Source organism: Mucilaginibacter sp. UR6-11 (assembly GCF_020880695.1).
Lineage (GTDB): Bacteria > Bacteroidota > Bacteroidia > Sphingobacteriales > Sphingobacteriaceae > Mucilaginibacter.
The window spans coordinates 115,343-173,013 of record NZ_JAJIWO010000003.1 but is presented as its reverse complement, the minus strand read 5'-3'; the positions used below and the strand labels follow the sequence as shown (position 1 = coordinate 173,013).

57 protein-coding genes (2 of these 57 running past the window's edge) are annotated in these 57,671 nt (G+C 42.7%); 34 read left to right on the top strand and 23 right to left on the bottom strand.

The window, feature by feature from the left end; genetic code table 11:
• Positions 1–1,380: the 5' portion of a hypothetical protein gene (locus LJ658_RS09690; protein WP_230546298.1), read on the bottom strand. 456 nt of this gene lie to the left of the window's left edge; only the first 1,380 of its 1,836 coding nucleotides appear in the window; its start codon is at positions 1,378–1,380; the stop codon falls past the left edge of the window.
• Positions 1,381–3,234, bottom strand: coding sequence for a hypothetical protein (locus tag LJ658_RS09685; protein ID WP_230546297.1), 1,854 nt, complete (start codon positions 3,232–3,234; stop codon positions 1,381–1,383). It abuts the gene before it with no gap.
• 170 nt (positions 3,235–3,404) lie between these two features.
• On the opposite strand from LJ658_RS09685, the gene miaB reads away from it, so the two are divergent.
• From miaB to LJ658_RS09645, 8 genes are all read left to right on the top strand, one after another.
• Positions 3,405–4,826: a tRNA (N6-isopentenyl adenosine(37)-C2)-methylthiotransferase MiaB gene (gene miaB, locus LJ658_RS09680; protein ID WP_230546296.1), complete on the top strand. Its 1,422-nt coding sequence runs from the start codon at positions 3,405–3,407 to the stop codon at positions 4,824–4,826.
• A gap of 42 nt (positions 4,827–4,868) precedes the next feature.
• Positions 4,869–6,098: a sigma-54-dependent Fis family transcriptional regulator gene (locus LJ658_RS09675; protein ID WP_230546295.1), complete on the top strand. Its 1,230-nt coding sequence runs from the start codon at positions 4,869–4,871 to the stop codon at positions 6,096–6,098.
• 5 nt (positions 6,099–6,103) lie between these two features.
• On the top strand, positions 6,104–6,616 hold the full coding sequence (locus LJ658_RS09670; RefSeq protein WP_230546294.1) for an LptE family protein: 513 nt from the start codon (positions 6,104–6,106) through the stop codon (positions 6,614–6,616).
• A 21-nt stretch (positions 6,617–6,637) separates the two neighbouring features.
• Positions 6,638–8,212, top strand: coding sequence for a hypothetical protein (locus LJ658_RS09665; protein WP_230546293.1), 1,575 nt, complete (start codon positions 6,638–6,640; stop codon positions 8,210–8,212).
• A gap of 9 nt (positions 8,213–8,221) precedes the next feature.
• Positions 8,222–8,560 (top strand): preprotein translocase subunit SecG, encoded by a 339-nt coding sequence (gene secG, locus LJ658_RS09660; RefSeq protein ID WP_230546292.1) that lies wholly within the window; start codon positions 8,222–8,224, stop codon positions 8,558–8,560.
• Between the two features lie 230 nt (positions 8,561–8,790).
• Positions 8,791–9,084, top strand: coding sequence for a co-chaperone GroES (groES, locus tag LJ658_RS09655; RefSeq protein WP_230546291.1), 294 nt, complete (start codon positions 8,791–8,793; stop codon positions 9,082–9,084).
• A 16-nt stretch (positions 9,085–9,100) separates the two neighbouring features.
• Positions 9,101–10,738 carry a chaperonin GroEL gene (gene groL, locus LJ658_RS09650; RefSeq protein ID WP_230546290.1) on the top strand — a complete coding sequence of 546 codons (1,638 nt, stop codon included), beginning with the start codon at positions 9,101–9,103 and terminating at the stop codon, positions 10,736–10,738.
• 458 nt (positions 10,739–11,196) lie between these two features.
• Positions 11,197–11,997 carry a mechanosensitive ion channel family protein gene (locus LJ658_RS09645; protein ID WP_230546289.1) on the top strand — a complete coding sequence of 267 codons (801 nt, stop codon included), beginning with the start codon at positions 11,197–11,199 and terminating at the stop codon, positions 11,995–11,997.
• Between the two features lie 3 nt (positions 11,998–12,000).
• On the opposite strand, the gene LJ658_RS09640 is transcribed toward LJ658_RS09645, so the two are convergent.
• Genes LJ658_RS09640 through LJ658_RS09615 form a run of 6 tightly spaced genes read right to left on the bottom strand, consistent with a single transcriptional unit; the run spans position 12,001 to position 18,091 of the window.
• On the bottom strand, positions 12,001–13,347 hold the full coding sequence (locus tag LJ658_RS09640) for a DUF58 domain-containing protein (protein WP_230546288.1): 1,347 nt from the start codon (positions 13,345–13,347) through the stop codon (positions 12,001–12,003).
• A gap of 7 nt (positions 13,348–13,354) precedes the next feature.
• Positions 13,355–14,332 carry a MoxR family ATPase gene (locus LJ658_RS09635; RefSeq protein ID WP_230546287.1) on the bottom strand — a complete coding sequence of 326 codons (978 nt, stop codon included), beginning with the start codon at positions 14,330–14,332 and terminating at the stop codon, positions 13,355–13,357.
• Between the two features lie 7 nt (positions 14,333–14,339).
• Entirely contained in the window at positions 14,340–15,506 is a 1,167-nt protein-coding gene (locus tag LJ658_RS09630; RefSeq protein WP_230546286.1) for a DUF4350 domain-containing protein, read from the bottom strand.
• Positions 15,503–16,240 (bottom strand): DUF4129 domain-containing protein, encoded by a 738-nt coding sequence (locus LJ658_RS09625; RefSeq protein WP_230546285.1) that lies wholly within the window; start codon positions 16,238–16,240, stop codon positions 15,503–15,505. Before LJ658_RS09625 ends, LJ658_RS09630 begins: the two co-directional genes overlap by 4 nt.
• On the bottom strand, positions 16,241–17,140 hold the full coding sequence (locus LJ658_RS09620; RefSeq protein WP_230546284.1) for a hypothetical protein: 900 nt from the start codon (positions 17,138–17,140) through the stop codon (positions 16,241–16,243). It lies immediately after the preceding gene.
• 3 nt (positions 17,141–17,143) lie between these two features.
• Positions 17,144–18,091 carry a stage II sporulation protein M gene (locus tag LJ658_RS09615; protein WP_230546283.1) on the bottom strand — a complete coding sequence of 316 codons (948 nt, stop codon included), beginning with the start codon at positions 18,089–18,091 and terminating at the stop codon, positions 17,144–17,146.
• Between the two features lie 86 nt (positions 18,092–18,177).
• Here LJ658_RS09615 and LJ658_RS09610 point away from each other — a divergent pair, with 86 nt between their 5' ends.
• A complete protein-coding gene (locus LJ658_RS09610; RefSeq protein ID WP_230546282.1) occupies positions 18,178–18,909 on the top strand; it encodes an RDD family protein in 732 nt (243 codons plus the stop codon).
• Here the strand turns inward: LJ658_RS09610 and LJ658_RS09605 are convergent.
• A complete protein-coding gene (locus LJ658_RS09605; protein ID WP_230546281.1) occupies positions 18,879–19,214 on the bottom strand; it encodes a DUF2752 domain-containing protein in 336 nt (111 codons plus the stop codon). The two genes, LJ658_RS09610 and LJ658_RS09605, sit on opposite strands and share 31 nt — an antisense overlap.
• Before the next feature lie 108 nt (positions 19,215–19,322).
• Between LJ658_RS09605 and LJ658_RS09600 the strand changes: the two genes are divergently transcribed.
• On the top strand, positions 19,323–20,750 hold the full coding sequence (locus LJ658_RS09600; protein ID WP_230546280.1) for an L-serine ammonia-lyase: 1,428 nt from the start codon (positions 19,323–19,325) through the stop codon (positions 20,748–20,750).
• Between the two features lie 37 nt (positions 20,751–20,787).
• Here the strand turns inward: LJ658_RS09600 and LJ658_RS09595 are convergent, their stop codons facing one another.
• From LJ658_RS09595 to LJ658_RS09580, 4 genes are all read right to left on the bottom strand, one after another.
• Positions 20,788–21,246 (bottom strand): RES family NAD+ phosphorylase, encoded by a 459-nt coding sequence (locus LJ658_RS09595; RefSeq protein ID WP_230546279.1) that lies wholly within the window; start codon positions 21,244–21,246, stop codon positions 20,788–20,790.
• Positions 21,243–21,650 carry an antitoxin Xre-like helix-turn-helix domain-containing protein gene (locus LJ658_RS09590; protein ID WP_230546278.1) on the bottom strand — a complete coding sequence of 136 codons (408 nt, stop codon included), beginning with the start codon at positions 21,648–21,650 and terminating at the stop codon, positions 21,243–21,245. Before LJ658_RS09590 ends, LJ658_RS09595 begins: the two co-directional genes overlap by 4 nt.
• Positions 21,651–21,717: 67 nt before the next feature.
• A complete protein-coding gene (lipB, locus tag LJ658_RS09585; protein WP_230546277.1) occupies positions 21,718–22,455 on the bottom strand; it encodes a lipoyl(octanoyl) transferase LipB in 738 nt (245 codons plus the stop codon).
• Between the two features lie 2 nt (positions 22,456–22,457).
• The gene (locus LJ658_RS09580) at positions 22,458–23,096 is read right to left on the bottom strand and encodes a 4'-phosphopantetheinyl transferase superfamily protein (protein ID WP_230546276.1); all 639 of its coding nucleotides are present in this window, start codon (positions 23,094–23,096) and stop codon (positions 22,458–22,460) included.
• A gap of 77 nt (positions 23,097–23,173) precedes the next feature.
• On the opposite strand from LJ658_RS09580, the gene dcd reads away from it, so the two are divergent.
• Positions 23,174–23,710 carry a dCTP deaminase gene (dcd, locus tag LJ658_RS09575; protein ID WP_230546275.1) on the top strand — a complete coding sequence of 179 codons (537 nt, stop codon included), beginning with the start codon at positions 23,174–23,176 and terminating at the stop codon, positions 23,708–23,710.
• A 3-nt stretch (positions 23,711–23,713) separates the two neighbouring features.
• Here dcd and LJ658_RS09570 read toward each other — a convergent pair whose 3' ends face one another.
• Positions 23,714–24,541: a hypothetical protein gene (locus LJ658_RS09570; RefSeq protein ID WP_230546274.1), complete on the bottom strand. Its 828-nt coding sequence runs from the start codon at positions 24,539–24,541 to the stop codon at positions 23,714–23,716.
• 81 nt (positions 24,542–24,622) lie between these two features.
• On the opposite strand from LJ658_RS09570, the gene LJ658_RS09565 reads away from it, so the two are divergent.
• Positions 24,623–24,907 carry an ATP-dependent Clp protease adaptor ClpS gene (locus tag LJ658_RS09565; protein ID WP_230546273.1) on the top strand — a complete coding sequence of 95 codons (285 nt, stop codon included), beginning with the start codon at positions 24,623–24,625 and terminating at the stop codon, positions 24,905–24,907.
• Between the two features lie 135 nt (positions 24,908–25,042).
• Here LJ658_RS09565 and LJ658_RS09560 read toward each other — a convergent pair whose 3' ends face one another.
• From LJ658_RS09560 to LJ658_RS09550, 3 genes are all read right to left on the bottom strand, one after another.
• Positions 25,043–26,107, bottom strand: coding sequence for a branched-chain amino acid aminotransferase (locus tag LJ658_RS09560; protein ID WP_230546272.1), 1,065 nt, complete (start codon positions 26,105–26,107; stop codon positions 25,043–25,045).
• Between the two features lie 308 nt (positions 26,108–26,415).
• The gene (locus LJ658_RS09555) at positions 26,416–27,444 is read right to left on the bottom strand and encodes a hypothetical protein (RefSeq protein ID WP_230546271.1); all 1,029 of its coding nucleotides are present in this window, start codon (positions 27,442–27,444) and stop codon (positions 26,416–26,418) included.
• Positions 27,445–27,680: 236 nt separating this feature from the next.
• Positions 27,681–28,538: a transglutaminase-like domain-containing protein gene (locus LJ658_RS09550; protein WP_230546270.1), complete on the bottom strand. Its 858-nt coding sequence runs from the start codon at positions 28,536–28,538 to the stop codon at positions 27,681–27,683.
• 42 nt (positions 28,539–28,580) lie between these two features.
• Between LJ658_RS09550 and LJ658_RS09545 the strand changes: the two genes are divergently transcribed.
• The gene (locus LJ658_RS09545) at positions 28,581–29,366 is read left to right on the top strand and encodes an O-methyltransferase (RefSeq protein ID WP_230546269.1); all 786 of its coding nucleotides are present in this window, start codon (positions 28,581–28,583) and stop codon (positions 29,364–29,366) included.
• A 15-nt stretch (positions 29,367–29,381) separates the two neighbouring features.
• Here LJ658_RS09545 and LJ658_RS09540 read toward each other — a convergent pair whose 3' ends face one another.
• Together LJ658_RS09540 and LJ658_RS09535 are read right to left on the bottom strand one after the other, a co-directional pair.
• Positions 29,382–30,524 carry a BamA/TamA family outer membrane protein gene (locus LJ658_RS09540; protein ID WP_230546268.1) on the bottom strand — a complete coding sequence of 381 codons (1,143 nt, stop codon included), beginning with the start codon at positions 30,522–30,524 and terminating at the stop codon, positions 29,382–29,384.
• Positions 30,525–30,580: 56 nt separating this feature from the next.
• Positions 30,581–30,787, bottom strand: coding sequence for a hypothetical protein (locus LJ658_RS09535; protein ID WP_230546267.1), 207 nt, complete (start codon positions 30,785–30,787; stop codon positions 30,581–30,583).
• A 493-nt stretch (positions 30,788–31,280) separates the two neighbouring features.
• Here LJ658_RS09535 and LJ658_RS09530 point away from each other — a divergent pair, with 493 nt between their 5' ends.
• On the top strand, positions 31,281–32,261 hold the full coding sequence (locus tag LJ658_RS09530; protein WP_230546266.1) for a deoxyhypusine synthase family protein: 981 nt from the start codon (positions 31,281–31,283) through the stop codon (positions 32,259–32,261).
• Between the two features lie 48 nt (positions 32,262–32,309).
• On the opposite strand, the gene LJ658_RS09525 is transcribed toward LJ658_RS09530, so the two are convergent.
• Entirely contained in the window at positions 32,310–34,790 is a 2,481-nt protein-coding gene (locus tag LJ658_RS09525) for a TonB-dependent receptor plug domain-containing protein (RefSeq protein WP_230546265.1), read from the bottom strand.
• A gap of 420 nt (positions 34,791–35,210) precedes the next feature.
• Between LJ658_RS09525 and LJ658_RS09520 the strand changes: the two genes are divergently transcribed.
• From LJ658_RS09520 to LJ658_RS09430, 19 genes are all read left to right on the top strand, one after another.
• Entirely contained in the window at positions 35,211–36,485 is a 1,275-nt protein-coding gene (locus LJ658_RS09520; protein ID WP_230546264.1) for a cytochrome c3 family protein, read from the top strand.
• A gap of 41 nt (positions 36,486–36,526) precedes the next feature.
• A complete protein-coding gene (locus LJ658_RS09515; protein ID WP_230546263.1) occupies positions 36,527–39,574 on the top strand; it encodes a TAT-variant-translocated molybdopterin oxidoreductase in 3,048 nt (1,015 codons plus the stop codon).
• A 19-nt stretch (positions 39,575–39,593) separates the two neighbouring features.
• Positions 39,594–41,066, top strand: coding sequence for an NrfD/PsrC family molybdoenzyme membrane anchor subunit (nrfD, locus tag LJ658_RS09510; protein WP_230546262.1), 1,473 nt, complete (start codon positions 39,594–39,596; stop codon positions 41,064–41,066).
• 2 nt (positions 41,067–41,068) lie between these two features.
• Positions 41,069–41,605 carry a DUF3341 domain-containing protein gene (locus LJ658_RS09505; RefSeq protein WP_230546261.1) on the top strand — a complete coding sequence of 179 codons (537 nt, stop codon included), beginning with the start codon at positions 41,069–41,071 and terminating at the stop codon, positions 41,603–41,605.
• Positions 41,589–42,173, top strand: coding sequence for a cytochrome c (locus tag LJ658_RS09500; protein WP_230546260.1), 585 nt, complete (start codon positions 41,589–41,591; stop codon positions 42,171–42,173). The genes LJ658_RS09505 and LJ658_RS09500 overlap by 17 nt, the downstream gene beginning before the upstream one ends.
• A gap of 12 nt (positions 42,174–42,185) precedes the next feature.
• Positions 42,186–43,457, top strand: coding sequence for a quinol:cytochrome C oxidoreductase (locus LJ658_RS09495; protein WP_230546259.1), 1,272 nt, complete (start codon positions 42,186–42,188; stop codon positions 43,455–43,457).
• 48 nt (positions 43,458–43,505) lie between these two features.
• Entirely contained in the window at positions 43,506–44,738 is a 1,233-nt protein-coding gene (locus LJ658_RS09490) for a cytochrome c oxidase subunit II (protein ID WP_230546258.1), read from the top strand.
• Positions 44,739–44,747: 9 nt separating this feature from the next.
• The gene (locus LJ658_RS09485) at positions 44,748–46,631 is read left to right on the top strand and encodes a cbb3-type cytochrome c oxidase subunit I (RefSeq protein WP_230546257.1); all 1,884 of its coding nucleotides are present in this window, start codon (positions 44,748–44,750) and stop codon (positions 46,629–46,631) included.
• Positions 46,632–46,787: 156 nt separating this feature from the next.
• Positions 46,788–47,849: a heme A synthase gene (locus LJ658_RS09480; RefSeq protein ID WP_230546256.1), complete on the top strand. Its 1,062-nt coding sequence runs from the start codon at positions 46,788–46,790 to the stop codon at positions 47,847–47,849.
• Entirely contained in the window at positions 47,846–48,736 is an 891-nt protein-coding gene (cyoE, locus tag LJ658_RS09475; protein ID WP_230546255.1) for a heme o synthase, read from the top strand. The genes LJ658_RS09480 and cyoE overlap by 4 nt, the downstream gene beginning before the upstream one ends.
• On the top strand, positions 48,736–49,317 hold the full coding sequence (locus LJ658_RS09470; RefSeq protein WP_230546254.1) for a cytochrome c oxidase subunit 3: 582 nt from the start codon (positions 48,736–48,738) through the stop codon (positions 49,315–49,317). The genes cyoE and LJ658_RS09470 overlap by 1 nt, the downstream gene beginning before the upstream one ends.
• Positions 49,318–49,343: 26 nt before the next feature.
• The gene (locus LJ658_RS09465; protein ID WP_230546253.1) at positions 49,344–50,069 is read left to right on the top strand and encodes a cytochrome c oxidase subunit 3; all 726 of its coding nucleotides are present in this window, start codon (positions 49,344–49,346) and stop codon (positions 50,067–50,069) included.
• Positions 50,070–50,091: 22 nt separating this feature from the next.
• Entirely contained in the window at positions 50,092–50,439 is a 348-nt protein-coding gene (locus LJ658_RS09460; protein WP_230546252.1) for a cytochrome C oxidase subunit IV family protein, read from the top strand.
• Positions 50,440–50,480: 41 nt separating this feature from the next.
• The gene (locus LJ658_RS09455) at positions 50,481–51,140 is read left to right on the top strand and encodes an SCO family protein (protein ID WP_230546251.1); all 660 of its coding nucleotides are present in this window, start codon (positions 50,481–50,483) and stop codon (positions 51,138–51,140) included.
• Positions 51,141–51,244: 104 nt separating this feature from the next.
• Entirely contained in the window at positions 51,245–51,820 is a 576-nt protein-coding gene (locus LJ658_RS09450) for a DUF420 domain-containing protein (RefSeq protein WP_230546250.1), read from the top strand.
• A gap of 65 nt (positions 51,821–51,885) precedes the next feature.
• Positions 51,886–52,164, top strand: a complete 279-nt coding sequence (locus LJ658_RS09445) for a hypothetical protein (RefSeq protein ID WP_230546249.1) — start codon at positions 51,886–51,888, stop codon at positions 52,162–52,164.
• 32 nt (positions 52,165–52,196) lie between these two features.
• Positions 52,197–52,604 carry a DUF983 domain-containing protein gene (locus tag LJ658_RS09440; protein WP_230546248.1) on the top strand — a complete coding sequence of 136 codons (408 nt, stop codon included), beginning with the start codon at positions 52,197–52,199 and terminating at the stop codon, positions 52,602–52,604.
• Entirely contained in the window at positions 52,582–53,244 is a 663-nt protein-coding gene (locus tag LJ658_RS09435) for a DUF2461 domain-containing protein (RefSeq protein ID WP_230546247.1), read from the top strand. Before LJ658_RS09440 ends, LJ658_RS09435 begins: the two co-directional genes overlap by 23 nt.
• A 23-nt stretch (positions 53,245–53,267) precedes the next feature.
• On the top strand, positions 53,268–54,116 hold the full coding sequence (locus LJ658_RS09430; protein WP_230546246.1) for an OmpA family protein: 849 nt from the start codon (positions 53,268–53,270) through the stop codon (positions 54,114–54,116).
• Positions 54,117–54,237: 121 nt separating this feature from the next.
• Here the strand turns inward: LJ658_RS09430 and rfbC are convergent, their stop codons facing one another.
• The 3 genes from rfbC to LJ658_RS09415 are packed head-to-tail and all read right to left on the bottom strand — an operon-like array spanning position 54,238 to position 56,937.
• Positions 54,238–54,786: a dTDP-4-dehydrorhamnose 3,5-epimerase gene (rfbC, locus tag LJ658_RS09425; RefSeq protein ID WP_230546245.1), complete on the bottom strand. Its 549-nt coding sequence runs from the start codon at positions 54,784–54,786 to the stop codon at positions 54,238–54,240.
• Position 54,787: 1 nt separating this feature from the next.
• Positions 54,788–55,090 carry a DUF4286 family protein gene (locus tag LJ658_RS09420; RefSeq protein WP_230546244.1) on the bottom strand — a complete coding sequence of 101 codons (303 nt, stop codon included), beginning with the start codon at positions 55,088–55,090 and terminating at the stop codon, positions 54,788–54,790.
• A 44-nt stretch (positions 55,091–55,134) separates the two neighbouring features.
• Complete coding sequence (locus LJ658_RS09415; RefSeq protein ID WP_230546243.1) at positions 55,135–56,937, bottom strand: tetratricopeptide repeat protein; 1,803 nt, start codon at positions 56,935–56,937, stop codon at positions 55,135–55,137.
• A gap of 144 nt (positions 56,938–57,081) precedes the next feature.
• Here LJ658_RS09415 and LJ658_RS09410 point away from each other — a divergent pair, with 144 nt between their 5' ends.
• A protein-coding gene (locus LJ658_RS09410; protein ID WP_230546242.1) for a prolyl oligopeptidase family serine peptidase crosses the window boundary here: on the top strand, positions 57,082–57,671 show its 5' portion. 1,315 nt of this gene lie beyond the right edge of the window; the window shows 590 of its 1,905 coding nt (coding positions 1–590); its start codon is at positions 57,082–57,084; its stop codon lies off the right edge, out of view.

Genomic DNA, 57,671 nt, shown 5'->3' with positions numbered 1-57,671 from the left:
GTCAAAATCAAATTGCTTTAATGTACCTGATGTTATTTTAACCAAAGCCAGGGGCATGGTAGCAGGGTTTATAACCCCCATGTCCATAGGGCCCAGCTGTCCTTTGTAAGAGTATGCGGCATCGCCGGCTGTAAGATTGAATGTAAAATAAGTATCAAGTTTGCCGCTGTCCATAAAATGACTGGTAATATGCGCTTTGGCAATATTGTTTTTTTGAAGCGCGGACTTGTTGGTAGTAATGTTTAATAGCTCGCCATGAGTATTGTTAAATGTGATAGTGCCGCTTTGCCCGGATTTTTTATTGTGCTCGCCATAGCTGATATCTATTTTACGCGCCAGGATGGTATCTATTTTGATATCGGTACCGATGAGGCCTAAAGCTACATGCGGAAAACTTTTTATACGGTCTTTATTGTTGGTATGCGGATTGGGATTGCCAAATATATCAAGGCTCCCATGGCTAAATATCAGGCTTGATGCCGAAACAGAATGGTATTTATTGTAGGTTAAAAAATCAAATTTATTGAGCTGGATAGAGTCCAGCTTTATAGTATAACGGCCCTGATCTGTTTTGCTAAAGAAACCGGGTGTAGGGATAAGCGAGAAACCAAATATATTGATTTGTGCGGTATGCGTTGAAAATTTAAGCCGGTTTACCGTATAGGTGTAAAGTCCGTTTGGTAACGTGCCTTTGTAATTATTCAGGTCGGCCACTATGTCTTTGCAGTAAAGCGTACGTGAAGTATCGGTTTGGGTTAAGGAGTCGATCAGCAGTTCATTTGCCTGTATATTCATTTCCCTGAGCTCTGATACCGCTAAAGTTTTGCCCGAGTAGTCATCATATTTTAGTTTAACATCATTTAAAAAAATATCACCAACGTGTATATATTTTAATGACCTGGATATCTTTTGCCATAACGTTCGATTGTCTTTATTAACCGTGTCCTTCAGATGATTAAGCTGGTGACTCATCTTAACGTCGGGCGAGGTAAGTGTTATCCGGTCGATATCCAGAATATGATCAAAATATAGCTTTAACGGATGAATATGCGACAATACTAACCGTTTAACATGCAGGGTTGTTAAATTATTAGGCGCGAGGTGTTGTGCTTTACGGCGGTTATAAACCGCACTGTCAACCTTTAGATCAATGTTGTAGATAATGATGCGGCCTTCCAGTATATGCAGTTCGGCAGCCGAAAAATCAACCGTATACAAACTATCTGTGCCGTTTAATACAGCGCTTTTAACTTTGGCCGACAAAATAGGCGACCAATACAAGTTAACAAAAAAAGCGACGATAAAGAGTAAAGCCAGAAAGATGCCTGTAGTAATAAGCGTTATTTTTTGCCATTTATGCTTCAGGAAATTTGACGCCATTTACTGCTTTTTAAGATTTGCTATTGAGTCCTTTTTTGCCTGTCGCCTTGCCTGGCGTTCCAGTTTGCGTTCTTTACGGTCGGATTTAAATTTATTAAATTTATCAACCAGGGTAGTTACTTTGGTTACCACCTTGTTAACGGTACCTTCGGTTTTTTTGGTAAAACCAACACTTGGTTTTAATCCATCTAATAATCCTTTATACAAAAAGCTAAAGAATGATACTGTAGGTTCGCGTTTTAAATTAATCGGCCCCGCCCTAAAATTACCCTTGCTGTCTGGATTATCATTATCAATAATTAACGAATTGGCTATTTTTGATATCAGGCCCTGTGTTTGTAATTTTGCCTGGCCATCTACCTTTTTAAGCAGCTCAACATTTAGATTTTTATAATAAAATTCTAAATGCCCTTTGCCGGCATAGTTGCTGGCGTTTACATTAAAGTTTAACCGTTCAATATCAGCACTTTTTACGTGTACCAGCGCTAAAGGTTTTACCAGTTTATCCAATATTCGGCCATCAAACCTGCCCAGGGAGCCTGAGTAATTAAAAGCGCCGTCCTTTGCATTCAGGTTAAATTTAAAATTTACCTGTAAGGGTGCAGCATTCATAAAGTGGGTGCTGATGCGCGCTATCATAAACGGGTCCTTTTTTTTAACGTCATCATCATTTGTTACGTTAAAAAAGTGGCCGGTGGTATTGTTAAAGGTAATTACGCCGGTTTGCTGCGTGATAGCATCCAGCTCAGAGTAGATAATGTCGCTATGGGTAAGATTTAATTTGCCCAGCTTCATATCCAGCGCCACCTTCTGTAGCGCCTGCTGCGGATCTTTACCAATTTTTATTGATTTTTTGCCCTTGTAATTACTATTGCTGTAGATCTGTACATTAGCATTGGCTACATCCATGATGCCGGCATAGAGCTTTTGATCGCGCAGAAAACGTTGCAGATCAATATCCGTAATGGCTATCTTTTTAAAGTTAAGCGTAAATATATCACCGGATGTCCCCAGTTTTTTATAAAAATCTGTTCGGTTATAACGGGGAGTAAAACTTACGTTATCCAGTATGATCTCACGTTTGGCGGTTGAGAAGTAAACCTGCCCAAGCCTGGCACTGTATAAGCTGTCGGGTGTTGCAATTTTATAGTCATGCAGCACAAAATCAATCCCTTTGGTATAATAAAAACGGTTGCTGTCCAGGGCCGATAGTGAGTCTATCAACACCCGGGAGATATTAATATCCAGGTGCTTTAATGCCGTTTGCTTGGTTACAGGATTGTTTTTATTGACATAATTTACGCTGATATCTTTTAATGCAATAGAATCAATACGCAACTGCTTAAATATGTTTTTTATCAGCTGGTAAGGCGTTTTGGGTTTACCAACTTTAACAGTATCATTAAAACTGTAGCGTTTGTTTACTATGGTAAGATCAGGCTTGTCGATTGTGATATTATCGATGATCAGGATCTTTTCATTTAAAGCTTTTTTAGCGCCCACATTTTTAATAGTTAGTTTTTTTACGCTTAGCGTAAACAGGTTATCGGGTGCTTTTCTTTCGGCTACCAGTTTTTGGTAAATGGCCGAATCAGGCACCAGCTTAAAGTCAGAAAGCGTGGCGTCGCCTGATGCCAGGTTCAAATCGAAATCAGAATATTCTATATGATACAGACTATCGGATGATTTAAGTATCATTTCTTTTAACCTGGCCTGTAGCAGCGGTTTCCATTTATTGCCCGCAAAATATCTGTTGTAAGCATACCAGCCGGCACCTCCTAACAAAAAAATAATTACCAGTATAACTATAGGCCATTTACGTATTGTATACCTGGTTGTATGGGTTTGTGCCATTAATTGATTGCTTTAAAATTAATTAACAATCATAAACCTGTTTTGTTACCGTGAAATGCGCCTGCAGTAAATACGGCCCTTAAGCGTGATTTTTAAAGTTTCATTATTCTGCCAATCTGTCACCTGTTATTTAAATTTTATGTATTTTTGCAGCTCAAATTTTTATAAAAATGATGGATTTGGTTATTCCGGATAAAGTACATGACGAGAGCAGGCAGGGGGAAGCTTTATTATTAGAACCTGTTGCCGGCAAAAACAATGGGCGCAAACTTTATATTGAAAGTTATGGCTGCGCCATGAATTTTTCTGATAGTGAGATAGTTGCTTCCATTTTGGCAGAAAAAGGATTTGAAACAACCAATGATTATACGAGTGCGGATGTGATTTTTATCAATACCTGTTCTATCCGTGAAAATGCCGAAACCCGGGTGCGCAACCGGCTGAAAGAATTTAAGGTTGCCAAATCTAAAAACCCCGGGATGGTAGTTGGTGTGCTGGGTTGCATGGCCGAGCGGTTAAAAGCCAAATTTTTAGAAGAAGAAAAATTGGTTGATGTAGTGGTTGGCCCTGATGCCTACCGCGACCTGCCAAACCTGATAGACCGGGTTGATAGCGGCCAGAAAGCGGTAAACGTTTTATTGTCACGCGAGGAAACTTATGCGGACATTAGCCCGGTGCGCTTAAACAGCAACGGCATTAATGCGTTTGTATCTATTATGCGCGGTTGCGATAATATGTGCTCTTTTTGCGTGGTGCCTTTTACCCGCGGCCGCGAACGCAGCCGTGATGCCATATCGATAGTAGCCGAATGTACCGACCTGTTCAACAGCGGCTACCGCGAGGTTACTTTGTTGGGACAGAATGTGGATTCATACAAATGGGAAAACGAAGACGGAACCAATAAGGTTAACTTTGCTAATTTGTTAGAGCTGGTTGCCTTAATTAATCCTGATCTGCGCGTGCGTTTTTCAACCTCGCATCCAAAAGATATTACCGACGAGGTTTTACATACCATAGCTAAATACGATAACATTTGTAACTATATCCATTTACCGGTACAGTCAGGCAACAGCCGTGTGCTGGAGTTAATGAACCGTACTTATGACCGCGAATGGTACATCAACCGGATCGATGCTATCCGCCGGATCATCCCGGAGTGTGCCATATCAACGGATATAATCACTGGATTTTGTACGGAAACAGACGAAGAGCATAAAGAAACCGTAAGCATGATGGAATATGTGCAATATGATTTTGCTTATATGTTCATGTATTCAGAGCGCCCCGGTACCTTGGCTGCCAAACGTTATGCGGATGATATCCCCGAAACAGTAAAAGCCGCGAGGTTAACGGAAATTGTCGCCCTGCAGCAAAAATATTCGCTGGTACGTTTACAGGCACAGCTTGGGAAAGTGCAAAAAGTATTAATAGAAGGTTTTTCAAAAAAATCAAAAAACGATTACGCAGGCCGTACCGATCAAAATGCCATGATGGTTTTTCCGGTAGACGAACGATTTAAGCCCGGCCAATATGTGAATGTTATTGCCGAAAGATGTACAACCGCTACATTAATGGGCACAATAGTAGACTAATAAATTACACCTAAATATTCCCCCTTTAGGGGGCTATGGGGCATGGAAATACAAGAAATTAAACAACGCTACGGTATAATTGGCAATTCGCCATTATTGAACCGGGCAATAAATATAGCTTACCAGGTAGCACCCACTGATATTTCTGTTTTAATAACAGGGGAGAGCGGCAGTGGTAAAGAGGTTTTCTCGCACATTATACACCAGATGAGCCCACGTAAACATGGGCCGTTTATAGCAGTTAACTGTGGTGCGATACCTGAAGGTACGATTGATTCTGAATTATTTGGCCACGAAAAGGGTGCTTATACAGGCGCCGTAGGCGAACGTAAAGGATATTTTGAAACGGTAAACGGCGGTACCATCTTCCTTGATGAAATTGCCGAAATGCCGTTGGGTACCCAGGCGCGTTTGCTGCGTGTGTTGGAATCAGGTCAATACATTAAGGTGGGCTCATCCAAAGTTGAGAAAACCAATGTGCGGGTTATTGCAGCCACCAATGTGGATGTTTACGATGCGGTGAAGAACGGCAAATTTCGTGAAGACCTTTATTATCGCTTAAACACAGTGCCATTGCGCATCCCGCCATTGCGCGACAGGAAAGAGGATATTTACCTGCTGTTTAGAAAGTTTACGTCAGATTTTACTGATAAATATCGCACACCACCTATCCAGCTGGATGATGAGGCGCAACAGGTGCTGATCAATTACTCCTGGCCGGGCAACGTGCGTCAGCTAAAAAACATGGCCGAACAGCTGGCTGTCTTAGAGCGGGATCATGTAATTACCGGTCAAACGTTATTGACTTACATCCCGCAGGAAGCAAACGGTAAAAACCTGCCAATGCGCATTGGTAACCAGGCAAAAGAGGATTTTTCTGAACGGGACATATTATACAAAGTACTGTTTGATATGAAGCGTGATATGGTTGAGCTTAAGAAACTGGTGGCTGATATTATTGAGCATGGCGGTGTAACGCCCAGCTTTGCCAATCAATCACAGGCGATAAACCAATTGTACCGGGATATAGAAATGCCGGCCGGTAATACCGACCAACAATTTACCATACAACAACCCGTTAATAACAACGATGGCTACAACATAACGCACGAGGCTGAGGAAGTTGAAGAGTCATTATCGTTAATTGAAAAGGAGTCTGACCTGATACGTAAAGCGCTTAAAAAGCATAAGGGCAAACGTAAGCTGGCTGCAAACGAGCTGGGGATATCAGAAAGAACTCTTTACAGGAAAATAAAAGAATTAAATTTATAGGGTTGATGAAAAGGTTATTGGGTATATATTTGGTATTAGGCGCGTTGATCTCCGTTTCGCCCGGCTGTTACACCTTATCAGGGTCGGTGGTGCCTAAGGCAATGACAACCATACATATTGATTTTTTTGAGAATGATGCACCCATAGTAGTATCAAACTTAAGCCAGATATTTACAGAGGCGTTGAAAGAGCGCATCCGGTCTACCACCAGTATAAGTATTGTTGCCGGCGAGGGTAAGGCTAATATGAGTGGTGCAATAGTGGGTTATTCTTATGCCCCGGTATCTATCCAGGCAAGCGACCCCAATAAGCCGCCAATTGCCAATGCCGAAGTTTTAACCATCACCGTTAAGGTTAAGTTTGTGTATGATGCTGACAAAAAGCTTAATTTTGATCAAACGTTTACCAAGACCGTGAACTTTACCGGCGATATCAACTCGCAGGAACAAAACCTTATAAAGGGAGTTGTTAAACAACTTATAGACGATATTTTCAATAAGGCCTTTAATAATTGGTAAGTATTTTATAGCTTCATCCCCGTGAACGAACAAGTAGATAACGTAGAATACGAATTTTTATGGAAGTTGTTGGCCAATCCGGCCGAGCCTAATCATTCCTATGTCTTTAATTTACAGTCGTTGGTAGCTGATTATCCGCAAAGCGGGGCGTTGCGGGCGTTATTGATGCCTAATGGCGATAAACGTAATTTAAAACACGCCGCAGCTTATTTTAATCCCGGGATATTACATAAACTGGCAACTGATCCTAGCAGCCTGCCTAAAGTAACAGAAGGGCAGATTATTTACAGTAAGTCGTCGCCGGCGGCTACAGCTAATCATTTTAACATTCCTGCTGCCGAACCGTTTGCGCCGCCTGTCCCGCAGGCTGAACCGGCCTACTTCCCGGTAACGGATGATGATGCCGCGGAAAGCACCACTGAGCATGACCAGTCCGTTACACCAACATCAACATATAATACTTTTGCTGAGCAGGCAGAAGAGGAAAATCAACCGGTTACAATGGCCGGTTATAGTAATACTTTCGCAGAAGATGTCTATACAGAATCTACAGAAGCCGATTCTTATAGTGAAGAAACTCCGGCTTATGTCGAAGATCAGGCCGAGCCTTATGCTTATCCCGAAGCAGAAAACGCTGTTGAATTAGCGGATGAAGCAGATCCGTCGGCAGCAGTGTCATTTGTTGATGAAAAAACGTCGGCACCTGTTATCCCTGAAGAAAACGAACTTGGCAAAGCTTATAATAATCATATAGCCGAAAATGAAGCATATCCTGCCGAACCGGTGTCATCTTATGGTGATGAACGGTATTTTCACCAGGAAATTGATGACGAGGTATACGATGAAATTGTAAGTATTGAAGATATAGGGCTGGAACAACTGGCCATCCTCAATAAATCGGCAAGAGAAGAGGCTGAAAATACAGCACCTGTTGCAAACGTAAAAGCTGAAGAAAACTATTTTGTTTTTGAACCGGATACTACCGAAACCGATCAGGAACACACTGCGGTTACAACTCAATCACAACCGGCGCCTGCCGCGGAAATAAGAGCACAAAACCAGGTTCCAAATGACCAGGCTACAAGCGTATCAAGGTATAATGACGAAAAGATGCCCTATACCTTTATGTGGTGGTTAGACAAAACCCGTAAAGAACACGCCAATGTCTATCAGCCATATGTCAGCAAATCAACCCCGGTAGCCAGACCGAAAAAGAAACCGGAACTTGACGAGTTGCAGCAGCAATATTATCAAAACATTGTAAGTACAACTTCAATAACCGACCTCGACAAAAACCCGCCGGTTGCAGCGCAGGCAGCCCATTTGCGTAAAGAGGATAAAATAATTGAACGCTTTATACAGGAAGAGCCGCAAATCAAACATCCAAGCGGCATCAGGCTGGATAATGAGAATAAAGCCAAGCGGAGTTCTGAAGATAAGGAGGACCTGGTAACCGAAACTTTGGCCCGTATTTATACCGAACAAATGCTTTATCATAAAGCAATATTGACGTATAAAAAATTGATGTTGAAATATCCGGAAAAAAGCCTTTACTTTGCAGGCCAAATTGAACAGTTAGAAAGTAAAATAAATTAATATAAAGAAATGTATATAGTATTAGTGATCCTGGTTGTTGTTGTGTGTACGCTTTTAGGGCTTATCGTATTGATTCAAAACCCTAAAGGGGGCGGCTTATCGTCAAATTTCTCAAGCTCATCACAATTAATGGGTGTGCAAAAAACAGGCGATTTTTTAGAAAAAGGTACCTGGGTATTGGCCATTACCTTAATGGTATTAGCGCTTACAATTAACGTGGTAACCAAAGGCGGTACGTCAAAGGTTGATTCGCAATATAATGAGCAGCTTGAAAAATCATTAAGAGCTCCGGTAGCGGCGCCATCCTCACCGGCTACACAACCGTTGCAGATCCCGGCGAAGAAGTAATCCCGGTAAAATATAAAAAAAGGCTTTGGAGGTTAAACCTTCAAAGCCTTTTTTGCATACAGCCCTGTCATCATGGCATTGATCAATGCATTTAGAATTGAACCTAAAATATTTAGGTTACCTAAATCTGACAATACAACAGTATACCTGTCAAAAATTATTGTTGGCATAATTGATGTGGAAAAGCAAGCAAAGTATAAACTTATAAATAACCAATAAATAATAGTAGTATGTCATTAAACATTAAACCTATCGGAGACAGGGTAGTAGTTGAAGCTGCTCCGGCCGAAACAAAGACCGCTTCAGGTATTTATATTCCTGAAACCGCCCAGGAAAAACCACAGCACGGAAAAGTTGTTGCAGTTGGCCCGGGCAGGTATGCTGATTCAACCGGTAACTTAATACCGTTATCAGTAAAAACCGGCGATAAAGTTCTTTACGGAAAATTTGCCGGACAAGAAGTTACTATTGAAGGTAAAGATTACCTGATCATGAGAGAATCTGATATTTATATTGTGTTATAATTAGTAGAAAAAAGATATGTCAAAGCAAGTTAAATATAATGTTGAAGCAAGAGACGCCCTTAAAAGAGGCGTTGATATTTTAGCCAACGCGGTTAAAGTAACCCTGGGCCCCAAAGGCCGTCACGTAATCATCGATAAAAAATTCGGCTCGCCCGTTATTACCAAAGATGGTGTTACTGTGGCTAAAGAAATTGAACTGAAAGACCCTATCGAAAATATGGGTGCCCAAATGTTGAAAGAAGTAGCATCAAAAACTGCTGATATTGCAGGTGATGGTACTACTACCGCAACTGTTTTAGCCCAGGCTATTGTTACTGCCGGTATTAAGAACGTTGCTGCCGGTGCAAACCCGATGGATTTAAAACGCGGTATTGATAAAGCGGTTAAAGTTGTGGTTGAGAACTTAAAAGCTCAAAAACAAGATGTTGGTGATGATTTCAGCAAGATCAAACAGGTGGCTTCAATTTCAGCTAACAATGATGACGTTATCGGCGAAATGATTGCTGATGCAATGCAAAAAGTTGGTACAGGCGGTGTAATTACCGTTGAAGAAGCAAAAGGTACCGAAACCGAAGTGAAAACTGTTGAAGGTATGCAGTTTGACCGTGGTTACCTGTCGGCTTACTTTGTAACCAATACTGATAAAATGGAAGCTGAGTTGGAAAACCCTTACATTTTGATCTACGACAAGAAAATTTCTTCAATGAAAGAGTTGTTGCCGATTTTGGAAAAACAAGTACAAACCGGCAAACCATTATTAATTATTGCTGAAGATCTGGACGGCGAAGCGCTATCAACTTTAGTAGTAAACAAAATCCGCGGCTCACTGAAAGTTGCTGCTGTTAAAGCACCAGGCTTTGGTGATCGCCGTAAAGCTATCTTAGAAGACATCGCTATCTTAACCGGTGGTACTGTAATTTCTGAAGAAAGAGGTTATAAATTAGAAAATGCTGAGTTGGAGCACTTAGGTATTGCGGAAAAAGTTGTCATTGATAAAGACAACACAACTGTTATCAATGGTTCAGGTTCATCTGATGCTATCCAGGCCCGTGTAAACGAGATCAGGACACAAATGGATGCAACTACTTCTGATTATGATAAAGAAAAATTACAGGAGCGTTTAGCTAAATTATCAGGTGGTGTTGCTGTATTATACATCGGTGCTGCATCTGAAGTTGAAATGAAAGAAAAGAAAGATCGTGTTGACGATGCTTTACATGCAACCCGTGCGGCTGTTGAAGAAGGTATCGTAGCAGGTGGTGGTGTTGCTTTCATCCGCGCAGTTGCTGCCCTGACAGATCTTAAAGGTGATAACGAAGACGAGAATACTGGTATCCAGATCATCCGTCGCGCTATCGAGGAGCCGTTACGTCAAATCTGCGAGAACGCAGGTATTGAAGGTTCTATCATCGTACAAAAAGTAAAAGAAGGTAAAGGCGATTTTGGCTACAATGCACGTACCGACAAGTTTGAAAACTTAATTGGTGCAGGTGTTATTGACCCGACCAAAGTAAGCCGTGTAGCTTTAGAAAATGCAGCTTCAATCGCAGCGATGTTGTTAACAACAGAATGTGTATTGGCTGACGATCCTGAAGAGGCATCTGCCGGCGGTCCGCCAATGGGCGGCGGTGGCGGCATGGGTGGCATGATGTAATCATCACCCGGCTTTCAAACCATATTATAAAAAACCCTGCCTGTTTAGGCGGGGTTTTTTATTTGGTTATGTTTTGCAGAGCCGGCAGGCATTTGATAGGTTTATAAGACTATCACGAAACCATGCTGAAATCTTAAGAAAACCTTTTGTATTTTTTTGTATACAGCCTTGCTTTTTTTGCTGAACATAACTCATTGTCATTAAGGTGTAAACGCACTGTCATTTGTTAATCAAATGATTGATTAAGTAACAAAGCAGTAACAATTAAGCCTATTATTGTACAGAATATTACAAACACAACATTAAGGCACAACAATTGAATACATCCAGACATGAAACATTTATCCGAAACAAAAACCTACATACGCACAACTATAGTTGAGTGGGTATTTTACAAAGGCCCAACGCTTTTTGTATCTATATACGGACGCTAAAAATTTGTAACTTCGCGCTTAGATATGAAGCTAAGCGACTCTAAACTACACGACCTATACGACACAGCCTATTCCTGGCTTATCCTGCACGGCACAACATTATTTATATCGATAATAGTATTGCTGATTGGGCTAAGGGTCATCAAATTTATCGGCACCCGTTTAAGGGGCCGCATGAGTAAAAGAAAAGTCCACTCATCCTTACAACCTTTTTTTCTTAGTCTTACGTTAACGGCTTTATATGTGTTGCTCATTATAGGGGTAGCCGGTATAAACGGTATCAGCGTAAGTTCTTTTAGCGCGGTACTGGGTGGTTTTACTGTTGCTGTTGGTTTGGCCCTATCGGGTACCTTTCAAAACTTTGCGGGCGGCGTACTTATTTTGTTACTCAAACCCTTTGAACTGGAGGACAGCATTATTGCCCAGGGGCAAGACGGTAAAGTAATATCCATACAGATATTTTACACCGTATTAATTACTGCCGATAATAAAACCGTTATTATCCCTAATGGTAAGCTGTTTAATGAGGTTATCATCAACGTAACCCGCGAGGGCAAGCGCCGTCTTGATTTTGAAATTAAAATTGGCTACGCTGCAGACGTAGAACAGGTACTTAAAGTTATTGAGGATTCAATAAAATCCAATAACGCGGTGCTGAAAGATGCCGGTAATAGGGTAGGCGTATCTGCTTTGGAGGTTGATGGGGTTAAATACATGGTTAATGTATGGGTTGCCCCGGCTGATGTGCTTAACACCAGGCTTGCGCTGCACGAAAAAATACTGATTGATCTGCGTGCCGCAGCGGTTAAACTGCCGGGTATGTAACCTTTATATTTTTTGCTTTGCCTTAATTTCCAGGTAACGGTTAACAGTATTTACATTCAGGTTTTGCGGTGCAGTTAAAATGGATTGTATGCCATGTTTGGCCAGCTCTTTTACAATCAGCTTTTTATCATAGGCAAATTTTTCGGCTATGGTTTTGATGTAAATACCTTCAACATCGCCGGCAGGTTCTTCGCTTAGTTTTTTAAGCTCGGTGTTTTCAAAAAATACGACCAGCAATAAATGGAACCGGGCTATCCGTTTCAGGTAGGGCAGCTGCCTGTTTAATGCTGATAAACTTTCATAATTGGTGAAAAATACCACCAGGCTGCGCTGCTTAAGTACGCCGCGAATAGTTGTATAAAGCAATTCCATATTGGTTTCGAGATAACGCGTTTTTTCGCGGTGCAAAACCTCTAAAATTTTATTTAACTGTGTGGGCCGCCTATCAGCCGCTATAACGGCGCCCTGTTTTTCTGATATCGTGATTAACCCGGCCTTATCCTCTTTCAGCAGCGCCACGTTTAGCAGCACCAGGCTGGCGTTTATGGCATAGTCAAGCAGGCTTAATCCCTCAAACGGCATTTTCATGGCCCGTGATTTATCAATAACACAATACACATGTTGTGATTTCTCGTCGATATAAGCGTTGGTCATCAGACTGCCCTGCCTTGCAGTAGCTTTCCAGTTAATGGCGCGGTAATCGTCGCCCGGTACATAAGTTTTTACCTGGTCAAACTCTAGACTATGGCCAAGCCGCCGTATTTTTTTGATGCCCATTTCATTTAGCCGGTTTGATATGGCCATCAGCTCATACTTACGCATCTGCAAAAACGAAGGGTATACCGGCAGTACTTCTGCCTGGGCGAAGTTGTACCTGCGGCTTATCAAACCAAGGGGCGATTTTACATACACCCTGATATCGCCAAAATCATATCCCCCGCGTTTTACGGGGCGCAATACGTAGTTTATTAATTTGGTTTGCCGCGGGGTCAAGACTGTTTTAAACCAAACATCGCGCTTTTGAAACTGAAAGGGAATCTCATCAATAATACCCACCCGGATATTAAACGGATACCTGTTTTCAATATAGATACCCAATTCGTTATCGTCGCCGTTGCTCAGGCGTTCTGGCGCGTGCCGTTTGGCAAATACGCCGCTGTTTATACGGTATAGCAAAATAAGGTCTGCAACTGTTAATGAGGTAACTACCCAAAATAACAGCTGGGGGATTATGCCCAGCCATTTAAAGAAAAAGGCAAACACAAAAAACACCACACAGCACGACAGCGCTGTAGACAACCGGCCGGTTAAAAACAAATTGGCATAAAATGCACCTAAGCCTTTTTTCACGGGTATATTATCTCGGTACCTCAATTTTCTGAATAATTTGCGCAACAACCTCATCCGGTGTTACGCCTTCCATTTCTTTATCGGGGGTTAACATGATCCTGTGCCTCAGTACAGGTGCCGCTACGCCGATAATGTCATCAGGGGTAATAAAATCGCGGCCTTTTATAGCTGCCATGGCTTTGGCCGCGTTAATGATAGCTAACGACGCTCTTGGTGATCCACCCAGGTACAATGATTTATTATTGCGTGTTTCATGAATGATCTTTGCTGTAAATTCCAAAAGCTTTGGCTCAACATGCAGCCCTTTTACCTGCTGCCTCAGGGATATGATATCCTGGGTAGATAACACCGGTTTAATGTGGCTAAGCTGGTCTGTCGGGTTTTGCTGATGCTGGCGGGTAATGATGCTGATCTCTTCCTCAAGCGTTGGGTATTTGATCTCGATCTTAAATATAAAGCGGTCAAGCTGCGCCTCGGGCAGGCGGTAGGTGCCCTCCTGTTCTATCGGATTCTGGGTAGCCAGCACAATAAAAGGTTCATCCATTTTATAGGTGGTGCCGTCAATAGTAACCTGTCGCTCCTCCATTACTTCAAACAAAGCCGATTGCGTTTTTGCCGGCGAGCGGTTAATCTCATCAATCAATATAATGTTTCCAAAAATCGGCCCGCGCCTGAATTCAAATTCGCTGTTTTTGGGATTAAATACGGACGTACCCAACACGTCCGACGGCATCAGGTCGGGGGTAAACTGTATGCGCGAGTAACGTGCATCAATGGCTTTTGCTATTAATTTGGCGGTTAATGTCTTAGCAACGCCGGGTACTCCTTCAATCAGTATATGGCCATCAGCCAGTAGGCCGGCCAGTATCAGGTCAATGGCATGATGCTGGCCCACAATTATGTGCGCCAATGCGGCCTTTATCTGTTCAACTGCGTTGTTAAGTTTGCTCAGGTCTGTTCTTTGCTCAAATATTTCGTCTTCCATGTTTTTATCAGGATTGAGAATAAAATTTTTCTATCAATTGGTTCAATACTATTAATTCGCGGTCTGTGACCTTAGTTTTTTGGGTTAGATAGTTGATACAGCTAACCAGTTCGCGGGCCAGGGCCGGGTCTGTCCCGGTTTTATGGATCAGGTTTTCAATAAATTCATCATCTGGTTTATTGGTTTTTAGCTGATATTTTTCGCGCAGGTGGTTTAACAGGTACCGTATTTTTTTACCAGCTATATTTGCGTTGTCGCGTTTCTCATAATAAACCTTACCAACCACGCCTACAAAATCAATAGTCGCGTTTTTTAAAGGCTCAATAACCGGTATGACGCGCTGCCGGCGCTTAACTTCAAACACAATATATATAAACAAAGTAAAAAGGCTTAAATAATAGGCCCATTGCAGGCTTGGGTTATCTAAAAACAGGCCAACCGGCGACTGGTCATTTAATACATCATGGTTTTGATACAGGTCCCAAAACACGTGTTGTTTAGGCGGCAGATAAGATAAAGCAAGCGCCGCATATTCTGCACCTTGCGGGGTTAACAAACTATAGTTGCTAAAAATTTCGGGGGTAGCGCAAAGTAAAAGTGTGCCGTTACCAAATTTATAACTTAAAAACGTGGCTTCACCGGCCCCGTTTTTGCTGATGACCGTTGCTTTGGCGGTATCAAATTTGCTGAAATATTGCCGGCTGATGTCGTTGGTAAATATATAGCCCCGCGGCTTATTCAATCGTGGATTGGTAAAGTTTAAATGTACTTTGTCAGTATCGCCATCTAAACCGGTTTCAATTTTTAGTTGTTGTTTTAAAAAGCCATCCCAGTTAAAGCCGGACATAAAAACATGATTACCTGCCTGCACGTATTTAACCAGCTGTTCAAAATCAATTTTACTGACTTTTAGTTGCCTGGCTATGATAATATAGTTACCGGGTGGCAAGGGCTTACTAAATACATTATACAGTGATCCGGTGGTGCCGGTTACTTCTGCACCAGGGAAGAGGTCTTTTAACCGGTTATATAATATAAACGTACCAAACGGAATTTTATCGGCGTATGACAACGTAGGCGCCCAGTTAACGGGCACAGGTTTGTTGAATTGGATAACCACATAAATGGTTAACAGCAGCGAGGCGGCAATAAGATATATTTTAAAATCTTTCATGCCATTTTTATTTTAAAGCCGTCAAACAGGGCGTTGATTTTTTTAAAAGCCGCGGCGTCAATTATCAGTTCGCCGTACCAGATATATTCAAATTGCCGGGTAAGTAATTTAAAGGCCAAACGCTGCTCGGCATTGGTGAGCTCATTAACGTAAATACTGTTTGTTTTATTAAGCTCCCAGTGGATCTGCCCGGCATCGCTTAACTGTTTAAGCACCCGTAAATACATCAGCCGCACCGCGAACCTGTAGTTTTGCTGATTGACGGCTTTTTCTACCTCAGCATCAAAATTAATAGTATAAATGTCTTCAACAGATTCATCATGCAAAAGCGGCGCAGATGCCGACCGCCCCTTTATCACGTTAAATGCGTCCACGCCAATCAACTTAAAAATTAAAAATATAAGCGCAGCCAAGCCTAATACTATGAAGCCATATTTTATAATGATGTTAAATAACTCGCCGGCGCCTTGCTTATTTTTTAATCTAAACAGATTCCGGAGCCACGTCCAAAACCTATCCCATAACGATTCCTCAACATAGCTGTCTTTAGTAAAATGGAACTCTTTTTTTGCACGATATTGGTTTAATGTTGCGCTGTCAAAGTGCCTTACCGATATTGCCGAGCTGTCGGTTTTAATTAACATTTTTACCTTTACCTGTTTTGCAGGAGCAGCCAGGCCAGCCGTAAGGCTAACCAGTAAAGAAAAACACGTTAAAAACAGGTAGCGCAGCATTTAATATTCTTCTGCAGGGGTGTCGGTGTCCGTATTGTCAAGCCCTATTTGATCAATACGGTCCATTAAGCCGGTTGCATGTTTCGACTCTGTCAAACTAAAATAACAAAGGGTTAATGCCACCAGTGGTAAAATATAAAGCACATGAGCAAGCTGGCCTAATATAGTTGCTGATACGATGGAAAGCACCGACAAATGTACGTGCCGGGTATGTTGTAAAAACGTGCTCCAAATGTTAACAGCGGCAAAAGGCATAGTAATAATTGATGAGCATACGGCAACAATTAACCAGGTTATGAATAATGCGCCAAAAACGGTCCACCACTTATCTTTGATCAGCCTGAAACTTTGATTGAAAGCATAGCCGTAGGTAGTATGTTCAACTATCATTATCGGGAATATTAATCCTAAAACCGGATAAAAATATATCCCGGGTATCAGGCAAAGAATAAAGCCACATATCAAAACAATGGCGTTTACAATTGAACCGCCTAAAACTTTAAAAAAGTAATATTTGAAATACCCCCATACCTCTTCGTTTGTTGGCGCAACATTGCCCTTATCCTTATACAGCGTCATAAAAGATAATATGGTTACCGGCATTGCCGTATAGGTTAACAACATTGCTATTATCATCACAGAGGTTTCTAAAAAGGTCTTGCGCCCAAACCCTCGCGTCACTGCGGTTGCGCCGCCGTCAGAACTATCCATACTGTTTATCATTTCTGTCAGCCTTAGTTGCTGCATCATGCCGAATACAGCGCTAATCAATAAAAAGAAACCGCAAAACAAAAAGAAACAGCTAACCAGCGGTTTTAAATTTTGGCGGATAAACAGAAACGAGTCGGCAATTATTTCGCCAAAATCACGCGTTTTTGCAAGTTCAACTTTAGGTTCCATGTGTTATAAGGTTTGTTTTTTATTTAATTTATTTGGATAGATGATAACGTACCATACAATAAATGTCAGAGAAGTAATCAAAATAAAACTACTTAACCAAATGGGCATTTCGGTATGACGCGTTACGAAACTTTCAAAAAAAGCGGCAATAATAAATATCGGAACCAGGCCGATAACCAGTTTCATTCCATCCCTGGCGCCCCGTTTTAATGAGAGCAGGCGGCTATAAGTTTTAGGGAATAACAGGCTGTTGCCTAATACCAACCCCGCGGCACCCGCAATTATAAGCGAGGAAATCTCTAACACTCCATGTATAAATATTACCAGTACTGAAGCGAATCCCAGGTTTTTGCTGAAGAAAAAATACTCGAATGATCCCAGCATCACCCCGTTTTTAAACAAATAGTAAACAGTACCTACCGACCCAAAGATGCCGCATACAAACATTACCAGTGAAACAAATATATTATTGCCGCCTATCTGCAGAAACATTAAGAAACTATTGTCCCGCTTATAAACAGCAAAAGGGTCATGTTTGGCTATGTTGGCTTCGGTCATATCAACATACCTGTCACCTAATATCAACCGCACAAAATTTTGATCGTATTTGGCTGACATGGCTCCCATCATACAAAAAACAATGAAGAAAATAAAAGCATAAAGCAGCTGTTGCTGATAGGTTTTAAAAAGTACCGGCAACTCGTACTGCCAGAAAGTAATGAACCGGTTGCTTTTCTCTGTTTTGTTTTTATAGATAGACTGGTGGTGTTTTGCCGCCAATCCGTTTAAATAGCTGGTTGTTTTTGATTTTGGATAAAAGGTTTTGGCGTACGCCAGGTCATCGGTTACCTCTATAAAACGGTCGGCAAGCTCATCCGGATCACTTGTTAAAGCGTTTTCAAAACTTTTCCATTTATCGGCGTTTTGTTTAACAAATAAGGGCTCACGCATTGTTAGGTTTTATATGGCGTTAAAATAAATACAAAATTTGTATCATTCAAGTAATTATTCAATATTGAGCAATTATATTTGTTTACATGCAAACCATCCGTATAACCACATCACAAAACATTGACATCGACTATGAACTGGCGGGCCTTGGCGAGCGCATGCTGGCCTGGTTAATTGATTTTGCTATATTTTTTTCCATCGCAGTGATGTGTTTTGTCATTGCCGGATCTGTAGGAAGGAGTTTCAGAGATATTGGCTGGATAGCGGCGTTGATTGCGTACATCCTGTTATTTGTTTTCTACGACCTGATCTGCGAGATATTTATGAACGGTCAAAGCATCGGCAAGCGCTCAATGAAAATAAAAGTGATCAGTCTTGATGGCGGTCAGGCCAGCGTCGGGCAATACTTTTTACGGTGGATTTTCAGGATAATCGACTTTACCTTAACCAGCGGGGCCTGTGCAATAATAAGTGCGTCGGTAACAAAAAATGGCCAGCGCGTAGGCGACATCGTTGCCGGCACGATATTGATCCGGACCGAACCCCGCACACTAATTGATGCCATAGCCTTTGCACCCCATAAAGAAGATTATGTGCCCATTTTTAATGAAGTGACACAGTTACGTGATAAAGATATCGTATTGATACATGAAGTACTTACCAGCTATATTAAATCGGGCAATACTGTTATTTTGCATAATACAGCGGTGAAGCTAAGGCAGCTTTTAAAGATCAGTGCGCCAATGGATGATATGGTTTTTTTACAGACCCTGGTTAGAGATTATAATCACCTGGCCGCAGGGGCCGAAAGCGCATAGTTGTGATAGAGCCCCGGCATTTTAATACAATAACTTATTAATATGATAACGCCGGCCAGTATAATAAGCCGTCTTTTTAAGATGGTGCTATAATTTATTGATCCGGCATATCCGGCGGCCAGATAACACGCCAAAATTAACAACAAAGGTATTGCCGGAGGGTATAATAAAAAGCTTTCATGCACATTGCCCTTCAGTAACGCAATGACAGCGCGCTGGAAACCGCAACCGGGGCAATCTATGCCCGTAAGCCACTTAAAAGGGCACGGAAGCAGGTGGTTTTGAAGCCAGTTAATGAATGGCATTTATCCGAAGCGTTATTTAACCGCAAAATATAAAAATTGTTACGCTTTTAGCGGATATAAACGCTTTATTATAGCGGTAATGACCTCCATAATCTGTAAATTTGGCTAATGCAACGCGAACAACTTTCTGTATTTGACATGTTTAAAATAGGCATAGGCCCGTCAAGCTCACACACCCTTGGACCGTGGCGTGCCGCCCAGCAATTTGTAGCGATGCTTGAGCAGCAGGGGGTACTGCCGCAGGTAGCCGAAATAAAAATATTGCTTTATGGATCGCTGGCCAAAACCGGCCGCGGGCATGGTACCGATATTGCCGTATTGTTGGGCCTGAGTGGCGACGACCCGGTTACTTTCGCGGTTGATGAAGTAACCCCCAAGATAGCCGGGATTGGAAACACGCATAAACTGGTATTAGGCGGCAGGCACGAGATTGATTTTTCTATAAGTAACGACTTGCTGTTTCTTTTTAATGAAAGCCTGCCATTTCATCCTAATGCAGTTACTTTTCAGGCATTTTTAAGTACAGGTAAAGCGCTGTCAGAAACCTATTATTCTATCGGTGGCGGGTTTGTAGTTAAAGAGGGCGGCCAAAGCCAGCAAAAGGCCGAGGTTGATCTTCCGTTCCCGATTGATACCGCCGGCGACCTGTTGCACTGGTGCATAAAAACCGGCCTCAAAATATCAGAAGTAGTAACGGAAAACGAGCTGGCCTGGCGCAGCGAACAGGAAACACGTACCGGCGTACTAAATATCTTTAATGCCATGGCCGAGTGTATGTATCGCGGTAGCCATACCAAAGGTAAACTACCCGGTGGGCTTAATGTAGAACGGCGTGCGGCAAACCTCAATAAAAGGTTATTGGGCAATAATACCTACAGTAATTATGGCGAATGGGTTACGGCCATCAGGCAAACAGGCAACAGTTTTCAAAATATACTGGATTGGGTAAGCTGTTTCGCACTGGCGGTTAATGAGGAGAACGCGTCTTTTGGTCGTGTGGTTACTGCGCCAACCAACGGGGCGGCGGGGGTTATCCCGGCAGTGCTTCAATATTTTATTGTTTTTTGCGATGGATATAACGAGAAAAGCATTATCCAGTTTCTGCTAACCGCGTCTGAGATTGGCTGTATATTTAAAAAGGGCGCTACCATATCGGCGGCAATGGGCGGCTGCCAGGCAGAGATCGGCGTATCGTCGGCCATGGCGGCGGCAGCTTTAACAGAATGCCTGGGAGGGTCGCAACGCCAGGTTATGATGGCCGCTGAGATTGCCATGGAACATCACCTGGGCCTGACCTGCGATCCGATAGGAGGGCTGGTACAGGTGCCTTGTATTGAACGTAACACCATGGGAGCCATTAAAGCCATTACTGCCTCACAACTGGCCCTGCAAACCAATCCAGATAACGCCAAGGTAAGTTTGGATGCTGTAGTAAAAACCATGTGGGAAACCGCACAGGACATGAACTCCAAATACAAAGAAACCGCCGACGGGGGATTAGCCATTAATATCCCGTTGAGCTTGCCCGAGTGTTAATAACCGCTGCCTGTGTCCTCACAGGCAATGGGGATACCTATTTTCTAAACAACCTGGCATCAAACACAAACGGATCAATGCTCTTCAGCTTCACTTTATTAAAATCAGAGTGCCGGGGATTGATCAGGTAATTAAAATCGCCGCTAACACTGGCCGACGGGACCTGCAATACCAGGTGTTTATTGTTTTTGATGAATTCGTCGCCTATTAGCTGGGTAGCTTTTATAAAAGGATTGCGGTTCCAGTTAGCAGGCAAATCACTGATGCCCGTTTTTACGATATCATTTTCAGGGATATCAATAGCGGCGATGAAATAATTGGTAGGGATAATGCCCAACGGAACGTGGACGGCGATTTCAACCACGGCTAACGCACGTGAGGCTGCTGTATATAAAACGGGGATCCCTTTGCTGTTCCAGCGGCCGCCGGTTTTTTCGGCACCATACCCCGATAGATCATTAATAAATGCCTGCCCGCTAAGCCGGTAAACAATCATGCCAATATACCGTGTTCAATACGTCCTAACTCATCATAAATGGCGTTAATGCCAAAGGCGGTATCCAAAAGCTCTTTAGGTTTGATACTGCCCAATGGGATACTTACAGAATCCATCCAGGTGTAAAAATTATCGGCTACGCCAAAAACAGCGATGCCTTTTTTATAAAGCAATTCAATTTGCAAGATCCGTTCAGAGTAAAGCGGATCAAAAGATTTGTTTTCTTTTTTATAACGCTGGATGGTGCGCTCAGAAAGATGCAGGTAAGACGACCATTCTTCAAAACCCAGCTGGATTTGATTAGAAAGCCGGGTAAAGTACGGAAACGGAACACCCTCCCTAACCATATTGGTTAGATCAAAGGTATCGTCATCAGCAAACTTGTATTTTTTTCCTTTACTCATTTTAATTGACATCTGTCATCAAATTTACGACATCTGTCAAAAATAAACAAATTTTTTTGCAATAAATTTACCCGGCTGATGCTATCTCCATACTAAACAGGTCAGCAATATGATGTTGAAGAATTTTTTGAACCTCCTTGATATCAACTGCTTCACCTATTTCATGCTGCATTGACGTAACAGCCTTATCATCAATCCCACACGGGATAATGTTTTTAAAGTAAGAAAGATCATTGTTTACATTAAAGGCAAGGCCATGCATGGTAACCCACCTGCTGCAGCGTACCCCCATGGCGCTTATTTTTCGGGCCCGCCCATTGTCGGCATCAAGCCAGACACCGGTATAGCCGGGGTAACGCCCCGCCTTAATACCAAAATCGGCCAGGGTAAGTATTACAGCTTCTTCAAGCATGCGTAAATACAAATGTATGTCGGTAAAGAAATTATCCAGATCAAGTATAGGATAAGCTACAATTTGTCCCGGGCCGTGGTAAGTAATATCACCGCCGCGGTTAATATGGTAATAGGTAGCATCTTTTTCCTCAAGCCCTTTTTCATCTAATAATAAATGTTCCGGCTTGCCGCTGTTGCCTAACGTATAAACATGCTGATGCTCGCAAAATATAAGATAATTGGGTGTTATAATATCATTTACGGGTTGATTGTCGCCGGCAATAACCAGTTGCCGGTTTCGTATTTCCATTTTTAAGGCAATGGTAGCATTAAACAAAGCTTCCTGCTTTGCCCAGGCTTCTTTATAGTCTATCAATCCCCAATCCTGTACTATTACCTGTTTGTTCTTCATCTTTATCCTTTTACGTAACCAATCATGTAGTCCTCGTACTGCAAATATCCTACGGTATAATCATTTTCAATGCCGCCCTTGGTTAAAATGGCATTTACCTGACCCTGCGGCTCAAACGTAAACGGCTTTATTAAAATATTATCCATAAAGGATACTTCTTTTTGCCCGTAACATTTATACACCGCTTCTTTGGCGCACCAGCAGGCGTATAACTGCGGTATTTTGTCGGCAGTATTTATAAAAGATAATTCATCAGGCGATAAGAACCGCGACGCTATGCGCTCTACTTTTTCTTTCACCAGTTCAATGTCAATACCAACCGGGCTCTTCCTGCTGATCATTACCGCTGCATAATCAAAAGAGTGGCTTAATGAAATATGGTATGGCAACGATACCAGGTAGGGTTTGCCATGATCGTCAACCTGGCAGTTGATGTATTCATCAGTACGTAACATGGTGCGCAGCAGCACGCGTGTACCCAGCCAGTGCAGGTGGCGCTTGCCGTTGCTGATATTCTCAACAAAAGCCTTTTCATCATCATTTAGCTGCAACTGGTTGTACAGATCCTCGGCCTGTTCCTCTATTTTCCAGAGCGCGAATTCTGTATCGTCATCAACCTGTTGCTGGTAAGCTATAGCCATAAAAGTAAATTGCAAAAAGTAGGACAAACTTAGAGCAAATAATTCTAATTTTAACCAAAATCCCTTTTCCTTGTTTTATGATACTGTCTGATACGCGCATTCTTGAAGAAATTGACAAAGGCCACATAATAATTGAACCATTTAAACGCGAATGTTTAGGCACAAACTCATACGACGTACACTTGGGTAAGCACCTGGCAACTTACCGGGACAGGGTGCTTGACGCCAAACTGCATAATGAAATTGACAGTTTTGAAATACCGAAGGAAGGGTTTGTACTGCAGCCCAATACCCTTTACCTCGGCGTAACGGTAGAGTATACAGAAACACATAAACATGTACCTTTTTTGGAAGGAAAGTCAAGTACCGGCAGATTAGGTATTGATATCCATGCCACTGCAGGCAAAGGCGATGTAGGTTTTTGCAATACCTGGACCCTGGAAATATCCTGCACGCAGCCGGTAAAAATCTATCCGGGCATGCCCATTGGCCAATTAATATATTTTGTAGTTGAGGGCGATATTGAAACGCTTTACAACACTAAAGATAACGCCAAATACAACAACAAAACCACGCGCCCGGTTGAAAGCATGATGTGGAAGAATAATTTTTAATAGTTATTGCGTTTTTGCCAGGGTATATTTTGCCCAGAAATCAACAGGCTTAGCCGCGCTGTCATGATGCCCGGCATTGCCGCTGTACTGGCCGCCGCGTCCGCCGCCCATGCCGCCGCGGCCACCGCCCGCACCACCTCGCCCACCGCCGCCTCTGTGGCCGCCGCCTTCCCCACCACGGCTGCCCATGTTTTCGTTTTTTCCGGCATCATCGGTTGGTTTATCTGCCGCCAGTTGCGGTGCATTTATTTTAATATCAAAGGCCCATTCGTTTTTCTTCAGTTCATCTGCATGAAAAAGCGCCAGCGGGATCACCTCCTCATATACTAAAAACCCGCGTTTGTCGTAATCCATCGCTACCCTGAAACCATACGTATTCTGCAGGGTAAATATATCGTTCTCCACATCTTTAAAGCCATCGGCTTTAATTCTTTTCAGTTTGCTGAAGCTAATGGCTAATTTTGGGTCGTCCGTAGCATCATCATTCCCAAAGCCCTGCTCCTGGACAGGGAAGGTAACGCTGTAAGTTGATTTTTTATGACCGCGCGTATCAATGCCCAATGTAATCCCCCAGGTTAATATGCCGTGTTGTTGTATCGGATCGTTGGTTTTTAAAACCAGGTATAGATTGTCTTTATCGTTGGCCAAAGTATAATTAAGCTGCGTTTCCGGATTGTAGTAGCTCAGGCTGTCACCCCATTCTTTAAGACTGCCATCAATAGTTACATTAGCCGGCGCCGGTTTTAAAGTATTGGTTTGCGCATAACTGCTGCTGATCAATAATAGTTGAAAAATGGCTAACGCGATAAGCGAGGTATTTGTAATTTTCATGGCAGAGGTAGTTGTTAAACAAAACTTAAACAACATTTTAACTCATTTATTATTGTTTTTAAGTAATTTTGCAGGTACATCATGTCGACTACAGAAACACAAGAACAAACCTTTACGCTTGAGGAGTTACTGGCGGGATTTAAAGAATTGCATCGTCTTATTTTATGGAACGATGATCATAATACTTTCGATCATGTAATTAATTGTATGATCAAATACCTTGATTATACCGAGCAGCAAGCCGAACGCATAGCCTGGAAAGTACATAATGAAGGCAAATGTGCCGTACTGGAGGGATCATTTACAGAGGTAGAAGTTTACCGTAAAATTCTTCAGCAGGAAGGACTCACCGTTAGCGTAGACTAGTGAGTGAAGATTGGTGATTGAAGATTAATATAAGATCATTTAGAAAAACATAAAATGAAAAAGCCTTGCAAATACTGCAAGGCTTTTTTTATCAGAGCGATAGGCCCAATCTTTAATCTTCAATCACCAATCTTACTAAACAAAATAATTCCAGCCGTGCGTATCCGGGCCGTTTCCGTAACGGATAGCATCCAGTGTTTTCAATACTTTTTGAGAGAAATCACGTTGTGACGGGTCTATCAGCGTATACTCTTCGCCATTGTAGCTTATTGAGCCAACCGGGGCTATAGTAGCCGCGGTACCTGCGCCAAAGGCGTCGGTTAGTTTACCGTTTTTAGCACCTTCAATAATTTCGGCAACAGAAACTTTCCGTTCTTCGACCGGGAACCCCCAGTCTTTAGCCAAAGTAATAACCGTATCACGGGTTACGCCTTCCAATATGGTATCCTGTGCCAATGGGGTTATCAATTTGCCGTCTAATACAAACATCGCGTTAGCGGCGCCCATTTCTTCAATATATTTATGCTCTTTGGCGTCGGTCCATATCAGTTGGTCAAAACCCTCTTCGGTAGCTTTTTTTGCCGGATACATGGATCCGCCATAGTTGCCTGATGATTTTGCAAAACCCATACCACCTTCGGCCGAACGGGTATAATGGGTTTCAATTTTAACGCGCAATGGTTTGGTAAAGTAAGGGCCAACCGGGCAAAGTAAAACCATGTATTTATAGGTTTTTGATGGCGCTACGCCCAAATACTGGTCGGTAGCAAACATAAACGGCCTGATGTATAAAGAATGACCCGGTGCGGCCGGTATCCAGTCGCGGTCAATATCTACTATAGCGGCAAGGCTTTGTAAAAATACATCTTCAGGGATGGTTGGCATACATAAGCGCTCGGCAGATTTATTGAAACGCTTAGCGTTCTTTTCCGGGCGGAATATTGATACTTTACCATCAGCATGTTTATAAGCTTTTATACCTTCAAAAAATGATTGCCCGTAGTGTAGCGCAGAAATACCGGGACTGACCGTAATTTCCCCGTAAGGAAGAATTTCGAAATTTTTCCATTCGCCGTCTGCGTAATCAGCAACCAGCATGTGGTCAGAAAAAGTGCGTCCAAAAACCAAATTGCTAAAATCGGTTTCTGCTAAACGCGATTTGCGGGTGTTGGTGATCTTGATGTCCAGGGTATCCGTCATGGTATTACGTATTTAAATTATAATTCAGGAAGTGCAATTTACCTAATTTACAGTGTGTTTGCCAAGGGAAATTTGAATTTATTATGCATGCAGAATAAAATTCTGCCGGCATATCCACTTGGGTAATAAACTAGTGGGCTTTTTTATTTGGCAAATTTATATTCTGACTATAAAAGCTGCCTTTGACAAAAAACCTGGCTGTTAATGGTAAGCTGATATCTCTCAAAGGCACTTTTGACGCATGCGGCCGCTACTACCTCTGGCGCCGGACGTCATTATCATCAACAGCTATCGCGGCAAGCGCAGCGTTATTTGTTTTTTAACAGGTTTACTTTTTTCCGGATATCGGCATTGTAAACGCTGGCCGGAAACTTCTTAATAAAGGCGGCCGCCAAAATTTCTATTTGCACCCGGTTTTTATCATTAAACGAGTGGATGATTTGCCTGTAGGTAAGTTGCTCGGTAACCCCATCAGGCAAAAATTTTGTTGCGCCGATAAAGCGCAGATACGGCTCGCCGTATTTTGTTAAAATGGCATCCAGGCTATCCGGAGTGATACCGTAGTAGGGGATGAGTTGATTATGCTTTAAGTTTTGACTTTTGGCCTGGGCAACGGCTTTTCGCTCCATATAGCCCAGGTAATTATTGGCGAAGGTATAATATTGGGGGCCCGCCGGGAAAACTTCGGGTTTGGTACTTGTTTGGCTAAACAGCCCGGTGATAACCCGGCCAACGGTAGCCCGGCCGGTCGATGCCAGGTTAACCAGTTCATAAAAATTATTTAAGGTGTTGTACTTTATCTCGGCAATGATCTGCTTTTTATCCTGCGGCGATACAGGTGCCTGATTTACCCTTGCTATTTTACTATCGCGTTGGGCAAAATAAGGCCTGACCACACGCGCATTCATGGTTGCATAATCCGGGTTGCTGTATAAGCGTTCGTCCTGCAGAAATACCGGGTATTCTTCTAAATTGATGTTGTCCAGCAAAGCATTTTCCGTTTGCGCGGTGCCGCTTACAAAAGAGATTTTCTTATCATTTTCGTCCAGTGCAACCGTTAAATTTTTCCCCGGGTTGAGTAATAGCCAATGAAAGGTTCTTTGAAAATTAAGGCTTGCAAATTTTGCCCTTTTAACCGGTATGGTAATGGTAAACGCGCCATTTTTAGCAACCGGGATATGGATGTTGTTCTCCTCGTCATACCCGTAAGCAATGGGGATATTGATCAATAATTGCTCCCTGCCGGTGTAATGGCTGATCTTCCCGCTCAATTTAAATTGAGCATAAAGGCCGGTACTGCAAAAAAGTAAAAAGAAGAAGGTATAAAGTGACTTCATGAATTGATTATAAAAATTTTGTTCGGCTTTTAAGTTTAGGGGTTAAAAGTATAAAAAATTCTTTATTGCTTTCGCGGACCACCAATTCGCGGTCGTTAGGGTATAGTAGCAACAAACGTTGTTCAACATTCAGGGTTTATGCCGCCTGGGTTTTTCGGGATTATTTTCTTTTTGCAGATGTAATCCGGGATGAATAAAAATAATGGAAGTTTTGCAGGGTGTAGCGCAACGCGCACCTATCCCAGTATCGCCAATAGTTCATTCAACTCATCCACCTTCTCTGCCGAGCCGAGGTGCTCGTAGGAGCTTATGAGGTTACGCAATACGCGTTTAATGATATCTGTGTTTGAGCAGGGCTCATAAAACTGTTTATCAAAGCTTAGGTTGAGTTGTTTTAAAAACATATCTACATCGCGGCGGCCAAAAATAAACCCTTTGTTAAACGCATTGATGTAAAATAATATGCCGCTTTCAAATTCGCTCTCCTTGCTTTCGTCCAGGTAAGCCAGTATAAAATGCTGCGGCAGGTTTACGCCGTGCACCGGTATGTCCAGCTTTTGCGCTATTACCGAATAGATAATAGCCAGCAAGATCTGGTTGCCTTTTTTTGTTTCGATAACCTGGCTTAAATAGCTGTTTTGCGGGTCCTGATGATTAGCGGTATTACCGCTAAAACCATGCATATGGTAAAAGACATGATTAATCAGCTTAACCTGTTCAACCGGGCTGGCCTCATTTATCATTTGTATCCATACATCGCGTTTTATGGCTTCTATATAGTTGACGATCTTTTGCTCGTCAAGATCAGGATATTGATAGCGGTTGATAATAAGGACGCCCTGCAACAGATCAAACGCGCCACCCTGGTGCCAAAGCTTCAAATCGTTTTTTACGATGCCGAACTGGATCTCGTGTACTAAATCCGCTATGCGCTCCTGCTGTATCGCGTCAAAAGCCTGTTCAAAAGCCGATTCCAGATGCTCAATCGCTTCGCTGCCGTATGACAACAATTTGTCATGAACATGGTTGTATATCTCCGGATCGGGGTCGTCCAGCAGGTGTATTAATGAGTGTACTTCTGTTAGATTTATCATTATGTACCGCTAAAATACAAACCTTTATATAATTTTACAACCATGTTTAATATCAGGTTCGCGACAGACTATGTGTTTTACCGGCTAAAAGCCAAAACCAGGCACGGCCTGCATTCCCCTTTTGTATATCGTCTGGTTGATGAAGTTATTTACGATTATCATGCCAAAAACGTATACCCCGAAGTTGAAAACATTCGCAACGGGCTGTTAAATGACGACCGGATGATCGCCATAACTGATCTGGGAGCCGGCTCGCACGTAAATAACAACAAACAAAAGCGGGTGGGCGATATCGCTAAAAATGCATTAAAACCACCCAAACTGGCTCAACTGCTTTACCGCCTGGCGGCTGATCTGCAACCCACCACCATAATAGAACTGGGCACCTGCCTGGGTACCACCACCATCTATCTGCAAAAAGCTGCGCCCAATGCTAAAGTTTATACGCTGGAAGGCTGTCCTGAGACAGCGAAGGTAGCCAAGGAAAGTTTTGAAAAAGCCGGACTGAAAAACATTGAACTAATAACCGGCAATTTTGACAATACCTTACCCGGCGTTATTGATGGCCTGGATAAACTTGATTTTGTTTTTGTTGATGGCAACCACCAAAAGGATGCTACCCTTAAATATTTTGAATGGTGCCTGCCCAAAGTGCACGATGATACCCTGTTAATTTTTGACGATATTTACTGGAGCGAAGGCATGAAGGAAGCCTGGGCCGAAATAAAGGCGCACCCGCAGGTTACGGTTACGGTTGATTTGTTTTGGATAGGGCTGGTATACTTTAGAAGCGGGCAGGTTAAAGAGGATTTTCTTATCCGTGTGTAGTGATCTGCACATCCTCTAAAACGCTTGCCCTAACCCGATATAAAATCCGCTTTCCCGCTGCTCGCCGGCTGGCTTTTGGCCCATGCCGTAATCGGCGCGCAGGCTCAGGCCTTTTTCAATATCAAAAAAGTAACGTAACCCGGCGCCCAGGTTAGGCTTTAAAGCCGACAGGGCAAAGGCCGAATGAAAAACCTCGCCCGCACCAACAAAACCTACTAAACCAAAACGTTCACTTAACCGGTACCTCAGTTCGGCCTGGCCGGCAATTAAATTCCGGTCGCGGTAACGGCCCTCGTAATAACCGCGCATCATTTCGTCACTACCCATTTGGGGTAACAGATAAAACGGCGACCGCCCGCCGGTTAAACTTTGTTCCTGCACGTCAACACCCAAAACCAGGGTCCTGCCAAGGGATATGAACTGCGAATATTCTACGTTGAGGAAACCGCCATGATAACTGTTATTATCCAGTACGCCCTGCATGATGTTATAATAAGCGTTGATCATCATGCCGCTGGTGGTATAGGTATTATTGTTACGGGTATCGTAAATAATGCTTGGCCCAACGTATAAAAAAGTACCGCCGGCGCGGTCCTCAACTAGCGGGCTATTTTTAAATATTCCTGTCGGACTGGCGCTGATAAAATCATATTTATAGCCGCCGCCTACAAAGCCCGCGTATACATTTTTAGCGATGAGCTTTTGCGCCTCCAGCATTAAACGGTAGCGTTTCTGGCCCAGCCTGTCGGCATCGGCCTTATGGGTATTGTTGCCTATCCCGTAAAAATCAACCGGGAAATCAATGCGCCCAACAGCGGCATAATAATGATATTGATTTTGCGGCGACCAATACGTGGTACTTAAATTTAAACGGTTTTGACCTTTGGTAGTAAGGGTTGCGTAGGCATAGATGTTTGATACCCGGGTGCCGCTGTGAATACTATCCGTATAGAACGAATATAAGGCGGCGCCACCTGCTTCTATCCCCGTTTCGGGAGCTGATGACAGTACCGGCAATACCACGAAGCTGCTGCGTTTGGTGGTATCTTTTTCAAAATACATTTTCCGGATAAACTTAGGGATGATGCTTTGGCCAAAAGCCGGCCTGAAACTTTCAGATAAGCTTATTGCGATAAGTAGGGCTAAAAGTTTCTTCATTTATGATAATGTGCCTAAGGTAAAGATTTATGGCAAAATCTCAGATTAAATTTAGGTTAATTAGCTTTTTGCCCGTTCGCACCGGTGTTAGGGTATTTGCCGGTAGTAAAATCAGGCGTTTTCCAGGTATAGTGCTTTACAACGGTAGTAATTTTAGCCGTTTTCCAGGCATCGGGGTTTATACCGGTAGTAATTTTGACCGTTTTTCGGGCATCGTGCCTTATACCGGTAGTAAGTATTTTAGATAAATAGCTGATAAACAATTATTTATTAATAATTCAAAGAACTTTAGGCGATTTCAGCAAAAATAAAATCTGTGTTTTATGTTGTAGCGGTGAGCCGCTGGAAATAAGCATGCGAGCTATAGCAATATACGAAAAAATGATGGATTGTTTGGTGACTGAATTGGCTGAGTGGTTTATCGCTTTGACAAGCCATGCGCGTAATGGCCCAACGGCGCCAATCCTCCAAGACTAGAGCGGAAATTAGTTCACCCTGCCTTTATATTAACTTATTCACAAAGTTTTTAGTTTTTAACACCCCCAGACCCCCATTTCAACAATAGTAGTTTCTTAAGATATTGTCTTTGCTTAACCAAAGGAGCGGAAAGCACGGGGCCCGATTTTAATCGGGGCAACGCCAATAGGAGTGAACCCCCGCCGTCGTTCCAAAAAAACATTTATGTTTCATTTTAAAATTTAAAAGCCCCGTTTCGGCAAAAACCCTACTTTTGCGCAATATTATAATGTATCAACAATGAGCACAACTAAAGGACCCGTATCTCAGTTTATTGAAAAAAACTACCTGCATTTTAATGCTGCCGCGTTAATGGATGCCGCTAAAGGCTATGAAACCCATTTGCTGGAAGGTGGAAAAATGATGGTAACGCTTGCCGGCGCCATGAGCACCGCCGAACTGGGTATCTCGCTGGCCGAGATGATCCGCCAGGGGAAAATTGATATCATTTCGTGTACAGGCGCCAACCTGGAAGAAGATATTATGAACCTGGTAGCACATTCGCATTATAAACGCGTGCCTAACTATCGCGACTTAAGCCCGCAGGATGAGTGGGATCTGTTAGAGAACCACTATAACCGGGTAACAGATACCTGTATCCCCGAAGAAGAAGCTTTTCGCCGCCTGCAAAAACATATTCATAAAATATGGAAAGATGCTGATGATAGCGGCGAGCGCTATTTCCCGCATGAATATATGTACAAAATGCTGTTAAGCGGCGACCTGGAGCAGTACTACGAAATCGATCCGAAAAACTCATGGATGCTGGCAGCTGCCGAAAAGAACCTGCCGATTGTGGTACCGGGTTGGGAAGACAGTACCATGGGTAACATCTTTGCATCGTACGTTATCAAAGGCGAGATAAAAGCCACTACCATGAAAAGCGGTATTGAGTACATGGCCTGGCTGGCCGGCTGGTACCCAAAAAACTCGGGCGGTAAAGGCGTAGGCTTTTTCCAGATAGGCGGCGGTATTGCCGGCGATTTCCCGATATGCGTTGTACCTATGCTTTACCAGGATATGGAGATGCAGGATATCCCTTTCTGGAGCTATTTTTGCCAGATCTCTGATTCTACGACTTCCTACGGTTCATACTCGGGCGCGGTGCCAAACGAGAAGATAACCTGGGGTAAACTGGATGTAAACACACCAAAATTTATTGTTGAAAGCGATGCAACAATTGTTGTGCCGTTGATATTTGCCTGGCTTTTAGGGCAGTAAGCTAATGCAGCCTTACGGAGTTTTGAAACTTGGTAAGGCTGTTTACCTTTATTTAGACGTTACTATACCCTGCACTTTATACCTGTATACTTCATGGCCCAGGTGGCCATTTGCATCTATGCCTTCAACTATTACGCGATAGGTGCCCGGCGTGCCGGCATTGTAGTATTCAAAAGAGGCATGACCGTTGCTATCCGTGCTGACATTTGGGTTCCAGTAAATAGTTGTCCGTAAATCAGCCAGGGTTTTATTGGTTTTCGGATCATCATATTGTGGCGAGTAAAATTCGCGCGCTGCGTAATAACCTTTGGATATAAACCTGGCTACATCGGGCGAAGAGTTTTTAGACAGATTATTCATAGCATCAATCCCGGTTTTCAGGTTAATAATCATAATACCATTCATTGCCCGCGGGCCAAATAATGCAGAATGGTTAGCCCCCTTTAATATCTCTACGCTGCCCACATCGCCCGTCATCAGGTCGGCTACGCCATTGTAACTTTCTACACCATTAATTAAAACAAGCATTTTACCGCTATCCACACCCTGCCCCCTCCTTGAATACGGATAGCCGTCAACAAAATATATTCCGTTTACCCGGGTTTGTAAAAACATTTCTAAATCACCCGGTCCATATTTATAGAGCATATCATTGGTTAAAACCTGATCGGCATTACCGGCCCCGGATATATTGGAAGAATAAGACAAAACAGGCTTTTGTAATTTTGCACGCACGTTTACCTGTTTTAAAAGAATGGTATGATTGCCTACCCCATATTTTATTTCCTGGTCGGTAAGCTCCTTGCTGTATTTTACGTAATTCAGCAGGTCGGGTTGGTTATAGTCGTTATAGCTGGTTTGCCTGCCGTTAGGTTCGGCCACTTCTTTTTCGTCTAAAAAGATCTCTGCATAGGTGCCGTTTTTTGGCGTGCGGGCCTGCAATACAAATCGTGTGCTGTCAGTCAGCGTCAAATTTTTAAAGACAAAGCGCCCCTGTTCATTGGCAACTGTATCCCTGAAAAAAAATCCGTTTGTACGGCTAAACAGAAATACTTTAGCATTAGGCATTGGCTTTTTACCGGGGGTTGTTACCATTCCTGAAATTTCAATGTCGTCTTCAGCCTGGTACAGTGGCGCCTTAATTGCGCCGGCCAGTAAGGGCTTCCATTCAAACCTGCGGTAGCCTTGTGTAAGCATGAGCACGTCCAGATCGGCCCGGGTAGTCTCATTGGCATTTTCAAAATAATAGGCCGGGTTTTCAATATATCCGCGCAGGTCAGAAGTAAGCAGCAGGTGCGCCAGGATGGTGGTTTCATCGGTTTGACGGGCGGATACTTTACTTTCATCAAGCACAGCTACCGAAAAATTACCTTCTGCCGGTTTGCCATTGTTTTGTGCGTCCAGGTCAATTTTATATTTTTCGCGCACAGTGCTTACAGGGTTGGCATTGATATGCAGGTTTAATAAATCATTTTGGTGCCGGACAAAAGCCAAACGTTCACTTAGCGGCTCGCCTGTGGCCGAAAAGAGGGTAAACTGTACTATGCCGGATGGGAATTTGGCCGCGGGCACATTAACCATAAAAGTATTACCAACTGTTTTGTTGTTGGCGATATACAACGCTTCGCCGCCGCTTTGTGCAACAATATAAAACTGCCCGCTATTGGTCATATTAGCGCTGGCCGCTACCTTAACGCTTATATTGGCCGAATCAAGGGTATTGATCGTTAAAACGTATCCGCTACTTATAGCCCGGGGCAAGTTTACAGTTTGTTTTTTGCCGTTTAGATAGGTGATGAGCGCTCTGTAGGTTTTACCGGCCTGGGGAGTCAGCGCAAATATCCCCATGCCCAGATGGCGGGTTGTAAAATTACTTACTACGTTATTTTCATTGTCGATGACAGATCCTGTTATATCTACCCCGAGCCCGGTTGGACTTACAGCTTTGATGGCGACTTTTGAACGCAGCCCATTAACCAGGTTACCGCTTTCGGGGAAAAACCGGATATCAGGACCTCCGTTACCGGTTTTAGCCGCGGATTTGTTTTTTTGTAACGCCAGCATTGCCGCATTGCCTACGGCAATTGTTTTATCGAAATAATAATCAGGTCCCGCGTTGCGCATCCAGTTGGTGTAGGCCCTAATATGATAGTTACCCGCAATTAAGGTATCGGGCAGGGTGAAGTCGCCCCAGGCTACCCCGTTATTGATAGCTAATTTAATACGACGTTTAACCGAGTCGTGCGTGTCAATCAGATCTACATTTAATACCTTGCTTAATGCGGATAACCGGTGCCTGTTATTTAGTGTGACATAGGCTTTAAACCAGATATTATCGCCCGCTGAATAATAAGGTTTATCCAGCTGCAGGTACACCTTTTCGGTTGGATAAATAGTTGCCCATTTGTCCAGCTGCCCTACTATTTTTAAAATAACAGGATCATCATTTAAACTAAAACCGGCAAGTCCCGTAAAAAGAACGGGTAAAGCCAAAAACATAACAATGAGGCGCGATTTTGTAGCTATCATGTAATTGGTGATTTAGGCAGACTGCAATATAGCTAAATCACGGCGACAAAGCAAAAATTTAGCCGGTTTTTTACGGCGTGGGCGGGAATAACGGGCAACTCTATTGAGGGGTTTCCGGATCAGGTTTTAATCCGCAATAAACGCGCCTTATAACTGATAAAACAAACCGGCCATTTAGTAAAATATGAACATTTTAATAACTAATTGGCGGAGGTATTGCATATTTGATTGATTTTCAAAGGTTTTTTTAGCGATTTTTAATTTATTTAGAACGATTATAAATTAGTTATTACTGTCATTTATTTGTCAGCGATTATTTAATAAATTATACTTTTGTGGCTGAAAAATCCGAGGAAGGTTGTACCCTTTACTCAGTTTCATCACACTATACAAATAACTATTTAGCATCAATACAACTTTATGAGAAGCATCTCATTAATTTTTAAGCAATTCTCAAGGTCAGTTTTACTGCTTGCCTGTTTTACTGTTTGGGGAATTTCTGCTAAGGCGCAAGGCGACGCTGCAAAAGGCGAGGCGGTATTTAAGTCTGCCGGTTGTACCGGCTGTCATAAAATAGACGCACGTATGACTGGTCCTGCACTGGGCCCTATCATATCATCAGACACTGATGACAAATGGTTAGCCAGCTGGATCCACAACAGTTCAGCGCTGGTTGCAGCAAAAGACCCTAAGGCACTGAAGATCTTTAATGAATTCAGCCAATCGGTGATGCCGGCTTTCCCAAGCTTGTCAGACGGGGATGTTGCAGACATTTTAGCCTATGTACGTGCCGACTGGAAAAAAATCCAGGATGACAAAGCAAAAGCCGCCCCGGCAGCTGGTGCAGCAGCCGAAGATTCAGGCCCGAGTAATCTGGTTGTTTACGCCCTTATTGGTGTTATCGTCCTTGCTTTGATTATTATATTAATATTAAACAAGGTTATCGCAACTTTAGAGCGTTTGTTAACCGGCAGAAGATTATTGCCTGCTGAAACAGAGGTTACGGAAGAAACTGTTGCTGTTGATAAATACGCTACTGTAAAAAGGGTATTAAAAAACAAGAAACTGGTATTCTTTATCATTTTCTGCGGCACGCTTGCCATGGGCAGCTGGACCTGGGTTGCTTTATGGAACACCAACGTTCACCAGGGTTATCAGCCGGTGCAGCCTATTAAATATTCGCATGAGTTACATGCCGGTATCATGAAAATTGAATGCCAGTATTGCCACTCGGGTGCGTTCAAATCTAAAAACGCCTCAATACCATCATTAAACGTTTGTATGAACTGCCACAAGGTTGTTAAAACCGAGTCGCCTGAGATACATAAGATCTATGATGCATTGGGTTATGACCCTCAAACTCAAAAATACGATAGCTTAAAAGCACGTCCTATTCAGTGGATCCGTATCCACAACCTGCCGGATTTCGCTTACTTTAATCACTCACAACACGTTAAAGTTGGCGGTATTAAATGTCAGCAATGCCACGGCCCGGTTGAGACCATGAAAGAGGTTTACCAGTACTCGCCACTTACAATGAAATGGTGTATACAGTGCCACAAACGCACAGACATCAATATGAAAGGCAATGCTTACTACGAAAATATGATAGCCGTTCACGACCTGATTAAAAAAGGCGTGAAAGTTACACCTGCGCAATTGGGTGGTATTGAGTGCGGCAAATGCCATTATTAATTATAACAGAACTTAGCATTACAGTTTATACTATAGCTTAAATGGATAGCAATAAAAAATACTGGAAAGGTTTAGAAGAGCTAAACAAAACGCCGGAATTTGTTGAGAAAAATAAACACGAATTCGCGGAACCTATTCCTATCGAAGATGTGTTGAGCGGAGAAGGTTTACTAGGCAAAACTCCTCGTCGCGACTTTTTAAAGGCAGTGGGTTTTGGTGTGGGCGCGGTTACTTTGGCGGCTTGCCAAAAAGTACCGGTACACAAATCTATACCGTACCTGATAAAGCCGGAAGAGATTACCCCGGGCGTAGCCAACTACTATGCTTCAACTTATGATGGCCATGCCATTTTGGTTAAAACCCGTGAGGGCCGCCCCATTAAAGTTGAGGGTAACCCAAATGATCTTTTATCAAAAGGCGGATTAAGTGCGCAGGCACAGGCATCGGTGCTTGATCTGTATGATGTAAGCCGTGTTAAATCACCATTACTGAACGGCAGCGAAAAAGAGTGGAGCGATCTTGATGATTATGTGAAACTTGAACTTGCTAAAATTAAAGATTCGGGCAAAAAGATAGCTATCCTGTCTTCATCAATAAGCAGCCCGTCTACATTGGCTGTAATTGCCGATTTTATTACCGAATACCCAACCGCCAAGCATATTACTTATGACGCGGTATCCTATACAGGTATCATACAGGCTAACCAAAACAGTTTTGGTAAAGCGGTATTGCCTCACTATAATTTTGATAAGGCAGACGTTATTGTAAGCTTTGGCGCTGATTTCCTGGGAACCTGGATCTCGGGCGATGAGTTTACCCGTCAGTACGTATCAAACCGTAACAACAAATCGCTGCAAAGCAAAAAAATGTCACGTCATATCCAGTTTGAAACCGGTATGAGTTTGACAGGAACTAATGCCGACGTACGCATCCCGGTAAAACCATCAGAAGAAGGTGTTGCTTTAATCAACTTATATAACGCTGTTACCGGCACTACTTTACCGGGCAGCAAAAAACTAGCTGATAACGCCCTCAACAATGCCATCATCATTGCTGCCAAAGAATTAGTGGCTGCAAAAGGTAAGGCGCTGGTAGTGGCCGGATCTAACGACGTAGCCACGCAGGTATTGGTTAACGCCATTAATGCCGCCTTAGGAAGCTATGGAACTACTATTGATCTGGATAATAATTCAAATCAATATAAAGGTAATGATGCCGACCTGGTTGAATTTATCAATGACGCCAAAAAAGGTGATGTAGCCGGTGTACTGTTCCTGAATGCTAACCCGGTTTATGATTACTGTAACACTAAAGAATTAAAGGATGCGCTTGCTAAAGTGCCTTTGAAAGTTTCTTTTAATCCAAGCCTTGATGAGACTGCTGCAATAAGCACAGTTGTTGCACCTAACCATCATTATTTGGAATCATGGGGTGATGACAGCGCAATTACAGGTTATTATACTGTACTGCAGCCAACTATTAACCCGGTTTACAACACCCGCCAGGCCGAAGAGAGTTTATTGATCTGGAGCAATAACGCGGTTAAATCTTATTACACCTATGTTAGAAATAACTGGGATAAGAGCGTGTTGCCTTTAGCCGGTTTATCCGGTCAAAAAGGTTGGGAAACAATATTGCAAACCGGTTTTGTTAAGGTTGCCGATAAACCAGCCGGTGCATACGCTTTCAGCCGTGATTTGAATGCTGTAGCACAAACTATTTTAACTCAAAGCGCGCAACTGGTTGCGTCTGGCGATAAAGCATACGAATTACATTTATACCAGAATACGGCTATCCGTGATGGTAAGCATGCTAATAATCCATGGTTACAGGAGTTGCCGGATCCGGTTTCAAAAGTTACCTGGGATAACTTTGCAGCCATGTCACTTACCGACCTTAAAGCATTGGGCTTACAGGAAGGCGATGTGATTACGATTGATGCAAACGGAACCTCAATTGCTTTACCGGTATTATTACAGCCGGGACAGGCAGAAGGTACCATATCGGTAGCTGTAGGTTACGGCCGTGTAAAAGGTGGTGCGGTAATTGAATCGGGCATTGGTAAAAATGCTTATCCGCTGCATAGCTTCCGTAACGGCACTTTGCAAACTACCGCCGTTGCTAAAATATCTGTAACCGGCGATAACATCATCCTTGCACAAACACAAACGCACCACTCTTATGAGGGTCGTAGTGTTATCCGCGAAGCTTCATTTACAGAATATAAGAAAAACCCGTACAAAAACAGCGGTAAAGACGGTGAGCATAAAGACTACAAAAGTTTGTGGGAAGAATATGACCGCCCTGCATATAACTGGGTAATGGCTATTGACCTTAACGCTTGTACCGGTTGTGGTGCCTGCGTGGTTGCCTGTAATGCTGAAAATAACGTACCGGTTGTAGGCAGAGACGAAGTTCGCCGCCGCCGCGAAATGCACTGGATCCGTATTGACCGTTACTACAGCTTTAACGAAGAAGGAAAAAGCATTACCGAGGAGCACGAGATTGATAAACTGAAAAGCCTGAACAATGTATCGGTTGTACACCAGCCAATGCTTTGTCAGCACTGTGATCACGCACCTTGCGAAACTGTTTGCCCGGTATTGGCTACCGTTCACTCGTCAGAAGGTTTAAACCACATGGCTTACAACCGTTGCGTAGGTACACGTTATTGCGCTAACAACTGTCCGTATAAAGTGCGCCGTTTCAACTGGTTCAACTACTGGAACGATTCACGTTTTGAGAACTACCTGGCAGAACAACATACACAACTGGTATTAAATCCGGATGTAACTACACGTTTCCGTGGGGTTATGGAAAAATGCTCAATGTGTGTACAACGGATCCAGGCGGGCAAATTACAAGCTAAAATGGAAAAACGCCCTGTTAAAGACGGCGACATTAAAGTAGCTTGCCAGCAAACATGTTCTGCAAATGCAATTGTATTCGGTAACGGAAATGATCCTAACTCTGAAGTATCAAAAGCATTGCGCAGCGAAAGGACCTACTACGTATTGGAAGAACTAAACGTACAGCCGGGTATTGGTTACCAGGTTAAGGTTAGAAACACAACTGAATTAGAAGCTTAATCTTTACAATAGCTATAATATGGCATCTCATAAAGAATCAATAATAAGGGAACCGTTAATCACGGGTAAGAATATAACCTATGCCCAAATTACAGATGACGTTTTGCGCCCTGTTGAAAATAAACCTAACAAAGCCTGGTGGATTGGTTTTACCGTTGCATCATTAGGCGCATTGCTTTGGGTGTTTGCAGTAAGCTGGACGTTTTGGTTTGGTATAGGCTCATGGGGCTTAAACAAAACAGTAGGCTGGGCCTGGGACATCACCGGTTTCGTGTGGTGGGTAGGTATTGGTCACGCCGGTACATTAATCTCTGCCGTATTATTACTGTTCCGTCAAAAATGGCGTAACTCAATTAACCGCTCGGCCGAGGCGATGACGATCTTTGCGGTAATCTGCGCGGCTACTTACGTTGTATCACACATGGGCCGCCCATGGATGGCTTTATATTGCTTACCATTACCTAACCAATACGGATCATTATGGGTTAACTTTAACTCACCGCTGATCTGGGACGTATTTGCGATCTCAACTTATTTTTCGGTATCATTAGTATTCTGGTACACCGGTTTATTGCCGGATATCGCTACCATCCGTGATCGTGGTACAGGTTGGTACCGCCGTATTTATTCTATCCTTTCTTTTGGCTGGACAGGATCAGTAAAAACATGGCAACGCTTTGAAACCGTATCCTTGATATTAGCGGGGATCTCTACGCCACTGGTACTATCGGTACACACCATTGTATCAATGGACTTTGCAACATCATTGGAGCCGGGATGGCACACCACCATTTTCCCGCCATATTTCGTTGCGGGTGCTATTTTCTCTGGTTTCGCCATGGTGCAAACGCTGCTGTTGGTTACGCGTAAGGTATTGGGTCTGGAAAATTATATCACCATGTTCCACATCGAATCAATGAACAAGATCATCCTTGTAACAGGTTCGGTAGTAGGTGTGGCTTATATTACAGAATTCTTTATCGCTTACTATAGCGGTGGCGAGTATGAGCAATATACTTTCTTAAACAGGTTTATCGGTCCGTACTGGTGGGCAGCTTGTATGATGTACGGCTGTAACGTGTTAATGACCCAGGTAATGTGGTTTAAAAAGGTGCGTACCAATATCCCGATGTCATGGGTATTATCAATCATCGTAAACATCGGTATGTGGTTTGAGCGTTTCGTGATTATCGTAACCTCATTACACCGCGATTATATCCCTTCAAGCTGGGCTATGTTTTACCCAACCTGGATTGATGTATCCGTATTCATCGGTTCAATAGGGGTATTCTTTACTTTATTCCTTCTGTTTATCCGCGTATTGCCTTCCATAGCAATGGCCGAGGTGAAATTGTTATTGAAAGAATCAAGCGAGCAGGCTAAACTGGAAGAAATTGAAGCGGGCCATCTTGATCCGGCACAGGTAGAGTTCTACAAAAACTCATTAAAGAAATTTGATAGTGTTGATGTATCAGCATACGAAAACGCATAACTATGAGCAGCACCAAATATATATTAGGCCTTTTTGACGATCCGGATGAAATGATGCACGGTATCGACAAACTACAGAAAAATAGTGTCCCTATTTATGATGTATACACACCTATGCCAATACACGGCATCGAGGCAAAACTAGGTATTAAAGATTCACGTTTAGGTTATGCAGCATTTATGTTTGGCTGTTTGGGTGGTACTACCATATTAAGCATGGTTTATTACTTCCTGTCTTATGACTGGCCTATGAACATAGGTGGCAAACCCCATTTCGGGTTGCCGGATTTTATACCGGTTACGTTTGAGTGGTCTGTATTATTTGCTTCATTTGGCATGGCGTTTACATTTTTCTACTCTACACACCTTTTCCCCGGCCGTGCGCCAAGGGTAATGGACCTGAGAGCGACAAATGACCGTTTTGTTATAGCTATTGATGCTAAAGGAAACATCCCACATGAAGACATTACTAATTTGCTGAAAGAAGCAGGAGCAGTTGAAATTAAGCATAACGACAGAAAATATGTTAGCTATGAATAAATTTAGAATATTGGGTATTGCGGTTGTCACCGTTGCTGCATCGATAGTTACTACATCATGCAATGATAAGAGAAGTACCGGATGGGAATATGCCCCCAATATGTATGAGAAGATAGCCTTTGACCCGGATCAGAAAAATCCGAATTTTAAGGATGGTAAAACGGCACAGTTGCCGCCTGCCGGTACTACGCCTGTTGGTTTTGTACGATTTGATTATCCAAAAACTACGGATGGTTACAACCAGGCAAGCGTCGAAGTAAAGAATATTTTAGCTAATACTTCAAGAAACATTGAAGATGGTAAAGCATTGTTTATGACCTTTTGTTCGCCGTGTCACGGCAAAACCGGGCAAGGTGATGGTACCGTTGTAGCGCACGGTTTTCCGCCGCCGCCATCATACTCAAAAGGACAATCATCGCGTGGTGGTGCAATGAAAGATTTAACCGATGGTAAAATATATCATACCATTACTTACGGCCTTAATGCTATGGGATCATACGCATCGCAGCTAAGCCCTGAAGAGCGCTGGAAAGTAGTAATGTACGTTCACCATTTACAAACTTTATAAGAATTGAATTTAATGGAAACTCATAATAGTTTTAACGAACAATTTGAATTTAGCGGTAAGGCAAAAACCTACAGCCTTATAGCTATTGTTATAGGTGTTGTAGCTATAGCGCTTGGTTTTTTAACCGGCGCTGTTGAACGCACATTTGCAAACCTGTTGCTAATGGGTTATTACCTTACCTGCGTATGTATTGCCGGCGTATTCTTTTGCGCGCTGCAATATGCTGCACAAGCCGGATGGTCTGCATCTTTATTACGCGTACCGCAGGCTTTTGCTAAAGTACTGCCTTATGCTGCCGTAATTTTATTGCTGATAATAGGGGCGGGTTTATATTTTACGCATCCTATACTTACTGAAGAAACTCATCAGCACATAACCGGCCCGTATTTGTATAAAGAATGGGCGCCGAAAGCAATCACCACACCGGGCACAGATGCTTACGATGCTGTAATTAAAGGTAAGTCGGGTTATTTAAATATTCCTTTTTTCTTTGGACGTTTAGCTTTTTACCTGATCGCTTACAGTATACTGGGTTTATTGCTGGTAAAATACTCAAACAACGAAGATGAGCTGGGCGGTATGTTTAATTACAAGAAAAGCTTTAACATGGCCTGTGCGTTCTTAGCTATATTTGGGTTCACGGTTCCGTTATTTGCTTTTGATGCGATCATGTCATTAGATGCGCACTGGTTTTCGACCATGTTTGGCTGGTATAACTTTGCGGCCTTATGGGTAAGCGGTTTATCGGTAATTACCCTGGTGCTTATCTACCTTAGAAAACAAGGATATTTTACCTGGATAACAACAGATCATTTACATAACCTGGGCCAGTTGATTTTTGGTTTCTCCATATTCTGGACTTATCTGTGGTTTGCACAATTCCTGTTGATCTACTACGCCAACATTCCTGAAGAAGCAGCTTACTTCTATAAAAGATGGGAACCCGAGTTTCAGCCCTGGTTCTGGTTTAACCTGGTATTGAATTTCCTTGCGCCATTTTTAGTATTAATGTCCCGCGATTCAAAACGTTCTGTTGGGGTATTAAAAACGGCTTGTATCATTTTGGTACTGGGTCACTGGCTTGATTATTTCGTAATGGTTATGCCCGGAACAGTTGGGCCTTTGGCACACTGGTATTCTGAAATTGGCTGGATAGAGGCTGGTACATTTATTGGCTTCGCCGGATTATTTTGCTTCATGCTTTTCACAGCTTTAAGCAAGTTTAAATCATTGGTGCCAAAAAATCACCCTTTCCTACAGGAGAGCTTACATCATCACATATAATAATTGTTAAATTTGCAACACAATAAAGAATACCAAACGACCAATACAATGGCATTCAAACAAATAATAAACGGCGGAGCCCTCTTGAACACCTTTAAGAGCAAACTACCGCTGAAAAATTCTAAAAAGTTACTTGCGTTTTTAGCCGTATTTGTGCTTCTGGGCACCAACGTGCTGATGGCACAAACCGCGGCGACTACCGATGCAGCTAAACCGGGGGTTAACTGGTTTAGCGTTGGTTACTACGTATTAATGTTTATTTTACTGGCAGTATCAGTAGCTGTTGTAGGTAAGATCATCAAGGTATATGACCTTAGCCAGCAGATACAAGGCAAAAAAGGCGTACAGTGGAACAATATCATGGGGATTATCTGCCTGATATTCCTGGTAGTGGGTATGATAGGTGCTTATTGGGAGTTTACTGTACAAGGCAGCATGACTTTGCCGGAAGCTGCGTCAAAACACGGCATTAAAATTGACGCCATGTTTTTAACGACTACTATTATCACCATGATAGTATTTGTTATCACCCAGATCTTGCTGTTTGTTTTCTTGTTCAGATACCGCTATTCAGACAAACGCAGAGCTTACTTTTTGCCACACAACAATACTATTGAAAAGGTTTGGACAATTATCCCGGCTGTCGTTTTAACGATATTGGTGATATTTGGTTTCTTTACCTGGCAGGAGGTTGAAAACAGTGCCGACGTTAAAGGTCAGCCGGCATCCATAAATATTGATATTACCGGTCACCAGTTTGCATGGGAGCTGCGTTATTCAGGTCCGGATGGCATCCTGGGTAAAAAGGATTTTAGATTAACAGCCGGCGCCAATAAGCTGGGTATTGATTTTAAAGATAAAAACAGCATGGACGATTTACAGGCCGATACGTTGGTATTGCCGGTAAATAAAACAATACGTTTAAATATATTTGCACAGGACGTAATACATAGCGTTTATATGCCGCATTTCAGGGTGCAGCAAAATGCGGTACCTGGTTTGCCAACTTTCTTCAAATTTACACCTACCATTACTACCGAAGAAATGCGTAGAAAAGTAGAGGACCCTAAATTTGAGTACCTGCTGTATTGCAACAAAATTTGCGGAAGCAGCCACTACAACATGCAAAAAGTTGTACGTGTTGTAACCGAAGGCGAGTACAACCAATGGATTGCCAGGCAAAAACCTTACTTAACCCCCGCGTTAAGGACAGAGTTGAAACTGGCGGCAGCAGATCAGAAAAAAAGTATTACACAAAATAGGTTAGCGTTAAACAATTAATTAGCGATTATGTCAACATTATCAGTTCACGATCACGGAGTAGCACATCACGAAGAGGGTCACGAGCATCATCACGATACATTCCTTACTAAATACGTATTTAGCCAGGATCACAAAATGATTGCCAAGCAATTCCTGATCACCGGGATTACTATGGCGGTTATTGCTATGCTTTTATCTATCTTATTCAGGATCCAGTTAGCTTATCCTGACAAAGCATTTCCTTTATTAGAAACCTTATTAGGCCGTTTTGCTCCGGAGGGTCGTTTAGATCCGGAGTTCTACCTGTCATTAGTGACCATACACGGTACCATCATGGTATTCTTTGTGTTGACGGCGGGCTTAAGCGGTACCTTCAGTAATTTATTAATCCCGCTGCAGGTAGGCGCGCGTGATATGGCTTCGCCATTCATCAATATGTTATCCTACTGGTTCTTCTTAACCGCCTGCGTTATCATGCTATCGTCTTTCTTTATTCAGAAAGGCCCGGCCGGACCCGGATGGACAATTTATCCACCGCTATCCGCTTTGCCTACTGCCATGAAAGGCTCGGGTTTGGGCATGACGTTGTGGTTAATTAGTATGGTTTGCTTCGTAGCATCGTCCTTAATGGGTGGTATCAACTACGTAAGTACCGTGTTAAACATGCGTACCAAGGGGATGGATCTTTGGAAAATGCCTTTAACTATCTGGGCGTTTTTCCTGACTGCTATATTGGGAGTATTATCGTTCCCGGTATTAGTTGCAGGTGTTGTATTGTTGATTTTTGACCGTAGCTTCGGAACCAGCTTTTATTTATCAGACATTGTTGTAAACGGACAGGTTATGCCTTTTGAAGGTGGTAGCCCGATCCTGTTCCAACACTTATTCTGGTTCCTGGGTCACCCGGAAGTATATATCGTTATTATGCCGGCGATGGGTATCTCGTCCGAGGTAATGTCGGTAAACTCACGTAAACCGATCTTTGGTTACCATGCGATGGTTTACTCGCTGATCGGTATTACCGTACTATCATTTATTGTATGGGGTCACCACATGTTTATTACAGGTATGAACCCGTTCCTGGGCGGTGTGTTTATGATCACTACCTTGATTATCGCGGTGCCATCGGCAGTAAAAACGTTTAACTGGCTGGCTACGCTATGGCGCGGTAACATCAGGTTCACACCTGCTATGTTGTTCGCTATTGGCATGGTGTCTTTCTTTATCTCTGGTGGTTTAACCGGTATATTTTTAGGTAACGCCGCTTTAGATATTAACCTGCATGATACTTACTTTGTTGTGGCCCACTTCCACCTGGTAATGGGTTCGGCAGCTATATTTGGTATGCTTGCAGGTGTTTATCATTGGTTCCCAAAAATGTTTGGTAAAATGATGGACGAGAAATTAGGCTACCTGCACTTTTGGCTGACCTTTATCGGTGCTTACCTGGTATTCTTCCCGATGCACTTTATGGGCCTTGATGGTGTACCACGCCGTTACTACGCCTTTACTGAATTTGCTTCAATGCAGCGTTGGTTATCCGTAAACATGTTTATTACGTGGGCGGCAATTATGTCTGCCTGTGCACAGGTTGCATTTTTATACAACTTTATACACTCTATTTTCTGGGGTAAAAAAGCTACTCAAAATCCTTGGCAGGCAAATACCTTGGAATGGACAACCCCGGTTGAGCATATTCATGGTAACTGGCCGGGCGAAATACCAAGTGTATACCGTTGGCCATATGACTACAGCAAGCCAGGAGCTGAAGAGGATTATATCCTGCAAACTACTCCGCTTTCACAAACAATGAGCTCAAACTTACCGCATGATTTTGAAGATAATCCTGCAGGTTTAGAGGCGCTTAATACGTGGACAAGTACACAAAAAGCTAACGAACAAGTAAAATAATATAATTTACCGATCTGATCTTTTAGGGTATCTGTACCGGGTTAGAAGTTTTGAGTAATGCGTTTTGAGTAATGAGTTTAAAAGCTTACTCAAAACGCATTACTCACAACTCAGAACTAAAGGAAACAGGTACCCTAATTTGTTAGAAATATTTAGATGAGCAATTCCAAATCAAGAAACAGATTCAGAAAGACTAACCTTTTAAGTGTAGCGCTGCTTTTTGTATTGATATTGGCGGGTGGCGTGGTACGGAGCACCGGGTCTGGAATGGGTTGCCCCGATTGGCCCAAATGCTTTGGTTGTTTAATACCGCCAACTTCCGCGTCTGATCTGCCTGCTAATTATAAAGAAAAATATGTTGCCGGCCGTTTGGCTAAAAATCAGCGTTTTGCTAAAACACTGGATGTATTTGGCTATTCGGACCTTGCCCGTCGCCTGCGCGAAGACAGATCCATATTGATTCCCGAAGAATTTAACGCCGCCAAAACCTGGACGGAATATATTAACCGTTTAATAGGGGCGGCATCAGGCCTGTTTTTATTATTGACAGCAATATACTCTTTCAGTTACCGTGATGCCAATAAACTGATTCCGTTTCTGAGCGTATTTAACCTGGTACTGATAGGCTTTCAAGCCTGGTTAGGATCAATTGTGGTATCAACCAACCTGGTGGCGTGGATAATAACGGTGCACCTGTTGTTGGCCCTTGCCATACTGGCTATCTGTATTACCACTTATCACCTGGCAAAAGTTTACGGCAGGCCAAAGCTTAATGTAAATCCCATAACGCATATTATAACCGTACTTGCCCTGATAATCAGCATTTTGCAGATTACTTTTGGTACAGAGGTGCGTGAAAAAATTGATGCGGTATCTGCCCGCTTACAAGGCGGTTACCGTACAGACTGGATTAAAAACGCCGGCGATATTTTTACGCAACACCGGGACGTTGCCATTTTAGTGGTGGTTATAAATGTGATGTTATATGCCTTGATACGCCGTGCGTTTAACAGGCATTCATTACAGCAGCAGATCATGAGCTTTACTTTTCTGATGCTGACTTTGCAAATGGTTACCGGGATCTTGTTGTCATATCTGGCCTTACCGCCTTATGCGCAGGCCTTACACATTTTATTGGCAAGCCTTATATTTGGTGCGCAGTATTATTTAATGCTTAATTTATATCAGTCGGTTAATATACAGGGGGGGCGCAAATGAAGTGGAGCGATTTTTCAAAACTGATTAAATTCAGGCTGACATTCCTGGTGGTGTTTTCTGCCTCTATATCATTTATCATCGCTGTAAAGGCTAATGGCGGCGATACCTGGGGATCATTATACAGCACAACCATGTGGATCAACTGGCTTAAACTGGTTGCGGGCGGCTTTTTAGTGACCGCTGCGGCCAACTGCTTTAATGAAGTTATTGAGGTTGACCTGGACAAGCTAATGAAACGCACCATGGACCGCCCTATGCCGGCCGGGCGTATGACCACCGGGCAGGGTTTGGTTTTAGGATTAGGCATGGGCATGGCAGGTACCTACATTTTAGGCACGCTGAATATCCTTACCGGGTTATTATCCGTGCTTTCTATATTACTGTACGCTTTTGCCTATACCCCTTTAAAACGAAAATCGCCTGTTGCGGTATTTGTGGGTGCTATTCCGGGTGCTTTTCCGGCTTTAATTGGTTATGTGGCCGGCCAGCCACACGGCCGTATTGACGAAATAGCGCTGATCTTATTCTCTATCCAGTTTGTTTGGCAGTTTGTTCACTTTTGGGCCATTGCCTGGGTATTGGATGACGATTATAAACTGGCAGGATTTAGATTATTACCAACCCAAAAACGTGACCGTGCCAGCGCAATTATCACCGTTGTATTTGCCATTATATTGGTACCGGTTAGTTTGCTGCCAACCATTTATCATTATGGCGGTTATTATGTGGGCGGTGTGTCTTTAATTTGCAGCCTGATATTTTTATACCAGTCGATAGGTTTACTGCGTACCCTCCAAATTAAAGAGGCCCGTAAACTGATGTTTGGTTCGTTTTTTTATTTGCCGGTAGTGCAATTAATGTTTTTGTTTGATTTTATAGGGAAGTAATGATGGCGCAGATACAGCAACAAGAAGATAAAGTAAACCTGGGTGCAAAGAAGTTTATCATGTGGATCTTCATATTCACCTCATTTATGCTTTTTGCCGCGCTTACCAGCGGGTTTATTGTTTACAGCGGTGGCAGCGGGCGCGGGCTTAATATTACCCTGCCGGTCTCGTTCAGGTATAGTACCATTGTATTAATAGCCAGCAGCATAACGCTGTTCCTGGCGGCAAGAGCAGCTAAACAGTTAAATTTTGAGAAACAACAGCAACTGTTATGGATCACGATTGCTTTGGGTGTTGCCTTTTTAATTTTACAGGTTTATGGCTGGTATACGTTAGCGTATAAAATGCACATTTACCTTATCGACCCGAATGCAACGCGGTCGTTTGTTTACGTCATGACTTTTTTGCATTTGCTGCACATTATTGGCGGTATTGCCTGGCTGATAAGTGCTTTAAACGGCAGCATTAAACGCATACCACAGGTAAAGAATTTATATAGAATGGAGATGACATCTATTTTTTGGCATTTTCTAGATATTATATGGATTTATCTGTATGTTTTTTTACTTTTGAACCAATAATTTAATAACGCTATAGCTAACTACAAATGAGCGCAACAGTATCACAAATTGATGAACTAAAAACAACACCATGGTCGGGCGGAAGATCTCCGTTTAATGTTGAGTATGGTAAAATGATGATGTGGTTTTTTCTCCTGTCGGATGCATTTACCTTTTCTTCATTATTGATCGCTTACGGCGCTTTACGTTTTAGCGCGCCAACCTGGCCATCGCCATCCCTGGTATTCCAGTCTGTTCCCGGTACATCAATTGAGCATGGTGCCCCGCTGGTATTTGTAGGTTTAATGACCTTTATCCTGATCATGAGCTCTGTTACGATGGTATTGGCTGTTGAGGCTGGTCACCGTAACTCAAAAAAAGAAGTTATCTGGTGGATGATCGGTACCATTATTGGTGGCGTGATGTTTTTAAGCTGCCAGGCGTTAGAGTGGAACCACCTGCACAGCGAAGGCTTCTGGTGGTCGGCTATCCCGAATAAAGAGACTTTACAGGAGTTTTTTGAAAAGGGCGTACCGTTTGCTCAACAGCAAATGACATCGCATCAGTTTGCTAACCTGTTTTTCACCATTACCGGTTTCCACGGTTTCCACGTATTTAGCGGGGTTATCATCAATATCATCATCACCATCAATGTGCTTTTAGGCACTTACGAGAAACGCGGCAGCTATTTAATGATCGAAAAAGTTGGCCTTTACTGGCACTTTGTAGATTTGGTATGGGTGTTTGTATTTACTTTCTTTTATTTAGTTTGATCATTTTAACCTGATATATATTATGTCATCAGAACCAACAGAAGTTCATCACGCCGAAGGCGAACACGGAGATACCATGACCCGCAAAAGAATATGGAAAGTATTTTTCATATTACTTGCTATCACTTGTGTAGAGTTTTTTATAGCGCTTTTTATGGTGCCAAATCACCACATGCCTATTAATATTGCCAACCCGGTATACATTGTTTTAACCTTGTTTAAAGCGTTTTATATCGTTGCCTTTTTTATGCACTTAAAGTTTGAAAAAATAGGAATGGTATATGCTATTTTAGTACCTATCCTTTTTATCGTCGGATTGATCCTGGTATTGACCAATGAGAGTCATCACTGGATTACCCTGAGGATGTAATGAATAATTTAAGCTTGGCCAAAAAAATAATAATCCTGGTAATGATATTAGCATTACCGGGATTTTTGTATTATTTACTTACCGCAGAGGGTAAGAACAGGTACAAACCGCTGCCTTTTTTCGGGCCGAAACAACTGGCTGCAACCAGCCATAAGTTTCACGGACAAATTATTCCGGATACGATATATCATAAGCTGCCCGATTTTAAGCTGGTTGACCAGAACGGCGCGACAATAACTTCGAAAAGCTTTGATAATAAAATATTTGTAGCGAGTTTTTTTTACACGCATTGCCCAACGGTTTGTAATACGATTAATAAAAACGTCAACGCGTTATTATCTGATTACGCCAAAAACAACATGGTATGCTTTGCGTCCATCACGGTTGATCCGGAGAGGGATTCGGTGGCGGTGTTGAAGAACTATTCGAAACAATATCATCCGCCCGGCATTAAATGGTTGTTTTTAACCGGCGATACGTCGGTAATCTACCCGCTTGCCCGCAAAGGCTTTTTGGTAAACGCGGTAAAGGTAAACAACGATGATTTTATTTATAGCGATAAGCTGATCCTGATCGACAAGGAAAAGCGGATCAGGGGTTATTATTCGGGTACGTCAACCAATGATATTACCAAACTGAACGATGAAATAAAAGTGCTGATAGCCGAAGAACTGCGCAAAAATGATAAACCGCTTTATTAGATTCAAGAGGCAAGAGTCAAGAATCAAAAAGTGTTGTAAATTAATATTATAGTAAATTATAAGGTCCTGATTCTTGCATCCTGGCTCCTGATCCTCCTCAAAAAATGACTGATAAATTTATATTCCGTTTCGTAGCTGCCGTATCCATATTTGTTTTCGCAGTGGTGGTTATCCTCAATCGTAAGATATTACCTACGCCCGATGTTACACCATCATTTACGCATTTATTGCCTTTACTTAATGCGATTTTAAACGGTACCTGCAGTGTGTTACTGGTAATATCCCTGTATTTAATTACACATGGCAATGTGGTTTGGCATAAACGGGTTAACATATTGGCGTTTTGTTTATCATCCCTGTTCCTGGTTTCCTATATCCTGTTTCATTATTTAATGAAAACAGAAACCGTTTATGGCGATCTTGATGGCGACGGCCGGTTATCTGCTGTTGAGCAAAGCGCCGTAGGTAACTTGCGGACGATCTACCTAACCATATTAATATCCCATATTATACTTGCGGCAGGGGTATTGCCGTTAATATTACTGAGCTTTTACCGGGGCCTGCAAATGCAGGTTGAGAAGCACAAAAAGCTGGTAAGATGGACGTTCCCGATATGGTTATATGTAACCGTTACCGGGGTGATTGTGTATATATTGATATCGCCGTATTACCATTTTTAAAACTTGACCAAAGTCTCTTTGAAAGAGAGGACTTAAAGGGCAATTAAATATTTATTAATTTTACAATGATGAAGGCCTGCAGATTATTATTGATCCTTTTTATCGTCGGCACACTGGCCTGCAGTGTTGAAGCGGTAAGCGCACAATGCGCGATGTGTACGACGTCGGTCGAGTCGAACGCCAAGAATGGTAACAGCACTACCAAAGGGTTAAACAATGGTATTATGTATCTGTTAGCCGCCCCATACCTGGCAGTTGCCGTAGTAGGTTATATCTGGTACAAAAAATATCGCCGCAAAAATATTGACCTGAATATGCGCGACGAAAAACTTCATTTAAACTAAATCGGGTTAAGGCACCTGCCGTTTACTTACACATGGCTAAAACATCCAAAACATGGGCAATGTTACATGCCAAATGCCCGCGCTGCCGCAGGGGCAATATGTTTAGCGGCAGGGTTTACAGTTTCACCACCAATAAGATCAATATCAATTGCCCGCATTGTAATTTATACTTTGAGATTGAGCCCGGATATTTTTATGCCGCCATGTATGTCAGCTATGCTTTAAATGTCGGCATGTCGGCGGCCCTGGCTATGCTAACCTATTTTGTTACAAATAACACAACGTCGCCGTGGCTGTATACCGGTGTTATTATTGGCGGATGTTTTATATTTGCGCCGGTGATCTTCAGGGCGTCAAGGGTATTGCTCTTGTACTGGTTATCGCCAAAAATACATTATCAGCCTTATTTAGATGTAGATGATACAACAGCAAACACTTGATTTTTTAAAAGAGCTTGTTGATAATAACAACCGCGATTGGTTTATGGCCAACAAAGCCCGCTTTGATGTGGCCCGCCAAAATGTTATTGACTTTACCGGCCGGTTTATTAAGCTGATGCACGAAGTTGATCCTGCGTTGTCACCAGACCTGGACCCCAAAAAATGTGTAATGCGGATCTACCGCGACATCAGGTTCAGCAAAAATAAAACGCCGTATAAAAACAACTTCGGCGTCAGCCTGCCAACATCGGGCACCAAATTAGGTGGTGCCGAATACTACTTACAGATCCAACCCGGCAAATCTTTCATTGCCGGTGGTTACTGGATGCCCGACGCCCCGCACTTAAAAGCCATCCGCCAGGAAATAGATTATAATGCACATGACCTGACGGCCATAATTGATGCGCCCGAATTTGTGAAGTTATTTGGTGATTTCAGGAACCAGGACAAACTCAAAACCCTGCCCCGTGATTATACCGCCGAAAATGAAAATATTGAGCTGTTGAAGCTTAAAAGCTTTATCGTAACCCATCCGTTAAAAGATAAAGAGTTGATGAGCGGTAAGGCAGCCGAAGATATAGCACAGCTTTGCAGCAAAATATACCCGCTGAATGTTTTTTTACGTAACGCCATTGTTTAACCTATAAAATCTCCCGGATACTGATGAAATTGAAGTATTTATTATTTGCCCTGTTCCTGTCGTTAACCCTGCACTCGTGCGTGGTACTGTCAACTAAAAAGTATAAGGCAATGCTAAGCCAGCGCGATTCGTTATTTACCCGTGCAACCAATTTAGAAACTGAAATATCGCAATTACAGGCCGACACTGCGCACTTACATGGCGAGATAGCCTCCCTTAAAAGTAATCTTGCCGATCAGCAGGATAGCTATGCCAGGCTGAAAGGCAATTATGATAATCTAAACAACAACCTGACCTCCACCAATTCAAAGGTGAACCAGTTATCAAGCGATCTGCAAAAAAGAGAAAAACGACTGAAAGAAGTTGAAGATATTTTGCGTAAGCGCGATGAAGCAACCAATGCTTTAAAAGAAAAACTGCAAAAAGCTTTACTGGGTTTCCAGCAAAATGGCTTAACCGTTGATATCAGGAACGGTAAGGTTTATGTTTCATTAACGGATAAATTACTGTTCCCGTCCGGGAGTATTGTCATTGATGAGCGCGGAAAAGCGGCCCTGAAACAACTGGCAGCGGTGCTGAACAAAGAACCGGATATCAATATGGCTGTTGAAGGGCATACTGATGACAAGAAAGTAATAAACCTGGGCCAGATCAAAGATAACTGGGACCTGAGCGTGCTGCGCGCCACATCTGTTACCCGTTATTTAACCGAGTTTGAACGAATAGACCCCAAACGGTTAACTGCCACGGGTAAGGGCCAGTACCAGCCAATTGACCCTGCCGACAATAACGACGCCCGTACCAAAAACCGCCGTATTGAAATTGTGCTGACCCCTAAATTGGATGAGCTGTATAATTTAATAAAGAATTAATAGTGCCCAGCTGTCTGTGTCCTCACAGGCAGCGGTTGTAAGTTATCTGCCAAAGTGAGAGGCTAACCCAATGGTTGGCCTTTTTCTGTTTTAGAGACGGGGCCGTTTTGTTACCGCAATGCTAAAACGGGCTCAAAAAATTTGCAAACGCCGGTAATAGTTCATCCTTCGGAGAGATAATAACATCCTGCCCGGCAATTCCCCAGTTTATGGCCAGGGTAGGGTCGTTCCATTTAACACCGACCTCGCATTCCTTACTGTAGTAGGCATTTACTTTATAAGTAAAAATAGTATTGTCTTCTAATGTAGCAAAGCCATGCAAAAAGCCTTCGGGAATTAAAAATTGCAATTGATTTTCGCCGCTTAACTCAATAGTTTCGTATTGGCCATAGGTAGGCGAACCTGTACGTGCATCTACTGCCACATCCAAAACCCGGCCCTGTATTACCCTTACCAGCTTTGCCTGCGCATGCGGCGCCGATTGCGCATGCAGGCCCCTGGTGGCGCCTTTATGTGAAAAGGATTGATTGTCCTGCACAAAATCAATGTCAATGCCATTGGCGGCAAATTTTGCTTTGCTGTAGCTTTCAAAAAAATAACCACGGCCATCGTTAAACACCTGGGGCTCGATTATCATTAATCCTTTAATGCTTGTTTCGGTAATTTTCATCTTAACTAACGGTTTGCATTAAAGTATTAAACAATACAAATTGGTTCTCGAATTTTTGCTGGTGTATGGCTTGCAGATCTTGTAAATGTTTATCGTTGAACAGGTTATATTTCTCACGATCGTCTGTTAAATATTGGATACAATAAGTAACGCCTTCGTTAGGCGAATCAAGTACGTTCAATATTTTGTAGGAATTAAAATGACCGGTTTTCATCACCATCGGTATGTATTCATTTTGCATCCAGGTTAACCATTGCTTATGGATGCCCTCATCCACAATTATGGTTTCATTATATATTATCATGGTGCAAAAATACAAATTAAGCTGATAGGGTTTTGTAAGTTTTATCAGGAAGAAGCGTCGCCGCGTAATTTTCTGAAACGCTTTCGGGCCTCGTTTATATAAAGGCTGCCGCCATAATCGGTAATTATTTTTTGATAATAGCCTTTGGCCTGTTCTTTATCATTAAGCTGGTTTTCATAAATATCGCCTAACATAAAAACAGCGTCGTCCGCCCACAGGTCAGCGGGGTGATCGGCAACTATTTTCTTCAGATCAACCGTTGCGCCGGTATAGTTTTTTTGTTGGATAGCTATCCGCGCTTTGGCCATTAAAATATCATCGCTTAACCGGTTGTCAGGATATTTTGTGTTAATACTATCCAATATGCGGATAGCGTTGTCCTGCTGTTCGGCAAATATCTGCATGTCGGCCCGGGCATACATTTTCAGGGCCTTACCGCTGGTATCAACCGCTATATTATCAGCAATTAATAATGACAGGTTAAGTGCATCATTGGCAATTAATTGTGATGTTGCGGCTTTTAAAACGTCCAGTTGCCCTTTGGCCCAGGTAAAATCGCCGGTATAATAGGCAAATTTGGCATTTCTAAATTTAGCGTCCTGCCCAATGCTGGTGTTTGGGTATTCTTTTTCAACCTGGCTGTACAGCAATGTTGCCTCCCAGGGCTGGTTATTTAATAAATAAACATCGCCCAAATCAAGTTTACAGGATGCGCGTAAATTGGTCTGTATTTGCGGTATAGCAACTACTGCCTCCAGTATTTTTTGGGCGTCGGTTAACTTATGCAATTTAAACACCTGCAGATTGGCCAGCTTTTGCATAGCAAAGGCAGTTGAGCTGTTTTGGCCGAACTCCGCCAGCAGGTCCATGTAATTTTTTTCAAGCTCGATCAAATCTGCCGGTACATATTTTCCTGCGGTTACTTTTAAGTTTTTAGTATTTATCAGCTCAATTTTTGCGGATACATAATAAGGCTGGGTTTTACCCAAAGCAATTAAATACTCGTAGCCGCGGATGGCGTCGTCATAAGCTTCATTATATACCAGGGTGTGGCAAAGCTCAAAAATATCACTGCCGTCGCCGCCGGACCGGCGGCTTAGCGCCAGGGCCTGGTTAAGCGCCTGGTCGAACTCTTTTTGCTGCAAAAACTGCCATGTCAATAAATTAACAAATACGGTTTGCTGCGGATCTTTCTGAATCCGTTTTAACAACGCAATCCGCAGCATGTCATAGTCTGCATCACCTTCAAATAAGGTGGCAAAAGCATTCTCGGCCTGGTTTAAGAACAATGGGTTTTTGGGCAATATATTCAGGTACTCCTCTGTTAATGCGCCTTTATCTCTTTTAAAACGGTAAAGGGTTATCAGCTCGTACGAAAACAGGTCGTCATTATGCAGCAACTTACGGCCTTCCTGGAAGGTTTTTATTGCATAATCGGCATTGGAGGCCTGGTAAAATTGCGATGCCAGCAGCGCAATCGTGTTCTGATCAGCTGGCAGGCTCTTGATCAGCCCATCGTACAGCGCACTGGCTTTGGTTGCGTCGCCACGTTGCGTGTAAATTGACCCCAGAATAATGCTGTAATCCGTTGAGGCCGGATATTTCCGTATCATTTTTTTGGTGACGCTTTCGGCATCATCAAATTTTTTAAGTGCTATAAGGGTGTTAACATAGCTATTGTAATAGGCCTCGCTATTCTGCTTGTATAATTTCTGGTAGATATCAAGTGCCTTTTGGTGCTCGCCATTAGCTGCATATTGTTTTGCCAGCATCAATTCATCGCTTTGCGCAAACGCTGCTGAAAGACAGGCAATAACAAAAAAACACAACACCAGTATTCGCTTCATACGATAAAAATAAATAATAAAAAGTTAACGTTGGAGCATAGCTGATGATTATTTATATAACGCTGATTGCGGGTAAAATTGTAGTGACATTTTAACAAAACCTAACTAATTTTCATAATTTAACCTGATTGTAAATGCCCCGGATTGAATAATAGAATGGTGAGGAGTATAAAAGCGTTAATTTTAATTTTTGTCGTAGCTGCATTATATTCTTGTAATAGAAATAAAACTACGCAAATACCTATCAGTGAATTTTTAAAAAATCCGGGGAAAACCGCCTTTAAGATATCGCCGGACGGCAGATATATTTCATACCTAAAAAAATTCAATCAAAAGCAAAACATATTTATCCGGGCCATAGGCACTGCGGATGAAATGGCGGTAACTTCTTTTAGTGATTTTGGGGTACGCGGTGATTATACCTGGACCTATGATAATCAGATTATTTTTTGGCAGGAAAGGCCCCGCGACGATGAACACCCCATGCTGGTGCTTGATTTGAATACCTTAAAAACAAAAACAATATTATCAGAGGGTAAGGCCAACATCCGTATCTTAAATAAAAACCGCCTGACACCTGATATTATTACGGTGAGCATGAACAAGCGCGATTCGGCAAACTTTGACGTGTACAGGCTAAATGTTAAAACCGGGGAACTAAAAACCTACCTGGTGAACCCGGGCAATATTACTGACTGGCTGGTTGACGCGGATGCAAAAATACGGCTGATCAA

What these genes read in the sequence shown, in the direction of transcription:
- LJ658_RS09520 (WP_230546264.1), top strand. Translation starts at nt 35,211, where the DNA reads ATGAGAAGCATCTCATTAATTTTTAAGCAATTCTCAAGGTCAGTTTTA.
- LJ658_RS09435 (WP_230546247.1), top strand. Translation starts at nt 52,582, where the DNA reads ATGATACAACAGCAAACACTTGATTTTTTAAAAGAGCTTGTTGATAAT.
- groL (WP_230546290.1), top strand. Translation starts at nt 9,101, where the DNA reads ATGTCAAAGCAAGTTAAATATAATGTTGAAGCAAGAGACGCCCTTAAA.
- LJ658_RS09555 (WP_230546271.1), bottom strand. Translation starts at nt 27,444, where the DNA reads ATGAAGTCACTTTATACCTTCTTCTTTTTACTTTTTTGCAGTACCGGC.
- LJ658_RS09525 (WP_230546265.1), bottom strand. Translation starts at nt 34,790, where the DNA reads ATGATAGCTACAAAATCGCGCCTCATTGTTATGTTTTTGGCTTTACCC.
- LJ658_RS09460 (WP_230546252.1), top strand. Translation starts at nt 50,092, where the DNA reads ATGTCATCAGAACCAACAGAAGTTCATCACGCCGAAGGCGAACACGGA.
- secG (WP_230546292.1), top strand. Translation starts at nt 8,222, where the DNA reads ATGTATATAGTATTAGTGATCCTGGTTGTTGTTGTGTGTACGCTTTTA.
- LJ658_RS09570 (WP_230546274.1), bottom strand. Translation starts at nt 24,541, where the DNA reads ATGAAAATTACAAATACCTCGCTTATCGCGTTAGCCATTTTTCAACTA.
- LJ658_RS09530 (WP_230546266.1), top strand. Translation starts at nt 31,281, where the DNA reads ATGAGCACAACTAAAGGACCCGTATCTCAGTTTATTGAAAAAAACTAC.
- LJ658_RS09440 (WP_230546248.1), top strand. Translation starts at nt 52,197, where the DNA reads ATGGCTAAAACATCCAAAACATGGGCAATGTTACATGCCAAATGCCCG.
- LJ658_RS09685 (WP_230546297.1), bottom strand. Translation starts at nt 3,234, where the DNA reads ATGGCACAAACCCATACAACCAGGTATACAATACGTAAATGGCCTATA.
- LJ658_RS09675 (WP_230546295.1), top strand. Translation starts at nt 4,869, where the DNA reads ATGGAAATACAAGAAATTAAACAACGCTACGGTATAATTGGCAATTCG.
- LJ658_RS09545 (WP_230546269.1), top strand. Translation starts at nt 28,581, where the DNA reads ATGTTTAATATCAGGTTCGCGACAGACTATGTGTTTTACCGGCTAAAA.
- groES (WP_230546291.1), top strand. Translation starts at nt 8,791, where the DNA reads ATGTCATTAAACATTAAACCTATCGGAGACAGGGTAGTAGTTGAAGCT.
- LJ658_RS09420 (WP_230546244.1), bottom strand. Translation starts at nt 55,090, where the DNA reads ATGATAATATATAATGAAACCATAATTGTGGATGAGGGCATCCATAAG.
- LJ658_RS09490 (WP_230546258.1), top strand. Translation starts at nt 43,506, where the DNA reads ATGGCATTCAAACAAATAATAAACGGCGGAGCCCTCTTGAACACCTTT.
- LJ658_RS09565 (WP_230546273.1), top strand. Translation starts at nt 24,623, where the DNA reads ATGTCGACTACAGAAACACAAGAACAAACCTTTACGCTTGAGGAGTTA.
- LJ658_RS09485 (WP_230546257.1), top strand. Translation starts at nt 44,748, where the DNA reads ATGTCAACATTATCAGTTCACGATCACGGAGTAGCACATCACGAAGAG.
- LJ658_RS09465 (WP_230546253.1), top strand. Translation starts at nt 49,344, where the DNA reads ATGAGCGCAACAGTATCACAAATTGATGAACTAAAAACAACACCATGG.
- LJ658_RS09430 (WP_230546246.1), top strand. Translation starts at nt 53,268, where the DNA reads ATGAAATTGAAGTATTTATTATTTGCCCTGTTCCTGTCGTTAACCCTG.
- LJ658_RS09580 (WP_230546276.1), bottom strand. Translation starts at nt 23,096, where the DNA reads ATGGCTATAGCTTACCAGCAACAGGTTGATGACGATACAGAATTCGCG.
- LJ658_RS09415 (WP_230546243.1), bottom strand. Translation starts at nt 56,937, where the DNA reads ATGAAGCGAATACTGGTGTTGTGTTTTTTTGTTATTGCCTGTCTTTCA.
- LJ658_RS09625 (WP_230546285.1), bottom strand. Translation starts at nt 16,240, where the DNA reads ATGCTGCGCTACCTGTTTTTAACGTGTTTTTCTTTACTGGTTAGCCTT.
- LJ658_RS09615 (WP_230546283.1), bottom strand. Translation starts at nt 18,091, where the DNA reads ATGCGTGAGCCCTTATTTGTTAAACAAAACGCCGATAAATGGAAAAGT.
- miaB (WP_230546296.1), top strand. Translation starts at nt 3,405, where the DNA reads ATGATGGATTTGGTTATTCCGGATAAAGTACATGACGAGAGCAGGCAG.
- LJ658_RS09450 (WP_230546250.1), top strand. Translation starts at nt 51,245, where the DNA reads ATGACTGATAAATTTATATTCCGTTTCGTAGCTGCCGTATCCATATTT.
- LJ658_RS09605 (WP_230546281.1), bottom strand. Translation starts at nt 19,214, where the DNA reads ATGCCATTCATTAACTGGCTTCAAAACCACCTGCTTCCGTGCCCTTTT.
- LJ658_RS09550 (WP_230546270.1), bottom strand. Translation starts at nt 28,538, where the DNA reads ATGATAAATCTAACAGAAGTACACTCATTAATACACCTGCTGGACGAC.
- LJ658_RS09445 (WP_230546249.1), top strand. Translation starts at nt 51,886, where the DNA reads ATGATGAAGGCCTGCAGATTATTATTGATCCTTTTTATCGTCGGCACA.
- nrfD (WP_230546262.1), top strand. Translation starts at nt 39,594, where the DNA reads ATGGCATCTCATAAAGAATCAATAATAAGGGAACCGTTAATCACGGGT.
- dcd (WP_230546275.1), top strand. Translation starts at nt 23,174, where the DNA reads ATGATACTGTCTGATACGCGCATTCTTGAAGAAATTGACAAAGGCCAC.
- LJ658_RS09610 (WP_230546282.1), top strand. Translation starts at nt 18,178, where the DNA reads ATGCAAACCATCCGTATAACCACATCACAAAACATTGACATCGACTAT.
- LJ658_RS09500 (WP_230546260.1), top strand. Translation starts at nt 41,589, where the DNA reads ATGTTAGCTATGAATAAATTTAGAATATTGGGTATTGCGGTTGTCACC.
- LJ658_RS09540 (WP_230546268.1), bottom strand. Translation starts at nt 30,524, where the DNA reads ATGAAGAAACTTTTAGCCCTACTTATCGCAATAAGCTTATCTGAAAGT.
- LJ658_RS09470 (WP_230546254.1), top strand. Translation starts at nt 48,736, where the DNA reads ATGATGGCGCAGATACAGCAACAAGAAGATAAAGTAAACCTGGGTGCA.
- LJ658_RS09645 (WP_230546289.1), top strand. Translation starts at nt 11,197, where the DNA reads ATGAAGCTAAGCGACTCTAAACTACACGACCTATACGACACAGCCTAT.
- cyoE (WP_230546255.1), top strand. Translation starts at nt 47,846, where the DNA reads ATGAAGTGGAGCGATTTTTCAAAACTGATTAAATTCAGGCTGACATTC.
- LJ658_RS09620 (WP_230546284.1), bottom strand. Translation starts at nt 17,140, where the DNA reads ATGGAACCTAAAGTTGAACTTGCAAAAACGCGTGATTTTGGCGAAATA.
- LJ658_RS09670 (WP_230546294.1), top strand. Translation starts at nt 6,104, where the DNA reads ATGAAAAGGTTATTGGGTATATATTTGGTATTAGGCGCGTTGATCTCC.
- LJ658_RS09595 (WP_230546279.1), bottom strand. Translation starts at nt 21,246, where the DNA reads ATGATTGTTTACCGGCTTAGCGGGCAGGCATTTATTAATGATCTATCG.
- LJ658_RS09590 (WP_230546278.1), bottom strand. Translation starts at nt 21,650, where the DNA reads ATGAGTAAAGGAAAAAAATACAAGTTTGCTGATGACGATACCTTTGAT.
- LJ658_RS09600 (WP_230546280.1), top strand. Translation starts at nt 19,323, where the DNA reads ATGCAACGCGAACAACTTTCTGTATTTGACATGTTTAAAATAGGCATA.
- LJ658_RS09455 (WP_230546251.1), top strand. Translation starts at nt 50,481, where the DNA reads ATGATATTAGCATTACCGGGATTTTTGTATTATTTACTTACCGCAGAG.
- LJ658_RS09480 (WP_230546256.1), top strand. Translation starts at nt 46,788, where the DNA reads ATGAGCAATTCCAAATCAAGAAACAGATTCAGAAAGACTAACCTTTTA.
- LJ658_RS09560 (WP_230546272.1), bottom strand. Translation starts at nt 26,107, where the DNA reads ATGACGGATACCCTGGACATCAAGATCACCAACACCCGCAAATCGCGT.
- lipB (WP_230546277.1), bottom strand. Translation starts at nt 22,455, where the DNA reads ATGAAGAACAAACAGGTAATAGTACAGGATTGGGGATTGATAGACTAT.
- rfbC (WP_230546245.1), bottom strand. Translation starts at nt 54,786, where the DNA reads ATGAAAATTACCGAAACAAGCATTAAAGGATTAATGATAATCGAGCCC.
- LJ658_RS09635 (WP_230546287.1), bottom strand. Translation starts at nt 14,332, where the DNA reads ATGGAAGACGAAATATTTGAGCAAAGAACAGACCTGAGCAAACTTAAC.
- LJ658_RS09495 (WP_230546259.1), top strand. Translation starts at nt 42,186, where the DNA reads ATGGAAACTCATAATAGTTTTAACGAACAATTTGAATTTAGCGGTAAG.
- LJ658_RS09630 (WP_230546286.1), bottom strand. Translation starts at nt 15,506, where the DNA reads ATGAAAGATTTTAAAATATATCTTATTGCCGCCTCGCTGCTGTTAACC.
- LJ658_RS09515 (WP_230546263.1), top strand. Translation starts at nt 36,527, where the DNA reads ATGGATAGCAATAAAAAATACTGGAAAGGTTTAGAAGAGCTAAACAAA.
- LJ658_RS09505 (WP_230546261.1), top strand. Translation starts at nt 41,069, where the DNA reads ATGAGCAGCACCAAATATATATTAGGCCTTTTTGACGATCCGGATGAA.